This is a genomic window from Streptomyces sirii, from assembly GCF_045690365.1.
Classification (GTDB): domain Bacteria; phylum Actinomycetota; class Actinomycetes; order Streptomycetales; family Streptomycetaceae; genus Streptomyces; species Streptomyces sirii.
Genome location: NZ_CP147982.1, coordinates 5,749,393 through 5,803,391, shown reverse-complemented (window position 1 = coordinate 5,803,391; position 53,999 = coordinate 5,749,393). Strand labels below are relative to the sequence as shown.

Here is a 53,999-nt window from a genome sequence, read left to right as displayed (position 1 = left end):
CAGGGCGAGGGTGCTGGTCGCGCTCATCATGGGCTCAATTGTTGCGGATGCCCGCGAAGAGGTCGTCCTCGGGGAGGGAAGTCTCCACGAGCGACTTCGCGAGCTCGTACTCCTCCGTCGGCCAGACCTCGCGCTGGATGTCCATCGGCACCCGGAACCAGCCGCCGTCGGGGTCGATCTGGGTGGCGTGCGCGATCAGCGCCTTGTCCCGGATCTCGAAGAACTCGTCGCAGGGGACGTACGTGGTCAGCGTGCGCTCACGCTGCTCGAACTGCTTCCAGCGCTCCAGCCACTCGCCGTAGGGCGAGTCCATGCCGCGCGCCAGCAGCGCCTCGTGCAGCGCGATCGTGCGCGGCTTGTTGAAGCCCTGGTTGTAGTAGAGCTTCTGGGGCTGCCAGGGCTCGCCGGCCTCCGGGTACTTCTCCGGGTCGCCGGCCGCCTCGAAGGCCACCATCGTGATCTTGTGGGTCATGATGTGGTCCGGGTGCGGGTAGCCGCCGTTCTCGTCGTAGGTCGTGATGACCTGCGGCTTGAACTCCCGGATCAGCTTCACCAGCCGCCCCGCCGCCTCCTCGACGTCCTGCAGCGCGAAGCAACCCTCCGGCAAGGGCGGCAGCGGGTCGCCCTCGGGCAGCCCGGAGTCGACGAAGCCCAGCCACTCCTGCTTGACGCCCAGGATCTCCCGGGCCTCGTCCATCTCCCGCTTGCGCACTTCGTGGATGTGCTCCTCGATGTACGGGTCCCCCTGGAGCTTGGGGTTGAGGATGGAGCCGCGCTCACCGCCTGTGCAGGTGGCGACCAGCACGTCCACCCCCTCGGACACGTACTTGGCCATGGTGGCCGCACCCTTGCTCGACTCGTCGTCGGGGTGGGCGTGGACCGCCATCAAACGCAGCTGCTCAGTCAAGACTCGATCCTCAGGTAAGGGCCGGAGAAGATGCCTCCTATAGTGACCGAAGCGAGGGGGCGCTGTATTCCCTGGGGCGGGGACCCCCCGGGGGTTTCCGACCGAGGTCCCCGCAGGCAGGAGGACTGATCATGGCCGCGGTGCGCGAAGGGCTCCCCGACGGACGCTACGGCCGCTCCGCGGACCAGGGCGCGGACCGCAAGCTCAAGATCATCGGTGCGGTGTTCGGCGTCGCGCTGCTGGGCGTGGTCGGCTGGTCGGGCGCCTCCTACATCGCGGGCCAGGACCTCAGCGGCCGCGTGATCACCTGGGACGCGGTGTCCGATCACGCCGTCAAGGTCCACCTCGAAGTCGTCAAGGACGCCGACGCCAAGGGTGTGTGCACCCTGCGCTCGCAGTCCGCGGACGGCGCCGAGGTCGGCCGCAAGGACGTCACCGTCGATCAGCGCACGGAGCAGGTGGACACCGAGGTCACGCTGCGTACGACGAAGCGGGCGACCAACGCCGTGCTGGTGGGCTGCACGGCGGCCGGCAAGGGCTGAGCCCGCGACCGCGCCCGGCGGGCGAGGGGGAGCGCGCACGGCGCCCGGCGGGCCGTGACCGCACCGCGACGGCCCGGCGACCGCCCGCGACCGCGCCTTCGGCCACGCCCGGCCGCCGGCGACCCGCAGACGTGTCGTGACCGCCTCTGATCAGGGATGATGCGTTCCTGTGCGGCGACTGTGAATTTCCTCTTCCCCGTTTTGTGCCGGAATTGTTAGGCTCGTGGTTTCGCCCACCTGTGAAGGCGCAAACCTTCCTGGTAGGGCGTTTGATTTATCCCCAGTACCGACGAGGAGCACCTGTGACCCAGACCAGCGAGAACGTCACCTGGCTGACCCAGGAGGCGTATGACCAGCTCAAGGCCGAGCTGGAGCACCTGTCTGGTCCCGCACGCGCCGAGATCACCGAGAAGATCGCGGCGGCCCGCGAGGAAGGTGACCTGAAGGAGAACGCCGGGTACCACGCGGCCAAGGAAGAGCAGGGCAAGCAGGAGCTTCGCGTCCGCCAGCTGACCCAGCTGCTGCAGAGCGCGAAGGTCGGCGAGGCCCCCGCCGCGACCGGCATCGTCGCTCCCGGCATGGTCGTCACCATCGCGTTCGACGGGGACCCCGACGACACGCTGTCGTTCCTTCTGGCCTCGCGGGAGTACGCGAGCTCGGACATCGAGACCTACTCCCCGCAGTCGCCGCTGGGTACGGGCGTGAACGGCAAGAAGGTCGGCGCCGACGCGGAGTACGAGCTCCCCAACGGCAAGAAGGCGAGCGTGCGGATCCTCGACGCCAAGCCCTACAGCGGCTGAGCCCCGCGACACTCTCAGGCAGTGCCGAAGCGGCCCGGAGCATCGTGCTCCGGGCCGCTTCGCCGTGTCTGCGCGCTCCCCGCGCCCGGGCCCCTCAGGCCGTCGCCGACCGGTACTTGCGGACCGCCAGGCCCCGGAAGACCGCGATGATCAGTACGGACCAGATCACCGACGCCAGCACCGGATGCTCCATCGGCCAGGCGCCGGTCACCGACTTGGGCACCCCCGCGGGGATGTTGCCGAACAGCTCCCGGGCCGCGGCCACCGTCGCGCTGAAGGGGTTCCACTCCGCGACGTGCTGCAGGAACGGCGGCATGCCGTCGATCGGCACGAACGCGTTGGAGATGAAGGTCAGCGGGAAGAGCCAGATCAGCCCGCCGGACGTGGCCGCCTCGGGCGTGCGCACCGACAGGCCGATCAGCGCGCCGATCCAGGAGAAGGCGTAGCCGAGCAGGAGCAGCAGCGCGAAGCCGGCGAGCACCTCGGCGAGGTTCTCGTGGGTGCGCCAGCCGATCAGCAGCGCGACCACCGCCAGCACCACCAGCGTCAGCGCGGTCTGCACCAGGTCGGCGAGGGTCCGGCCGGTGAGCACCGCGCCGCGCGACATCGGCAGCGAGCGGAACCGGTCGATCAGCCCCTTGTGCATATCGTCGGCGATGCCCGCGCCGGCGCCCGCCGTGGCGAACGTGACGGTCTGCGCGAAGATCCCGGCCATCAGGAACTCGTGATAGGCCTGGGCGTCGCCGATCGGGGCGCCGGGGATGTTGATGGAGCCGCCGAAGACGTAGGTGAACAGCACCACGAACATGATCGGCTGGATCAGTCCGAAGATCACGACTTCGGGGATCCGCAGCATCCGGATCAGATTGCGCTTGGCGACCACCAGCGAGTCGCGCACGGACTGGCCGACACCGCCGCGGGACTGCGGGGCGGGAGAGTGGGAACCACCGGCCGCTTGGGTCACCGTCGTCACTTCACACCCTCCTTCCGGCGCCCGCCCGATGCGGCGTCGGCGCCGTCCGCCCCGGCCGGGGCGGCACTGTCGTCCGTCGTCTCGGCGGCGTGCCCGGTCAGCGAGATGAACACGTCGTCGAGGGTGGGGCGGCGCAGACCGATGTCGTCGATCTCCACGCCCCGCACGTCCAGTTCGCGGATGACCTCGGCGAGCAGCTTGGCGCCGCCGGTCACCGGGATCGTGAGCTTGCGGATATGCGGTTCGACCGTGCCCTCGCCCTTGGCGAAGCCGCGCAGGACCTCGTCGGCGACGGTGAGGTGCTCGGGCGCGTGCACCACGACCTCCACCCGCTCGCCGCCGGTGCGCGCCTTGAGTTGGTCGGAGGTGCCGCGGGCGATGACCTTGCCGTGGTCGACGACGCAGATGTCGTGCGCGAGGCGGTCGGCCTCCTCCAGGTACTGGGTGGTGAGGAGCAGCGTCGTACCGCCCGCGACCAGCTCCTGGATGACGTCCCACAGCGCCTGGCGGTTGCGCGGGTCCAGGCCGGTGGTCGGCTCGTCCATGAACATCACGGGCGGGCTGACGACCAGCGCGGCCGCGAGGTCGAGGCGGCGGCGCATCCCGCCGGAGTAGGTCTTGGCGGTGCGCTCGGCGGCGTCGCCGAGGTGGAAGCGCTCCAGCAGCTCGGCGGCCCGGCGCTTGGCGTCGCGACCGCTCATCTGGTAGAGCTGGCCGACCATCACCAGGTTCTCGCGACCGGTCAAGTACTCGTCCACGGCGGCGAATTGGCCCGAGAGGCCGATGGACCGGCGTACCTTGTCGGGGTGTGCGAGGACATCGATCCCGGCGACCTGCGCCCTGCCGCTGTCGGGCCGGAGAAGGGTCGTCAGAACCCGTACGGCGGTGGTCTTGCCGGCACCGTTCGGGCCGAGCATTCCGAGGACGGTTCCTTCGGGAACGTCCAGATCGACGCCGTCCAGTGCCCTCACATCGCCGAAGGTCTTCACCAGACCTTCGGCGTAAATGGCGCCTGGCATAGGGGTACCCCCATAGCTTGGGTCAGTTCCAGATCGAATGTTACGTTTGGCGGTCTTTAGCGCCCTGTAAGCATTTGTCCGCAGCGGAACGCCACAGCCGACCGGCATCCCGCAGCCGCGATGCTACTCCCCAACGCGATACATCGCGATACAAATTTCGAATCCCGTGCGAACCCCCGCGCCCGGCCACGCGGGTCACCGCGCGACGCCGCCGCCGGTCACTCCGCCACCGCGTAGCCCGCCCCGCTCAGCGCCGCGCGCACCTCGGCGCAGTGCGCCGGGCCCTTGGTCTCCAGATGCAGCTCCACCTCGACCTCGGTCAGCCCGAGCCGCGGATCGGTACGCACATGACCGATGTCCAGGACGTTGGCATCGACCACCGTCAGCACCCCGAGCATCGTCTCCAGCGCCCCCGGCCGGTCCGTCAGCCGCAGCCGCAGCGACAGGTAGCGGCCGCCGGCCGCCATGCCGAACCGCAGGATGCGCTGCATCAGCAGCGGGTCGACGTTCCCCCCGGACAGCACCGCCACCACCGGCCCCTCGAAGGACTCCGGGTCGGCGAGCAGCGCCGCCACCGGACTCGCCCCGGCCGGCTCCACCACCAGCTTCGCCCGCTCCAGGCACAGCAGCAGCGCGCTGGACAGCTCGTCCTCGGAGACCGTACGGACCTCGTCCACCAGCTCCCGGACGATCTCGAAGGTCACCTCGCCGGGCCGCCCGACCTTGATGCCGTCCGCCATCGTCGACAGCCCCTCGACCGCCACCGGACGCCCGGCCGCCAACGACGGCGGATAGCAGGCCGCACCGGCCGCCTGCACCCCGATGACCTTCACATCCGGCCGCAGCGCCTTGACCGCGAGCGCGACACCCGCCGCGAGCCCGCCGCCGCCGACCCCCACGACGATGCTGCGCACCTCCGGGCACTGCTCCAGGATCTCCAGACCGACCGTGCCCTGGCCGGCGATGATGTCGCGGTGGTCGAAGGGGTGGATGAAGACCGCGCCGGTCCGCCGCGCGTACTCCTCGGCGGCGGCCAGCGTCTCGTCGACCACCTGGCCCTCCAGCCGCACCTCGGCGCCGTACTCGCGGGTCGCGGCGACCTTCGGCAGCGGCGCGCCGACCGGCATGAACACCGTCGAGCGCACCCCCAGCAGGGACGCCGCGAGCGCCACGCCCTGTGCGTGGTTGCCGGCGCTCGCGGCCACCACACCGGCCGCCCGCTCCTGCGCGCTGAGCCCGGCGATCCGTACATAGGCGCCGCGGATCTTGAACGAGCCGGTGCGCTGGAGGTTCTCGCACTTGAGGTGCACGGGCGCGCCGACCAGCCCGGACAGATAGCGGCTGCCCTCCATCGCGGTGGCCCGGGAGACCCCGGAGAGGATCTTGTGCGCCTCGCGTACGTCATCGACCGTGATCGGACCGCCGGCGATCCGGTCGGCGGCGGGGGGCGCGGATGCGGAGGGGTGGTGCGGCGTTCGCGGCGAAGGAGCTGCCATGCCGCCAGTCTCGCAGTTCGCCCGGCGCCCGGCCCGTCCGTCCAAGGGGCGGGCAGGGGTTACAGGGCGTTATCAAAATGGGCAGCACAGGTACGCTCCGCGCCGGGTCCGCGTACGCTGTCCTCCCACCCATACGCATATCCATCGAAGCGAGCTCCCGGCCATGCCCACCTCTTCGGACATGACGACCCACACCGATCCCGCTCTCCTCGACGCGCTGCAGCACCAAGTGGCCGTCTTCGCCCGCCGCGCGGAACAGAGCCGGCTCGGCGGCGTCGGACAGGCGCGCAACTCCATGGACCGCGCCGCGTACCTGCTGCTCAACCGCCTCGACCAGGAAGGCCCGATGGGCGTCAAGGCCCTGGCCGCCGGCATGGGCATCGACTCCTCGACGGTCACCCGGCAGGTCGCCCCGCTGGTCGACTCCGGGCTGGTCAGCCGCGCCACCCACCCCGAGGACGGCCGGGCCGTGGTGCTCCAGCTGTCCGAGCGCGGGCACGCCCGGCTCGACGAGGTGCGGGCCTCGCGCCGGGCGCTGATGGAACTGGTGACGGAGGGCTGGTCCGCGGAGGAGCGCGAGGCCTTCACCACGCTCCTGACCCGCTTCAACGCCTCCCTCTCCGACATCACCGCGTCCCTGACGCCGGCGGGCCCGGCTTCCTGACACCGACGGGGCCGGCCTGCCGACACCGACGGGGCCGGCCTCCTGGCGCCGCCGGGGCAGGACGCCCCGCCGCGCCCGATCCACAGCGCCCGCCGCCGTCCGTCACCACCCCCCGTACGCAAGGGCGGTGACGGACCGGTGCGGCACCGGCCCGTCGGCCCGGTGCCCGGGTGATCAGCCCAGCGCCTGCGTCAGATCGGCCAGCAGGTCGTCGGCGGACTCGATGCCGACCGAGAGGCGCACGAGGTCACCGGGGACCTCCAGCGCGGAACCGGCCGTCGAGGCGTGGGTCATCCGCCCCGGGTGCTCGATGAGCGACTCCACACCGCCCAGCGACTCCCCGAGGATGAACAGCCCGGCGCGGTTGCAGACCTCCACCGCCGCCTGCTCGCCACCCGCGACCTGGAACGACACCATGCCGCCGAAGGAGCGCATCTGCTTGGCGGCGACCTCGTGGCCCGGGTGCTCGGCCAGGCCCGGGTAGAAGACCCGGGTCACCTTCTTGTGGGAGGACAGCATCTCGGCGACGCGCGCCGCGTTGGCGCTGTGCCGGTCCATCCGTACGGCCAGCGTCTTGATGCCGCGCATCACCAGCCAGGCGTCGAACGGGCCGGCGATCGCGCCCATCGCGTTCTGGTGGTAGGCGAGTTCCTCGCCGAGGGTGTCGTCGTTGACGACCAGGGCGCCGCCGACCACGTCCGAGTGGCCGCCCATGTACTTGGTGGTGGAGTAGACCACCACGTCGGCGCCGAGGGCGAGCGGCTGCTGGAGGTAGGGGCTGGCGAAGGTGTTGTCGACGACGAGCTTGGCGCCCGCGTCCCGCGCGATGCCGGCCAGCGCCGCGATGTCGCTGATGCCGAGCAGCGGGTTGCTGGGCGTCTCCACCCAGATCGCCTTCGTACGGGGCCGCAGCGCCGCGCGGACGGCCTGCGGGTCGGAGGTGTCGGCCACCGACCACTCCACGCCCCACCGCTCGACGACCTTCGCGAAGAGACGGAACGTTCCGCCGTAGGCGTCGTTGGGGATGACGACATGGTCGCCGGGGCTCAGCAGGGTCCGCAGCAGGCAGTCCTCGGCGGCGAGGCCGGAGGCGAAGGCCAGGCCGCGGCGGCCGCCGTCCAGGGCGGCGAGGTTCTCCTCCAGGGCGGTACGGGTCGGGTTGGCGCTGCGGCTGTACTCGTAGCCGCCGCGCAGCCCGCCCACCCCGTCCTGCTTGTACGTGGACACCTGGTAGATGGGCGGCACCACCGCGCCGGTCGCCTGGTCGGGCTCTTGGCCTGCGTGGATGGCACGGGTCTCGAAATGCTGGTGGCGCTGGTCGCGCTGATCGCTCATGCCTGTCGAGGGTAGTCGGCTCCGCCCTTTCCGGAACTTTCTGGTTCGCTGGATAGTGGATACATACAAGGGGCCGCACACCGGTTCCCACCGCGCCCCCTCAGCACCCGCCCCGCCGCACCGCTACAGGTACAGGACACCTCACATGGACGCTCTGCTCGTTCTCCTCGCCGCGCTCGCGCTCGGCGGCTTCGTCTTCCTGCCCTGGATGCGCCGCCGGCGGGCCGCCGCCCACACCCAGCGGGGCCTGGTGGTGGCCGCCGACCCGATGGCGGGCTACGGCTTCGTACCCCTGGAGAAGCTGGACGTACGGCTCCCGGGCCCCGACGAGGAGCTGGACGCCGCGCTGGCCGAGATGCGCCGGACGCACGACTGGCGCCCGGCGGCCGAGCTGCTGAAGTCCACCGGCGACGACTGGGAGCGCCGCTGGCAGCGGGTGCAGACGCTGGCCGGCGCGGCCGCGTTCGAGCTGGCCGAGGGCAGGGAGGCAGCGGACGGCGGGCGCCGGACGGGCGGCATCTGGCTGCGGACCTGGCGCTCGGAGGCGCCCAAGGATCCCGGCGGCGCCCAGACGCACGCCCAGTTCCTGGTCGTCCAGGCGCTGCGCGACCCGGGCTCGCAGGACTTCCGGATGATCCTGGAGGAGGCCCGTACGGTCTGCCGGGAGGCGGCGCTGCTGGCCCCCGGCAGCCCGATCCCGTACATCACGGAACTGGCCGTCGCCCGCGGCCTGGGCGACCGCCCCGCCGACTACGAGGAGCTGTGGGCCAAGGTCGCCCAGCGCGCCCCGCAGCACATGGGCGCCCACCTCGCCGCCCTCCCCTACTGGTCGCAGAAGTGGCACGGCTCCCGCAAGGAGGCCGAGGCCTTCGCCGAGCGCGCGGCGGCCGGAGCCCCAGCGGGGACCCTGCTCCCGGCGCTCCCCCTCTTCGCGGTCTACGAGCACCTCCCCGAGGCCAACATGGTCCGCAGCCTCTACCAGAGCGCGGTCGTCGAGCGCGCCATCGAGGGCGCCCACTTCGCGCTCCGCGAGGCCCCCGCCGACCACCCCATGGCACCGCACGTCCGCCATCTGCTGGTGTGGTTCCTGGTACGCGCCGAGCGCTACGCCGAGGCCATGGAGCAGCTCCGCCTCGTCGACGGCCACGTCGGCGCCGTCCCCTGGTCCTACGGCCACAGCCCCGCCGCGGAATACGCCGCCTACCGTGCCCTGGCCATCGCCGGCTGGGAACAGCTCGGCGGAACGTCGGCGGGATTCCCACCGGCGGGCAACTAGGTCGCACCCGCCGGCGCACCCGCCCCGCACAACGCGCCGCCCCGAGGGAACACCGTCCCGCCTCCGGACGGACGGAATGCCGCCCCGCCCCTGGACGTTGGTGTCATTGCACACCCGCTCAGCCCGCCCGGTCACCACGTCTCCTCCCACTTTCCCCGCTCCCCCAAGCTCCCGCCCGGTCCCCCGCTCTCCGTCCTCCCAGGAGCCTGATCCCCATGCTGTTCTCCCGCTTCAAGACCCACCTGCCCACCCCCGAGGAAGCCCTTGAGGGCCGTGCCGAGCGGGCCTTCGCCGTCCCCGACCGGCACACCGTCCTCGGCAACCCGCTGCTGGGCCCGTACCCGGACGGCCTGGAGATCGCCGACTTCGGCCTGGGCTGCTTCTGGGGCGCCGAGCGGAAGTTCTGGCAGACCGAGGGCGTGTGGACCACCCTCGTCGGCTATCAGGGCGGGCACACGCCGAACCCCACCTACGAAGAGGTCTGCAGCGGCCACACCGGCCACACCGAGGCCGTCCGCGTCGTCTTCGACCCGGCGGTCGTCCCGTACACCGCCCTGCTGAAGCTCTTCTGGGAGTCCCACGACCCCACCCAGGGCTTCCGCCAGGGCAACGACGCGGGCACCCAGTACCGCTCCGCGATCTACACCCACTCCCCCGCCCAACACCAGGCCGCCGAATCCTCCCGCGACGCCTACCGCACCGTCCTGCGCACCTCCGGCTACGGCGACATCACCACGGAAATCCTCCCGGCCGACACCACCCGCCCGTTCTATCCGGCGGAGGGCTACCACCAGCAGTACCTCGACAAGAACCCCTCGGGTTACTGCGGGATCGGGGGCACCGGAGTGTCCTGCCCGGTGGGTGTGGCCAAGGCCGACGGCTGACGTCACCGCGTGGGCTTTGGAACCTACGCGCGCGGGGTGCGCGACGAACAACTGCCACTCCCCCTACGGCACACCGCCCTGAGGTGCGCCGTAGGGCACTACTGCCCGCTCGGCTTCCACGCGACCTGGGCCTACCTCGCCGCGACGGCACGCCCCGCCCCCGACCTCCGCAGAGACCCCGCAGCCCTGCTACGCGCACTGGACACTTTGGAAGAGAGCCGAAGGGTCCGGCTCGACGAACGCGCCGCCTTCGCCGCCCGACGTCAGATCGAGAAGACAGCCGGAAGACGAACCCCCGGCGTCATCAACACACCCCGGATGCGGGGACCCCACTGGCCCGGCGAAACCGCGCCCTCCCGCCTGGGACTCGTCGCCGCCATAGCCAACCGCCACACCGACTTCCGACGCCGCCCCCTCCCGGACGAGACCCTCTCCCACGCCGGCCAGACACAGCAACTGACCGACCTGCACACCCGCCTCGACAACTGCGCCACCGCGTACCTCAGGCACCTCGGCCACCTAGAAGCCCCGACACGGGACGCCCTGACCGAGACCATCCACGAGATCGAGCACCTCGTTCGCCCGGGCTACGCACCCCTCAACGTCCATCTGCTCATGTGGCTGCGCTTCGCACACCTCGTCGCCTACGCCGCAGCGGCCCCTAGTGGCCAGTGAGCACTGCTGCCAGCAGTACCTTCTCGGACACCAAGAACCCGAACGGGTACTGCGGGGTGGGGGTTTCCTGCCCGATCGGTCCGGCATCAGCCGAAGGCTGATCAGATGGCAGAGGGTCCCGCGTCTGTACGGTGAGCCAGCTGATGCCACTCGTGCCCACACCCGCCGGCGCAGTAGCGCGCACGTCGGCGGGTGTCGGCGATGGCCAGCAGCGCGATCAACAGTCGAAACGCCCTAGGAAGGTCGTACGGCGGGAGTGCGGACATGTGGAGCCGCCATCGGGTCAATCAGGGCCGGGCCGATGCCCTCGTACATCCGCGCCAGGAGCCGATCCCTGGTCTCACGGTCACGGGCCGCGTCGACGTCGTCGATCTGCCAGGTGACCTCGTTGAACGTGTGCGCGCAGTTCATCATCTCCCGGTAGCTGCCCGGTCGGAGTCGAACCGGCTCCGGAGGCAGCGGGCAAGCAGCCTGCGGGCCTGCTCAAGTCGACTGCCGCCTGAGGGCAACTGCCGGGCCAGGGACTCAAGCCGCGGGCCGGCCGCCGGTGCAGCAGGCGTCCCCCTCCAGGGCGGGGGCCTTGCCCATCTGGTCGGCGTCGGCCTTGACGACGTAGACCTCCCAGGGCTCCTTGCCGGGGCCGTGGACCCAGACTTTGTCCTGGAGGGCATAGCAGCAGGAGGTGTCGTTCTCCTCGAAGGTCGCCAGTCCGGCTTCCTTGAGGCGGTCGGTGGCTGCGGCGACCTGCTCGCTGGAGTCGATCTCGACACCGAGGTGGTCCAGGCGGGTCTCCTGCCCGGCCTCGCCTTCGATCAGGACGAGCTTCAGGGGTGGTTCGGCGAGGGCGAAGTTGGCGTAGCCGGGGCGGCGCTTGGCCGGCTCGACGCCGAAGAGCTTGGCGTAGAACTCCACCGACGCGTCAAGGTCGGGGACGTTGAGGGCGAGCTGGACGCGGGACATGGCGATCTCCCATCACGTTGCATTGATATCCATCGATGCAAGCTTGCGCCTTGGATCGAAGTTCGTCAACATAGGCGTATGTCGAAACAAGAGCTTGAGGTGATCGGCCGAACCCGGGAGTGCTGCCCAGGGCTGCTGGCCGCACCACTGGACGAGGACCAGGCCACCGAGCTGGCCAAGGTTTTCAAAGCCCTCGGGGATCCGGTGCGCCTGCGGCTGCTGTCGATGATCGCCTCCCGGGCCGGCGGCGAGGTGTGCGTGTGCGACCTGACGCCCGCCTTCGACCTGTCCCAGCCGACGATCTCCCATCACCTCAAGCTCCTGAAGCAGGCCGGACTGATCGACTCCGAACGCCGCGGGACATGGGTGTACTACCGGCTGCTGCCGGAGATGACGGACCGGTTGGCGGGCATCCTGACCCGCCCTGCCGGGCAGCCCCTCCCCCCGCCCGTCGAGTCGCCTGCCGGGGCTGCCTCATGAACGCGAAGACATCGGCTGAGCCTGCGACCGCGGGGCCGGTCGCAGCCCAACTGTCCTTCCTGGACCGCTTCCTGGCGGTGTGGATCCTGCTGGCCATGGCGGCCGGCCTCGGACTGGGCCGACTGGTCCCGGGGCTGGGGGACGCGCTGGCGAAGGTGACCCTCACCGGCGTCTCCCTGCCGATCGCGCTCGGGTTGCTGGTGATGATGTATCCGGTGCTGGCCAAGGTCCGCTACGACCGTCTGGACACCGTCACCCGCGACCGCCGCCTGCTGATCCCCTCCCTGGTGATCAACTGGATTCTCGGCCCGGCCGTGATGTTCGCGCTCGCGTGGATCTTCCTACCCGACCTGCCGGAGTACCGGACCGGGTTGATCATCGTCGGGCTGGCCCGCTGCATCGCCATGGTCATCATCTGGAACGACCTGGCCTGCGGCGACCGCGAAGCCGCCGCCGTCCTGGTCGCTCTGAACTCCGTCTTCCAGGTCCTCGCCTTCAGCCTGCTGGGCTGGTTCTACCTCTCGGTCCTGCCCGGCTGGCTCGGACTGCAACAGACCGGGTTGAACGTCAGCGTGTGGGACATCGCCCGCAGCGTACTGATCTTCCTCGGCATCCCGCTCGCCGCCGGGTTCCTCACCCGCCGTCTGGGCGAGAAGGCCAAGGGACGCGCCTGGTACGAGACGAAGCTGATCCCCCGCATCGGCCCGTTCGCCCTGTGGGGACTTCTCTTCACCATCGTCGTGCTGTTCGCCCTCCAGGGGAACGCGATCACCTCCCGCCCGCTGGACGTCGCGCGTATCGCACTGCCGCTGCTGGTGTATTTCGCCGTCATGTGGGCCGGGTCCATGGCCTTGGGCAAGGCTGTCGGCCTGAGCTACCCGCGGACGACCACGCTGGCCTTCACCGCGGCCGGCAACAACTTCGAGCTGGCCATCGCCGTCGCCATCGCGACATTCGGAGCTTCCTCCGGCCAAGCGCTGGCCGGTGTCGTCGGCCCCCTCATCGAGGTGCCGGTGCTGATCGCACTGGTCCATGTCGCCCTGGCCGCCCGTCGCCTCTTCCCCGAAACCCACGCCCCGGCCGCCGTGCCGGCCGGTCTCCAGGAGCACGTCCATGACTGACTCCCGCAAGCCATCGGTGCTGTTCGTGTGCGTCCACAACGCCGGACGCTCCCAGATGGCCGCCGCCTTCCTCACCCACCTCTCCCACGGCACGGTCGAGGTCCGCTCGGCCGGCTCCGCCCCCGCCGACACCGTCAACCCGGCCGTCGTCCAGGCGATGGCCGAGGTCGGCATCGATCTCTCCGCCGAGACACCGAGAGTCCTGACTACCGAGGCGGTGCAGGCCTCCGACGTGGTGATCACCATGGGCTGTGGCGACGCCTGCCCGATCTTCCCCGGCAAGCGGTACCTCGACTGGAAGCTGGCGGACCCGGCGGGCCAGGGCTTGGAAGCCGTCCGTCCGATCCGCGACGAGATCCAGGCCCGCATCCGGGAGCTGCTGACCGAACTCACCGACTGAGCGATGCCACCCGCAGTACCTCGACAAGGCCCCCTCGGGTTGCTGCGGGATCGGCGGCCCGTGCGTCTCGTGCCCGGTGGCAGTGCCCAGCGCCGACGACTGAGGCATGCCCGGCCCGGCGGCGACACCGGCCGCTCGGTTCAGCCCGCCTCCTCCGCATCGAACGCGTAGGTCCGCAGCGGATCGAGGTGGGGCTCGTGCGGGCCTATGCAGTCGGCGGCCAGGGTGGCGACGAGGGCACCGCATCCGCACGCCATGTTGCGGCCCCCCGTACCGAGCGGGCCACAACAGCCCCAGAGCGGACCTCCCTCGTTCACAAGCCGCAGATCCGGCATGTCGTCGGGGTGCACGACGACGGTGTTCCTCGGCCCGGCCGAGGTCCAGTCGGTCATGTCGGGCGGCATGAGCAGTCGGCGCGGATGGTGCGGCCGGGGTTCACCGGTCGGCGGGGGCGGTCTCGATACGAGTGCGTTCGTATTCCGCCGGGTCGAGGATCTTCCATGCCGCCTGGCCGATGGCCAGAACCCCGCGGGCCGGCAGCGGCACGTCACCGATGCGCGGGTTCTCCGTCAGCCGGACCGGGCGCCCGAGGTCGACGCCGTCGAACGTGGCATGTGAGTCGTCGACGAAATACATCCGCTGGGGCATGAGTGTTCCGGTGTGACCGCTCGGCATCGTGCCGGACAGCTGGAGGTCCCCCATTCCCAGCGCACGGGCCAGGCGCTCGCGAGCCCGCACCAGGAGTCGGGGGCGCCAGGTGGCGAGCGGCAGCGCCCCACTGATGCCGTTGAGGAGACTGAGGAGTCGTGTCGCGGACGCGGTGAGGGTCCAGTCCAGGGAGGGGGAATCCACCGTGACCCGCAAAGTGGCAGGGCCCGTCCACGTGAGCCCGATCCGGCTGTACCCGGTGTGAACGCAGGCGGCGCCGTAATACCTGGGGCATGCGGTGTGCAGTCGTGGCCCGTCGACATGAATCGACCAGTTGCCGTTCGGATCGCGATGCCACAACGTGCGGTAGGGACCGAAGCAGTTCTCCGGAAAAACGCGCAGGGCGAGGACATGACCGGAATCAAAGGGCAGCCCGAAGACACCCCAGCCCTTGACGTATTCGTGATGGGGCCATGGCGCCTGGCCCCGTAGGGGCGGGATATCGGACAGCGCGGAGGAAAGGTCGAGCATCTCCATCACCCCGGCGAGGTCGGTCTGTGCCCCAGTTCAAGGGTAAGAGGGCCACGACCGGATCCGCTCGGTCGCCACCGCCGCGGCAGGCGGCCTCGGACAATCGCGCCCATGGGAGCAGCAATGACCACCTCCGGCGCTGGGCAGCTACTCATTCCCCAGCCCCCTGCCACGGTTGCCGCGCTGTGGCAGGCCATCAGTCAGATCGCGCCCGCAGCGCTGCCGGCCTTCACCCGGGAGTTGGATCAAGCGGCCGACCAGTCCCGGCAGGGCTCCGATCTGGCGCCGCTCCAGCGGTTCATCGCCCAGTGGGCCGTCCATGTCCACATCCAGCGCCGGCCCGACGCGGCCGCGGACCTCCGCCGGTGGGAGGACGCCGCCGAGTCCGGCAACGCGGCTCAGGCACGGCAGGCCGCCGCCGAGATCGGCCGGATCCTGGACGAGGCCCACGCCGCCATCGGCCTCCCGGCCCGGTGAGCGCCGACCGGCGCTGGGAGGGCGGCGGGTGGATCGGGGGAGGGATCGGGGGATTCGGCCGGCAAGCGTCACGGCCGGATCGCGCGGAAGCGGAAGTGGTCCTTGGTGAGGGTGACGCTGATTCCGGGGGCGGCGAAGCCTGCTGTGCGGAGGCGGGACGGGAGGGTCTCGGGCGGTACGGGGACGTAGGTGTCGCGCAGGTGGACGAGGCGGAAGCCGCGGCTTGCGCGGCCGTCGCAGCCTGCGAAGACGCCGCCGGGGCGCAGTACCCGCAGCGCCTCGGCGAAGAGTCGGTCCTGCTGCCGCGGCGTGGGCACGTGGTGCAGCATCGTGAAGCAGACGACGGTGTCGAAGGAGGCGTCCGGGAGCGGCATCGCGGTGCCGTCGCCGTGGACGACCGCGATCCGGTCGCCGTACTGCGCGCGCAGCCGCTCCGCCGCGTCCCGGTCGACTTCCAGGACGCTCAGCCGGCCGCCGGTCCGGCGCTCCAGGACCCGCGTCGTGGCGCCGTATCCGGGGCCGATCTCCAAGGTGTCGGCGCCCAGTTGCACCTCGTCGAGGGCCCAGGGCAACAGGTCCTTCTCCACCGCGCGGGCCCATATCCGGGAGCTGCACAGCCACTGGTGATATCGGTTCATGGAAGGCATGCGCCGAGGGTAGGGAGCGGCTCGGGCCGACCACCACGCGACAGGGGGACATGTTGTATCGCAGGACGGACAGCGGTGCGCAGCAGGACGGGCACGAGGGGCCGGCCGGGCGGGTGGCGCCGGCGGGGCCGCCCGCCGGCGCGGCCGTCGTCGTGGGGAGCTTCGCGATGGACGGCGGGCAGTGGTTCGAGCGCCATCGCCACGAGCACCATCAACTCGCCTGGGCGGGAAGGGGCGTGCTGGCCGTGCGGGCCGTCGGCAGCACCTGGGTGCTGCCGCCGTCGATGGCGCTGTGGATCCCGGCCGGGACCCGGCACGCCACCGGCGCCGCCGGTCCGGCGCTCTTCCGCAGCCTGTACTTCCTGCCCGGGCGCTGCCCCGTCGGCTGGTCGGCGCCCACCGTCGTCGGCGTCTCACCGCTGCTGCGCGAGCTGATCTGCTATCTGGCGGACGACACCCTGACCGCCGCCGCCCGCGAACGGGCCGAGGCCGTCGTCCTGGACCAGCTGCGCCCGGTGTCGGTGGCGACGGTGCAGGCCCCGATGCCCCGCGACCCGCGGGCGCGCCGGGTCGCGGAGGCGCTGCGCGCCGATCCGGCGGACGGGCGGACGCTGGCGGAGTGGGGCGCCCGGGTGGGCGCGAGCGGACGGACGCTGGCCCGCGCGTTCGTGGCCGACACCGGTATGCCGTACGGGCAGTGGCGCACCCGGGTGCGGTTGCAGGCCGCGATGCCGCTGCTGGCCGGCGGTGCGACCGTCGCGGCCGTGGCGGCGCGGGTGGGCTACGCCTCCCCGAGCGCGTTCGTCGCGGCGTTCCGGCGTGCGGTGGGGGTGCCGCCGGGGGTGTACTTCGCGCCGTAGGTCGGTCGTTGCCGGGCCGGGAGCGCGGATGACCGGGTGCAGGAGCGCGGAGACCGGACTCAGGAGTGCGGAGACCGGACTCAGGAGTGCGGAGCGCAAAGACCCGGGTGCGGTTCAGCCGTCGCCGAGGCGGGCGCGGTCCGCGGCGGCCCTGCCCTGGTGCCAGCCGGCCGCGTCGTTGACGCCGCGGAGGCGGACCGGGGCGGTGTCCGGGAAGAGCGCGCCGGTGGTCTCCTCGACGGCGAGTTCGCGGGCGGCGAGGACCGGGAGGAGGTCCGGGGCCGCCCGGGCGGACTCGGCGGTGGCGGCGGCCGTGGCGGCTGCGGTGGCCGCCGTCAGCCGGTCGCGGATGCGGTCGGCGTACGCCACCAGGAAGGTCTGGCGGAAGTCCCGGGTGCGGCGGGAGCGACCGCCGGCGACGGGGGCGCCGCCCCGCTCCTTGAGCGCCCGGCCGTGATCGTCGCCCGCGCGGTTCATGGCCGTGGTGGCCTGCAGCAGCAGGGAGGTGTAGAGCATCTCGGCCGCCTCCAGGTCGGGCGGGAAGCCGACGACGGTGGAGAAGCCGACGTCGGCGGCCCAGACGGCCTGGCAGCGGTTGGCGGACGCGACGGCGTCCAGGAGCAGCGCCTTGGCCTGCTCGTACGGTCCCTCGATGCCGATGCGGACCGCCGACGGGCCGCCGGCCGCCCCACCCGGCGAGCCGTCCGCGGTGTCGAGGAGCGCCTCGTCGATGCTGTGCCGGGTCATCAGCTCCTGCGCCTTGGCGGACAGCGCCTCCGCCTCCTGCGCGTAGTTCGTCGCCTCCGCCTTGGCGAGCAGGCCGCGGATGCGCCCCAGGGCGCGCGAGGCGGCGTCCCCGGAGCGGCGCCCCGCCGCGGCCCTCGTCCCGGTCTCGGGCGGGATCGGCAGCGGGGTGATGCGGGGCAGCCGGGCGAGCACGCGCAGCGCCGCCAGCACGTCGTAGGCGGTCTCGAAGCGGGAGGTGCGGCGGCGCGCGGCCACCGCGTCGAGGTAGCCGCGGTCGGACTCCCACCACACCTCGGCGCCCAGCCGCCGCAGTTGCTCGGACCAGCGCGTGCCGGGCCGGGGGCGGGTCGCGGCGGGCCGGGCGTGCTCCGCGGCGACGGCGTCGACGACCAGCGCCACCAGCGTCGCGTCGGGTGCCGCACGCCGGACGATCCGCTCCAGGTCGGCCGGGTGCCAGCCGCCCGCCCAGCACTGCCGCACCGCCGCCACGGCGGCCTCGACCACCGCCGCGCTCACCGCCTCCCAGCCGGGCTCGGCGGCGGCCAGCATCGAGGCGCCCGCCTCTACGGCGTCCTCGGCCCGGGCGCCTTCGGGTGCGTAACGGACGCTGCCGAGCACCTTCGCGACCAGCTCGTCGGCCGCCGACGACCGGGCCCCGCCGCGCCCTTTTCCTCCGCGTTCGCTCACCCGGTCACTCTACGGCCGCTCGCGGCACGGCCCGCCGGCCGGCACCGCGGCGCCCGGCACCGCGCCGCCCTCCGCCGCCTCCCGCAGGCCGTCGGCGGCGGCGCCCCAGTCCCAGAGGGCCTGCAGCACGGGCCCCAACTCCCGTCCGTGCAAGGTGAGTTCGTAGCGGACGGTGGACGGCCAGCCGGGGATGCGGTCGCGCCGGGCCACGCCGTCGGCGACGAGCTGGGCGAGCCGGTCGCTGAGCACCTTGTCGGAGAGCGCGGGGAGGGCGGCGGCCAGTTCGCCGTAGGCGTGCGGGCCGCGGAGCAGCTCGCGGACGACGAGGGTGGTCCAGCGGCCGCGGAGCGCGCCGAGCGCGATCTCCACGGGGCAGTCGGGGGACGGCTCGCGCACCGCGGCCCGGGCGTCGTCGGGCAGGCCGGGCACGTGCCGAACCGTTCGGTGAGTCACGAGTGGGCCTCCTAGGGTTGCGCCGCACCGGCGGCCACCCACTGAAACATGGCCGCTGGCGGTATGTGATCGACAGCCCGTTCGGCGGGTGCCGGCCGTGACCACGGCGACGCCCGGCGGGCCGTGTGTACGGCACCACCGGGCGTCGGTCGATCGGTCAGGTCGCGCGGCGGGCGTCCGCCCGCGCGCTACCGATCACTGCGGGCGCCGCCCGCGGATCACTGCAGGGCGCTGCCCGCGACCCACTGCGACCAGTCCATGTTCCAGCCGTTGAGGCCGTTGTCGGGCTTGACGGTGCGGTCCGGGGAGTTGACCACCTTCACCACGTCGCCGGTCCGCGAGTGGTTGAAGAACCAGGCGCCGTCCGTCTTGGGGTCGTCGGCGCCCTTGACGTCCTGAAGGCCGATGCAGCCGTGGCTGGTGTTGGCGGTGCCGAAGATGCCCTTGCCCCAGTAGTTGCCGTGGATGAAGGTGCCGGAGGCCGACAGGCGCATGGCGTGCGGCACGTCGGGGATGTCGTACTCGCCCTTGCCGTTCTTCTTCTTGAAGCCGACCGTCGAGCCGTCCATCCGGGTCTGCTTGAACCGCTCGGAGATGACCATGTCGCCGTTGTAGGTCGGGTTCTCCTTGCCGCCGGCCGAGATCGGGATGGTCTTCACGACCCGGCCGTCGCGCACCACGGTCATCTGGTGCGTCTTGGTGTCGACGGTGCTGACCTGCGCACGGCCGACGTGGAAGCTGACGGTCTTGCTCTGGATGCCCCTGACGCCCGGCGAGGCCTCGACGCCGCTCAGGCCGAGTTCCATGGTGACCTCGGAGTTCGCCTGCCAGTACTCCTGGGGGCGGAAGTCCAGCCGGGTGTCGCTGAACCAGTGGCCGATGACGCGCTGGTTGCTGCTCGCCGAAACATTGATCACGGACTCCACGGCGGCCTTGTTCTTGATCGGCTTGTCGAAGTTGATCGACACCGGCATGCCGACGCCGACGGTCGAGCCGTCCTCGGGCGTGAAGTTCCCGATGAAGCTGCTGGACGGGGTGAGCGTGGTGAAGCTGGAGTTCTCCACCGCCTTGCGGCCGTGGGAGTCCACCGCACGCGCGGTGACCTTGTACTTCGTCGAGCGGCTCAGCGGCCGGTCCGGCTGCCAGGAGGTGCCGTCGGCCGACAGCGTGCCCTCGACCGTCCGGCCGGACTCGACCGAGGTCATGGTGACGTCGGTGAGCCGTCCGCCACTGACCGTGACCTTGGCGGGCTTGCTGAGGCTCGCGTGGGTGTCGCCGTCCTTCGGCAAGATGGTGATCTTGGCGTCGGAGACGTCCTTGGCGGCCGCCTCGTCGACCTGCTGGGCGCTCTCGTGACGGGTGGCTCCGGCGCCGACACCGCCTCCGTCGGCCGCGCTGCTGGCGCCACACGCCGTCAGCGTGATTACGCCCCCGAGCAGCGCGGCACTGGCTATGAGGCTGTTGCGGCGCTTGCCGTCCGTCATCACACGCATCTCCATTGCTACCGAATTCGCATCTTTCCCCGAGCTGACTGCCAACTGAGCGAAGGCATATCTGGACGCCGCCATTCCGGCCGACGCCATGTGAACGCCTTTTCCGTTTCGCCCGTTCCATTCGCCCGAAAAGTGTGGGGTAGGCCACTATGGGGACCCGTCCGTGCCGGGACCGTCCGGCGGGTCGGGGCGGGCGCTCCGGTGGGTCGGGGCGGGCCTCCGACGGACCGGGGCGGGCCCTACCGAAAGCGCTCCGGCCGATCACGCGGAGTGCATTGCCCGAGGCGTCCGGGCCCGTCGGCGGCCCACTCCACGTAATCGACCCCCGTACGGGCGGGAGCGCCGCACGGGGGCCGTGGCCGGTGGGGGTGCGGGAGCGGTGCCCGGTGTCAGCCCTCCCCGTCCGCATCGTCCGCCAGATCCCACTCCGCCGCGTCCCACTCGGCTTCGGGGTCGTAGTCGGTCAGCTCCTCGCTGCTCCACGAGGCCTGGGCGAGTTCCGTGCCCGGCACCGCGGTGACGAGGTCGAACGGGTCGACCAGGTGGGCCAGCGCCTCCGCCGGGTCCTCCTTGACGGTCTCCCGGGACTGCCTGCGCTCCTCGTCCGGCAGCGACGGGTCGCCGTCGATGTGCTCCAGGGCGGCGCCGGTCAGCTGCCCGGCGTCGGTGACCTCCATGATCAGTTCGACATGAAGCCGCACAAAACGTGATGTCTCACCATTGCTCATAGCACGGAGGTTAGGCACGGACGGGTCCCGACTTCCCCGCGACCCGCGGCGGTCACTAACATCTGCGCTCAACGGCCAATTCGCCGAACCCACAAAGGGGATCGCTTTCGTGACCGCACGACGACCACTGCTGACCGCCACCGCCGCGGGATCGGTACTGTTCGCCTTGTGGTTCGTACCGTCCGCCAACGCGATCGTGGGCACTGACGGAGCGACAGATTCCGGCCTGCGGACGGCTTCCGCGCCGGCCGCACCGGGACTGGCGGACGACTCGGGACTGACGGACCGGTCGGGCCCGGCGGACGGGCCGGACCGGGTGAGCCGCGCGGGGAGCGACGCCAAGGCCCCCGACCCCACCGCCCCCAAGCACTTCCTCGCCGACACCGGCAGCCCGGACACCACCCCGTACGTGGTCGGCGGCGCCGGCTTCCTCGCGCTCGGCGCCGCACTGGTCGCCTACTCCGTACGCCGCGCCCCCGACGAGACGGCCTGACGACCCACGTCCACGGGCAAGGCCCCGGGGGCGGTCCCGGGGCCTTAGGGGTGGGGCGAACAGATCCCGTAGGGGTTGCGAGCGCCCCCTGCGGGGCCACAACGCGGCGGTTGCGGAGAGTATTCCGGCGGTGAGCGCCGCGCCTCGGCCGCGCTCCTTAAGCCAACTCCCCCGTGACCGACTCCGCCGCCGTCACCAGCTTTCCGGCCCGTACGAACGCGTACGCGGCCTCCAGGTCCGGTGCCAGGAAGCGGTCCTCGCCCGGTCCCTGGATGCCCGCGGCGCGTACCGCGTCCAGTACCGCGCGGCTGGCGGGCGCCGGCGTCAGGCCCTCGCGCATCTCGATCGCGCGGGTCGCCGCGTACAGCTCGACGGCGACGATCCGGGTCAGGTTGTCGACGGCGGTGCGCAGCTTGCGCGCCGCCGACCAGCCCATCGAGACGTGGTCCTCCTGCATGGCGGAGGACGGGATGGAGTCCACCGAAGCGGGCGCGGCCAGCCGCTTCAACTCGCTGACCAGCGCGGCCTGGGTGTACTGGGCGATCATCAGGCCGGAGTCGACGCCCGGGTCGCCGGCCAGGAAGGCGGGCAGCCCGTGGGAGCGGTTCTTGTCCAGCAGCCGGTCGGTGCGGCGCTCGGCGATCGAGCCGAGGTCGGCGGCGGCGATGGCCAGGAAGTCCAGGACATAGGCGACGGGGGCGCCGTGGAAGTTGCCGTTGGACTCCACCCGGCCGTCGGGGAGCACCACCGGGTTGTCGACCGCGGACGCCAGCTCGCGGTCGGCGACCAGGCGGGCGTGGTCCAGGGTGTCCCGGCCGGCGCCGGCGACCTGCGGGGCGCAGCGGATGGAGTAGGCGTCCTGGACGCGCGGGGCGTCGTCCTGGTGGTGCCCGGTGAAGCCCGAACCGGACAGCACCTTCAGCATGTTGGCGGCCGAGGCGGCCTGCCCGGGATGCGGGCGGATGGCGTGCAGCTCGGGCGCGAGGACCTTGTCCGTGCCGAGCAGCGCCTCCAGGGAGAGGGCCGCGGTGATGTCGGCGGAGGTGAAGAGCCGCGCGAGGTCGGCGCAGGCCATCACGAGCATGCCGAGCATGCCGTCGGTGCCGTTGAGGAGGGCCAGGCCCTCCTTCTCGCGCAGTTCGACGGGTGCGATGCCGTGCGCGGCCAGCAGCTCACCGGCCGGGCGTACGACGCCGTCGGGGCCCTCCGCCTCGCCCTCGCCCATCAGCGTCAGCGCGCAGTGCGAGAGCGGTGCGAGGTCGCCGGAGCAGCCGAGGGAGCCGTACTCGTGGACGACCGGGGTGATGCCGGCGTTGAGTATCGCGGCCATGGTCTCGACGACCAGCGGGCGGACGCCGGTGTGCCCGGAGGCGAGGGTCTTCAGCCGCAGGAACATCAGCGCCCGGACCACCTCGCGCTCGACCCGCGGGCCCATGCCGGCCGCGTGCGAGCGCACGATGTTGCGCTGGAGCTGGGCCCGCAGCTCGGGGCTGATGTGCCGTACGGCCAGGGCGCCGAAGCCGGTGGAGACGCCGTAGACGGGGTCGGGCTTGGCGGCGAGTTCGTCGATGAAGGCGCGGGAGACGGCGACGGCCGCGAGGGCCTCCTCGGACAGCTCGATCCGGGCCGCGCCGCGGGCCACCGCGATGACGTCCTGTGCGGTCGTGCCGGACGTCCCCAGCACCACAGTGTGCATATCCATATTCAGGAACCCTAGAGACTGAATCGCCGGATGTCACCACCGGATTTCCGGATCACCCCTTACCGGGTGTGACCGCGAGCGGCCGGCGGCACCGCCCAAGGATCTACCGCCTCACCTCCTGAAGCGCCGGCGCTCCGGCCCCGGCCGCCGGTCCGGGGCGTCGGCGAGCCGTACGACCGGGTCGTCCCGGCCGCCGTGCCGGCCGGCGACCACCGGCTCGCCCGAGCCCGCCGCCTTGGCCTTGTACTGCGCGGCGTCCGCGAGCCGGAAGAGGCGGCGGCCGCTGCGCACCGGTCCGATCGGGTCACCGGTCGAGGCGACCCCCACCGCGACCCCCTCGCCGAGGTCCAGCTCCCCGGCCCGCCGGCACAGCTCGGCGGCCGCCTTGACCACCTCGTCGGCCGGCGGGCCCACCGCGAGCAGGCAGAACTCGTCGCCGCCGAGCCGGGCGGCGAGCGTGCCGGGCAGCATCGCGCCGCACAGCGAGAGCACCGACCCGAACCGCTCCAACAGCCGGTCGCCCACCGCGTGGCCGCGCGAGTCGTTCACCCGCTTGAGCCCGTTGAGATCGCACACCACCAGGCTGACCACCGCGCCCTCGCCGCGGTGCAGCTCCAGCGCCTCGTCCAGCCGCATATCGACGGCCCGGCGGTTGGCGAGGCCGGTCAGCGCGTCGGTGAACGCCAGCCGACGGGCCTCGGCCAGCCGCTCGGTCTGGGCGATCCCGGCGGCCGTCACGGCGGCGAGCACGCTGGCGAAGTCGGCGTCCGCCCGGCCGAAGACGGGCTCCGCGGTGCGCCGGGCGACATACAGCTCGCCCCACGCCCGGCCGTGCAGCACGATCGGGGCGACCACGCAGCAGCCCCGGCCGCGGCGGCGCAGCGCGGCCACCCGCTGGTGGTTGTAGGGGCCGTCCCGGCCGCCCTCCGGCCCGCCGACCCCGGGGTCCCCCGGAGGCGGATCCACCTCGGCCGTCTCCACCCAGGCGCTGGGCTCGCCGCCGCCGGCCCACTGCTCGTGCAGAAAGCCGACGATCTCCGGGAACTCGTGCACGGGGTAGCTCTCGTCCTCCGGGAACTCCTCCTCGCCCTCGGCGAGTTCGCCGACGTTGACCAGCACCCGGAGCTTGCCCAGCTCCCGCTCCCACTTCGAGATCGCCGCGAAGGAGCCGCCCAGGGCCAGGCGTACGCCCTGGGCCGCGGCGTACGCCGATTCACGCGGAGTGTGCGCGGCCGCCATCGCCTGCGCCAGCTCCACCACTGCCCGCAGCCTCGCATCGCCCTCGCCCGTCACCGGATCCTCACATTCCGTCACCGTGAGCACGCTCTGTATTACAGCGTAGGAATGTTTAGCCCCTTTCGCCCCTTTGAGTGCGGGAATGACACCGGGGCGTTATCCACGTCGTGGCTGGTGGGGGCCGAAACGGGGGCGAGAGGGGATCGGTTACGGTGCGTCACCGGCGACGGGCCGGCCGTGGCGGCCCGGCCCACTCACCGGGCCTTACACGCGGAGCCTCATACACCGCGCCTCGATCACCGGGACTCACTCACCGGGCCACTGCGGGTCCCGCTTCTCGTTGAAGGCCGCCACGCCCTCCGCGCGGTCCCCGGAGAAGGCCACGCTGCGCCAGGCGCCGTCCTCCAGGTCCAGGCCGGTGCGCAGGTCCAGACCGTGCCCCAGGCGCAGCGCGCGCTTGGCGGCACGCAGGCCGACCGGCGAGTTGCGGGCGATCGTCGCGGCCAGCGCCAGCGCCTCGGCCCGGTCCTGACCGTCCGCCACCAGTTGGTCGACGAGCCCCAGCTCGGCCGCCTCGGCCGCCGGCACCCGCCGGGCGGTGAAGATCAGCTCGGCCGCCCGCGCGGCGCCCACCCGGCGCGGCAGCAGCTGGGTGCCGCCCCCGCCGGGGATGACGCCCACCGACACCTCCGGCAGCCCGACCACCGCGGTGCCGTCCGCGACGATCAGGTCGCAGGCCAGCGCCAGCTCGAAGCCGCCGCCGAGCGCGAAGCCGTGCACCGCGGCGATGGTGGGCACCGGCAGCTCCAGTACGCCCGTGTAGGCGGCGCGGGTGTGCGGGCGCTGGCGCATCAGGTCCGCGTCCGTGAAGGAGTTGCGCTCCTTGAGGTCCGCGCCGACGCAGAACGCCCGCTCGTGGCTGGAGGTGAGCACCACCGCCCGTACGGAGCGGTCCGCGGCCAGCTCGGAGCAGGCCTGTGACAGGGCGTCGGCCATCGCCGTCGAGACCGCGTTCATGGCCTTGGGGCGGTCCATGACCAGTTCCGCCACGAAGCCATGGCGCTCGATGCCGACCCACTCGTCCGCGCCGAACCGCTGCATGGAACCCTCCCGTGTTAACGAACGTTGACCTGCTCGACAGGGGGATCATGCCAGGCGGGAGCCCGGCGGGACAGGGGTCGGGGCGCTCGTCGCGGCGCCGGCGCCGATCAGCCGCGCCGGGTCAGCAGCCACGGCTCCACGACGCCCAGGCCGCGCACCGGCCGCTGCCACATCGGCTGGAGCGCGAAGCGGTAGGACGGCGGTGCCTCGCCCGTGCCCTCCTCGGCCGCCTTCTCCGCGGCCGCGGCGTCCGCCTCGGAGACCGGCGCGTCACCGATCCGGCCGAGTTCCTCCGCGAAGGCCTCGTCCACCAGGACGGTGTCCTTCGGGGCTATCGAGGTGAGCCGGCTGGCCAGATTGACGGTCGTGCCGAAGACATCGCCCATCCGGGTCGTCACCGTGCCGAAGGCGATGCCGACCCGCAGCTCCGGCATCGTCTCGTCGTGGCTCATCGTCTCGATCAGCCGCAGCCCGATCTCGGCGGCGATCCCGGCGTCGTCGGCGGAGAAGAGCACCTCGTCGCCGAGGGTCTTGATGAGCCGTCCGCCGTGCGCGGCCACCAGGTCCGAGCAGGTGGTCTCGAACGCCTCCACCAGCTCGCCCAGTTCCTCCTCCTCCAGACGGCGGGTCAGGCGGGTGAAGCCCACCAGGTCCGCGAAGCCGACGGCGAGCCGGCGGTCGACCATCTCGACGTCGTCCTGAGCCCGAACGACCCGGCCGGTGGCCGCGGCGAGCTGCCGGCGCCAGACGTAGACCAGGAACTCCTCCAGCTCCGGCAGGAGCAGCTCCACCAGCGGATAGGTGATCTCCGTACGGGTCAGACCGGAGTCCTGGGGCTCGGTGAGGCCCTCCAGGAAGGAGTCGATCTGCCAGTCGGCGAGGCGGGCGGTGGTCTGGCCCGTGGAACGGGCGACCTGCACGGCCATGGCCTCGCTCAGCAGACCGGCCTCGACCAGGCCGGCCAGGCGCCGCAGGGCGAGTACGTCGGCCTCGGTCAGAGCCTTGACCTGGCCGATGTCGGCGAAGCCCATGGCCCGCCAGAAGCGGGCCGCCAGGTCCATGGAGACGCCGGCGCTGCGGGCCGCCTGGAACGGCGTGTAGCGGCGGTCGGCGCCGAGGATGAGTTGTTCGAGGCGGACGGCGATGCTGTTCTCGTCGCCCTCGTCGACGGCCCCCGGCGGGTCGCCCGCGGGCACGTCGCGTACGGCATCGTCCTCGGTGTCCGTGTCGCGCGGGGCGGCGCCCGAGTCGTCGGCGGTCACCGGCCGCTCCCTGTCCGATCCCTGCGCACTGCCCTTCCGATCACTGCTCGCCGGTGGTCCGCTCCCTGGCGGACCGCCTCAACGATACGGCAGGTGTGTGCCGTGGCTCACTGTGTCGGGTACGTGGTGGTGGCCCGAGGCGGAGCCGTGGGGGGTTGCGGTCGGCACGGCGGGGGTGTGCCAAGGCTCGCTGTGTCGGGTACGTCGTGGTGACCCGAGGCGGAGCCGTGGGGGGTTGCGGTCGGTACGGCAGGGGTGTGCCGTGCTCGCTGTGTCGGGTACGCGGTGGTGACCCGAGGCGGAGCCGTGGGGGGTTGCGGTCGGTACGGCAGGGGTGTGCCGTGCTCACCGTGCCGGCCCCCCTCGGGCTCGGCGAGTCACTTCGGGTATTCGGGGGCGTCCCCTCCGGCCGGGCGCAGATGGATGATGTCGCCCGCGCCCACCGGCTGCTGTACGCCGTCGGCCGTGGCCAGGACCAGGCGGCCGTCGCCGTCGATGGCCACCGCCTCGCCGACGATCTCGGTGCCGCCGGGGAGTTCGGCCCGCACCGTACGGCCCAGTGTGGCGCAGCCGGCCGCGTAGGCCTCCTGGAGCCGGCTGGCCGCGGGGTCGCCGTTGGTGGTCTGCCACTCGCCGTACCAGTGGTCCAGGGAGCGCAGTACGGCGCGCAGCAGCGGGTCGCGGTCGGTGGTGCGGGCGCCGGCCAGGGCCAGGGAGCCCGCGCCGGGAACGGGCAGTTCGTCGGCGGTGAGGGTGACGTTGAGGCCGATGCCGACGACTACGCCGTCCGCGGCCCGCTCGGCCAGGATGCCGCCGGCCTTGCGCTCGGCGCCGTCGACCGCGACCAGGAGGTCGTTGGGCCACTTGAGTGCGGTGTCGACGCCGGCCGTACGCGACAGCGCGGTGGCGGTGGCCACCCCGGCCAGCAGCGGGAGCCAGCCCCAGCGCTCGACGGGCACACGGGGGGTGAGGTAGACGGAGAAGAACAGCCCGGAGCGCGGCGGCGCCGACCAGGTGCGGTCGAGGCGGCCGCGGCCGGCGGACTGCTCCTCGGCCACCAGGATGGCGCCCTCGGCCGCTCCCCCGGCCGCGCGCTCGGCCAGGTCGGTGTTGGTGGAGCCGGTGGCGGGGACGACGTCCAAGGCGGTCCACAGGGCGCCGGGGCGCACGAGGGCGCGACGCAGCGCGGTGGCGTTCAGCGGGGGACGGCCCAGATCGCTCCAGCGGCCGGCGTCTTTGTCCCGGTTTCCCGGTGGTTGAGGCGTCATGGCACCAGCCTAGGTGTGGTCAACGACGCAGTGCCGCTGAGCAGCCCCGCCGATACGCTACGAGTCGGTAGCCATACACGTACCACCCTCAGTACGAGCACCAGTCCAGGACGAGCAGGAGCCGCATCCCGATGTCCGAACCGGAAGCAAACATCCACACCACCGCGGGCAAACTGGCGGATCTGCAGCGGCGGGTCGACGAAGCCACGCACGCCGGTTCCGCCCGCGCGGTGGAAAAGCAGCACGCCAAGGGGAAGCTGACGGCGCGTGAGCGCATCGATCTGCTGCTGGACGAGGGCTCGTTCGTCGAGCTGGACGAGTTCGCGCGGCACCGGTCGACCAACTTCGGGCTGGAGAAGAACCGCCCGTACGGCGACGGCGTGGTGACCGGCTACGGCACGGTCGACGGCCGCCCGGTGGCCGTCTTCTCCCAGGACTTCACGGTCTTCGGCGGGGCGCTCGGCGGGGTCTTCGGCGAGAAGATCGTCAAGGTGATGGACTTCGCGCTCAAGACCGGCTGCCCGGTCATCGGCATCAACGACTCCGGCGGCGCGCGCATCCAGGAGGGCGTGGTCTCGCTGGGCATGTACGGCGAGATCTTCCGCCGCAACACCCACGCGTCGGGCGTCATTCCACAGATCTCACTGATCGTCGGGCCCTGCGCGGGCGGCGCGGTCTACTCCCCCGCCATCACCGACTTCACCGTCATGGTCGACCAGACCTCGCACATGTTCATCACCGGCCCGGACGTCATCAAGACCGTCACCGGCGAGGACGTGGGCTTCGAGGAGCTGGGCGGCGCGCGGACGCACAACACCACCTCGGGCGTGGCGCACCACATGGCGGGCGACGAGAAGGACGCCATCGACTACGTCAAGGGTCTGCTGTCCTACCTGCCGTCCAACAACCTCTCCGAGCCGCCGGTCTTCCCCGAGGAGGCGGACCTTACGACCTCGGACTACGACCGCGAGCTGGACGCCCTCGTCCCGGACTCGGCGAACCAGCCGTACGACATGGTCACGGCGATCGAGCACGTCCTGGACGACGGCGAGTTCCTGGAGACCCAGGCGCTGTTCGCGCCGAACATCGTCACCGGCTTCGGGCGGGTCGAGGGCCATTCGGTCGGTGTGGTCGCCAACCAGCCGATGCAGTTCGCCGGCATCTTGGACATCAAGGCCTCGGAGAAGGCCGCGCGGTTCGTGCGCACCTGCGACGCGTACAACATCCCGGTGCTGACGTTCGTGGACGTGCCGGGCTTCCTGCCGGGGACGGACCAGGAGTACGACGGGATCATCCGGCGCGGCGCCAAGCTGATCTACGCGTACGCGGAGGCGACGGTCCCGCTGATCACGGTCATCACCCGCAAGGCGTTCGGCGGCGCGTACGACGTCATGGGCTCCAAGCACCTGGGTGCCGACCTGAACCTGGCCTGGCCGACCGCGCAGATCGCGGTGATGGGCGCGCAGGGCGCGGTCAACATCCTGCACCGCCGCACCCTGGCCGCCATCGAGGACCCCGCCGCGCAGGACACCCGCCGCCAGGAGCTGATCCAGGAGTACGAGGACGCCCTGCTCAACCCGTACGTGGCGGCCGAGCGCGGCTATGTCGACGCGGTGATCGAGCCGTCCGAGACGCGCCGGCACATCGTCCGCGGGCTGCGCGCGCTGCGCAACAAGCGCGAGGCGCTGCCGCCGAAGAAGCACGGCAACATCCCGCTGTAGGAGGGTGGACGCAGATGATCAAGGTCGTACGGGGCAATCCGACACCTGAGGAGCTGGCCGCCGCACTGGCGGTGGTGCAGGCCCGTGCCGCGGCGGTCGCCGCCGGCGCCGCTGCCGAGGGCGGCGCCCCCGGCAGCGAGTGGTCCGATCCGGCGTCCACGATCCCGGCGCGCGCCCGGGTGCCGCACCCCGGTCCGCGGGCGTGGCGGACGAGCTTCTGGCCCCGTTAGCCGGACCGGGGCAGGAGCCGTCGTCGGTTGCCGTTCACGTTGTGGGCGCGGTGATCGTTCGTCGAGTCGAGGGTTGCCGTCTACTGGCCGCCGCGCCGACCGGCCGGGAGCACCCGACCACCGGCCGGATCGGGTCGGTGCATGGTGCACTGACTAGTCCTTCGGACCGCGGCGCCTGAGTACGCGTACTCAGGCGCCGCGGGCGCGACGGGCACAGGATCGATACATGCTGTGGTCCGATCCGCCCGATGAGCCGCCCGAGGAGCTGCGTGATGTGCAGGCCAAGCTCCGCCGGATGGGCATCGTGCTGGCCGTGGCCGCGGTGGTGCTGATGTTCCTGCTCTCCGGGAGATGACCGCGCCGCGCCGCCCCCGTCGGCCGCTCCGCAGAACGCCCCGCGGGCCGCTCCCGGCCCCCGTTCCCGTGCCGCGCGAGGCGACCCTCACAGTTCCCCCCTGCAACCGCAGCCGCCGGAATCTCATCTTTCACTCTCGAAGAGCCGCAATTCGGGCGTAGCGCGGTCGGGGCGCCGAGCCGCCCGGACCGGCGCCGCCGATGGGGAGTGGGAGAGCGATGAACAGGCCGCTGAGGCATATAGCCGTCTTCTGCGGGGCGTTGGTACTGGCCCTGCTGGCCCGCGCGACCTGGGTCCAGTTCGTCCAGGCCGACGAGCTGGCCAACGACCCCCACAACCGCCGGGTGAAGATCGAGGCGTTCTCCTACCCCCGCGGCAACATCATCGTCGGCGGCCAGCCGATCACCGGTTCCGTGGCGACCTCCGGCGACTTCAAGTACAAGCGGACGTACAAGGACGGCCCGATGTACGCCCCGGTCACCGGCTTCGCCTCGCAGGCCCAGGGCACGACCTTCCTGGAGGGCATCTACAACAAGGTGCTCAGCGGCAAGGACGACCGGCTCGCGCTCAAGCGCGCCAAGGACATCCTGACCGGGGAGAAGCCGCGCGGCGGTGATGTGATCACCACCATCGACCCCAAGGCGCAGAAAGCCGCCTACAAGGGCCTGACCGACCTCAACGCCAAGGGCGCGGTGGTCGCCCTCGACCCGCGCAACGGCAAGGTCCTCGCGCTGGCCTCCACCCCCTCCTACGACCCGTCGGTCTTCGCCGGCATCTCCAACGCCGAGAGCGGGAAGTTCAAGGCGCTGGACGACGACAAGACCAAGCCGCTGAGCAACCGGGCGCTGCGCGAGACCTTCGCCCCCGGCTCCACCTTCAAGATCCTCACCGCGGCCGCCGCCCTGGAGCACGGGGTGGTCAGCGACATCGACGCCCCCTCGGGCGCCCCCGCCCCCTACCAGCTGCCGCTGAGCACGACGAAGATCGGCAACGACGTCGCGGGCGCGCCCTGCGACAAGGCCTCCCTCAAGACCGGTATGCAGTGGTCGTGCAACAACGTCTTCCTGGACACCGCGCTGAAGGTCGGCAAGGACAAGATGCGCGAGACCGCGGAGAAGTTCGGCTTCAACTCCGACGTCTACGACAAGGACTTCGGGGACCTGCTGGCCACCAAGAGCCTCTACCCGGACAAGCTCGACAAGCCGCAGACCGCGCTGACCGGCATGGGCCAGGGCAGCCTGACCAGCACGCCGATGCAGATGGCGATGGTGGCGGCGGGGCTCGCCAACGACGGCAAGCTGATGATGCCGCACATCGTCGACGAGGTGCGCGGCTCCGACCTGTCGACGATCGAGAAGTTCGAACCGAAGATGATGTCCCAGGCCGTCTCCGCCGACACCGCCAAGAAGGTGCAGCAGATGATGGAGTACACCGTCGAGAAGGGCACGGCCGACAAGGCCAAGATCGACGGCGTGACGGTCGGCGGCAAGACCGGCACCGCCCAGCACGGCGCGAATGTCAACGACGAACGCCCCTACGCCTGGTTCGTCTCCTACGCCAAGCAGAGCGACGGCTCCTCCCCGGTGGCGGTCGCCGTCTTCGTCGACCCCAAGGACATGGACATCCCCCGCGCCGAGATCGCCGGCGGCAAGCTGGGCGGCCCCATCGCCAAGCAGGTCATGCAGGCGGTCCTGGGCAAGTAGTCCGGCCGTACCCGGGCCGGCGGCGGCTCCGTACGATGGCGCCCATGACCGAAGAGCAGCCCCACTCCCCCACCCGCCCCCGCCGCCTCGTCCTGGCCTCCCAGTCCCCGGCCCGGCTGGCCCTGCTGCGCCAGGCCGGGCTGGCGCCCGAGGTCATCGTCAGCGGCGTCGACGAGGACGCGCTGACCGCGGCCACGCCCGGCGAGCTGGCCCGCGTCCTGGCCGAGGCGAAGGCCGCGGCCGTCGCCGCCCGCCCGGAGGCCGCGGGCGCGCTGGTCGTCGGCTGCGACTCGGTCCTGGAGCTGGACGGCCGGGCGCTGGGCAAGCCCGCCGACGCCGAGGACGCCACCGCCCGCTGGAAGTCCATGCGCGGCCGCTCCGGCGTCCTGCGGACCGGCCACTGCGTCATCGACACCACCGACGGCCGCGAGGTGTCCGCCACCGCCTCCACCACGGTCCGCTTCGGCGAGCCCACGGACGACGAGATCGCCGCGTACGTCGCGAGCGGCGAGCCGCTCTTCGTCGCCGGCGCCTTCACCCTCGACGGCCGCTCCGCCCCCTTCGTCGACGGCATCGACGGCGACCCCGGCAACGTCATCGGCCTGTCCCTGCCGCTGCTGCGCCGCCTGCTCGCGGACCTGGACGTGGCGATCACCCAGCTGTGGACCTGAAGCCCTCATAGGCTGATCGCATGGCAACCGTCGTCGAACTGATCAGCTACCCCGTCAAGGGCTGCGCCGGCACCCCGGCGGCCTCGGTGGAGCTCACCCGGGCCGGCCTCGCCCACGACCGCAGCTTCATGGTCGTCGGCGAGGACGGCGTCTTCCGCAGCCAGCGCACCGACCCCACCCTCGCGGTCATACGCCCCGAGGTCGGCGCCAAGGGCACCGAACTCACCCTGTCCGCGCCGGGAATCGCCCCCCTGACGTATGAGATCGCCTACGGCACCGGGTCCGCGGCCCGGGTCGGCGTCGAGATGTTCGGCACGCCGTACCGCGCCGTCGACCAGGGGGAGGCGGCGGCCGGCTGGCTGTCCGAGGTGCTCGGCGCGCCCAGCCGGCTCGTGCGGGTACCGCCGGAGCACGACCGGGTCACCGACGGGTGCACCCCCGGCACCTCCGGCTTCGCCGACAGCAGCGCCGTCCACGTCCTGTCCCTCGCCTCCCTCGACGACCTCAACTCCCGTATCACCGCCGCCGGACGGGCCCCGGTCGCGATGGAGCGCTTCCGGCCGAACATCGTCGTCGACGGATGGCGGGAGCCCCAGACCGAGGACCGGGCCCGCCGGATCACCCTCGGCGACGGCGAACTGGGCTTCACCAAGCTCGCCGTGCGCTGCGCCGTCACCCTCGTCGACCAGCGCACCGGCACCAAAGCCGGACCCGAACCGCTGCGCACCCTCGCCTCCTACCGCCGCATCCCCGAGGGCGGGGTCGCCTTCGGCGCGAAGTTCTCCGTGCTGCGAACCGGACGGCCGGCGGTGGGCGATGCATTCAACGTCACGGCGTGGGGAACCGATTGATCCGATACGGCCTGATCGACCCGATCAGCCGGATCACACCGGTCCGCCCGACCCCACGAGGAGTGCGCAGCATGCCCGAGATCCTGCTCATCGCCGGCGACGCCACCGAGGACCTGGAGTTCTTCTACCCGTACCAGCGGCTGCTGGAGGAAGGCTACGAGGTCCGCATCGCGGCCCCGTCGCGCAAGAAGCTGCAGTTCGTCGTGCACGACTTCGTCGACAACTTCGACACCTACATCGAACGGCCGGGCCACTCCTGGCCGTCCGACCTCGCCCTGTCCGAGGTCGACCCGGCCGACTACGCCGGGCTGGTCCTCCCGGGCGGCCGGGCCCCCGAGTACCTGCGCAACGACTCCGACTACCGCCGCGTCGTCACCCACTTCTTCGACGCCGACAAGCCCGTCGCCCACATCTGCCACGCGGCCACCACCCTCGCCCCCCTCGGCGTCCTCAAGGGCCGCCGCACCGCCGCCTACCCGGCCTGCGCACCGGACGTGGAGATGGGCGGCGGCGAATTCGTCGACGCCTCGGCCGTCGTCGACGGCAAGGTCGTCTCCGCCCGCGCCTGGCCCGACCACCCGGACTGGATGCGGGCGTTCATGGAGGTGCTGCGGGCGGATGCGCCGGTGAAGTAGCGGTCGGGCGGTCGGGGTACCAGGGCCCCGACCGCCCGTGGCCGGCGATCAACAAGGTTCATCGAGGCAGCGGCGGCGGGGGGAACTTGAGGCAGTTGGCAACGACCCAACCGTTGATGTCAGTGCCGTCCTTCCCCACGCGAAACCACTTGTTTCCCGCTTTCCCGCAGGCGTGGTACATCCCGCTGGCCTCGGGCTCATAGGCCATGAGCCTCACGCCCTTGGGGATGACTCCCAAGGCAGCGGAGCGGCTCGACGGCTTCGCCCGCAGTGTCACTGCCTCCAGCGTCCTTACCGGAAGCGGCCTGCGGGCCTGTGACGCGGCCGCCGAAGCAGTCGCACCGGCCGCCTGGACGGTGCGGGCGGCTGCCGGGGCAGGAGTGCTCGCCACCGCGATGCCGCTGGTCAAGGTGGTTCCGATCAGCGCCGACGTGAGGGCGGCAACCCTCACCCGCGTCTTCCTCACCATGCTGTCCCCCTCATAGTTGACGTCGATTCATCCCGCAGATCAGCGGTGCACCGAACTTCAGGCGTGGCCGCCGTTCAGATCTGCCCAGCATGATCATCACAGGGTAGTCGCACCGGCCGAGAAGGAGCGAAGACATCCGAGAACGCCGGGGCCGGGCCGGGGCCGGGCATCAGAACACCGGCAACGCGTAGAGCGAGTTGTCGTTCATGACGAAGACGCGGTTGCCGTCGGCCGCCAGCCAGCGGCGTTCGGCCTTGGGGAGTTCGTACTCCCACACGGGGTAGCCGGTCCGTTGGTCCACCGCGTTGACCTGGTTCCAGATGTCCTCGTCGATGAACCAGACACCGTTTCCCTGAGTGAGCACCGGGCGACTGAGATCGGCCGTCCCACGACACTCGATGATCTTGCTGCCGTCGCTGCGCTTGATCTTCCGGGCCCAGTTGCCGTGCGTGGCGTAGAGCAGATCGTCGTCGTACGGGGTCGCCGGGCCCCAGTCCTGGTGCTTGTGCCAGGCCGCGTCCCGCGCCTCGACCTTCCATAGTTCCTTGCCGTCGGCCAGTCTCCGGGCCGTGAGCGTGCGGCCGTTGAGGTAGACGGTCGAGCCGTGGACTGCCGGGCGGATCACGCCGTCCCACTGGTTGCGCAGATCCCAGACCCGATGGCCGTCGGAGGTGGCGAAGGCGAGCACGTCTCCCTTGTCGGTGGAGACGACCAGCCGGCCGCCGGCGGCCACGCCCGTCGGGGCGAGCGTGCCGCGATAGCCGTCGGGGGGCCGTACCGTCCAGCGGACCTTCGCATCGGACCGCCCGACCGCCCGCAACCGGTGGTCCTTGGTCACGAGGTAGACCGCCTCGTCGTCCGCGGCCAACAGCTGCTCGGCGTCGACGTCGGCCGTCCACCGCGGTTCCCCCGTGGAGGGAACGAAGGTGCGCAGCGTCCCCTTGGCGTCGACGGCCGCGATCAGCCGGTCCGAGAGGGAGACGTAGCGGCCGGTGGCCTTGAGGTCCTGGACGGCCCAACGGCGTTTGCCGTCCACGACGTTGTGGGCGGCGAGCCCCCCGCCGGCCGTGCCGAAGACGATGACGTCCCGGACGGGCAGGGGCGCGGGGGTGTCCTCGGCGAGGCTGTGCACGGTCCACAGCTCCTTGGGGGACCCGCCGATGATCATGTCACCGTCGTCCGGGTTCAGCACGTGCGCCATGGGCGTCCTGACTGCGGGCGGGAAGGCGAAGAGGTCGACCTTCTTCTTGGGCTGCTTCGGTGAGCGCGGCCACCAGGCGGCCGCCGCGCCGCCGCCCGCGGCGAGGACCACCCCGCCCGCGGCCAGGCCGGTGAGCAGCCGGCGCCGCGTCACCTGTTGGGGGCCCGCCCCCGCCATGACCGTGGTGGTCAGCTCGTGGAGGCTGTTCTCCCGCTCCTTGATCGCCTGGCTCACCGGACCGCGCCGCCAGCCCCGTTCGGCCCCCCGCGGCGGCGCGAAGGCCGCGGCGATCTGGGCGGGCGTGGGGCGGACGGCCGGGTCCTTGGCCAGGCAGGGGACGATGAGCGGCCGCAGCGCTTCCGGGACGCCGTCCAGGTCGGGTTCGTCGTGGACGACCTTGTACTGGAGGGCGGCGATGTGGGCGCCGTCGAAGGCCCGGTGGCCGCTCGCCGCGTGGACGAGGACCGCGCCCAGGGAGAAGACGTCGGCGGGCGCCGCGGCACGGCGGCCCAGGACCTGCTCGGGGGCGCCGTAGCCGGGGGTGACCGGGACCTGGCCGGTGGTGGTGAGGGTCAGACCGTGCTCGGGGCGGGCGATGCCGAAGTCGATGACCCGCGGGCCGCTCGACGTCAGGACGATGTTCGGGGGCTTGAGGTCGCGGTGGACCAGGCCGGTGGCGTGAATGTCCGTCAGGGTGCGCGCGATCGAGGCGGCAAGGGCGCGTACGGTCGGTTCGTCGAAGGGGCCGTACGCCGCGACGGCCTCGTCGAGGGTCGGTCCGGCCAGGAACTCGGTAGCGATCCACGGACGGCCGCCCTCGGTGTCCGTGCCCAGCACGCGTGCCACGCCCTTGCTCACCACGGCCGTCGCCGCCTGTGCCTCGCGGACGAAGCGCTGCGCGAGGTTCGCTTCGCCGGTGAGTTCGGGCCGCAGCACCTTGACCGCGGCGACGGTGCCTTCGGCGTCCTGGCCGACGTAGACCTTGCCCATACCTCCCTCGCCGAGCACACCGAGCAGGCGGTAGGGGCCGAGGCGGAGCGGGTCGCCGGTGCCGAGGGGTTTCATGGGCGGTGTCTTTCCGGGGAGTTCAGCGGAGGGGGAAGCCAGCGAGGAAGTGGGGACCGGACGCGATGACCATCCGGCTCTTCTCGTGGGCGACGAAGCGGGTCCCGCTGGTGGTGTACAGCTGCTCGGTGGTGCGCGAGGCGAGGCCGACGGCCCGGAGGACCTTGTCGGTGTCGCTGTAGGTGTAGGCGTACTCGGAGCCGATCACGGGCCGTACGACGTGGTCCGCCCGCGGGCCCTCCGCGCTCTTCTCCGCCCACCGCGGCTTGCCGCCGCCGGCGCCGTACGACACCAGGCCGAGGCCCTTCTCCACCGCGTACACCGCACCGCCCTTGAGGACCGCCGGTCCGTACGTCTTCTTGGGGCGCACGGAGGAGGTGTCCCACGCCTGTCCGCCGTCGCTGAGCCGCAGCGCCCGCAACGGGCCGTAGCCCAGGTAGAGGTGCCGGCCGTCGACCGCGAGCGGGTCCCTCACGTACCGCGAGTCGGCGCCGTCCCACGGCTTGTCCCAGGCGACCTTCCCGGTGCGGGTGTCACGGGCGACGATCCTGACCTTGCCGTCGTTCATCTGCTGGAGGAGGACCAGGCGGTTGCCGGACGCCTTGGCGGAGAGGAAGTGGTTGTCGTCGCTCTTAGCGGGGTGGAACGGCACCGGGTCCGTCCACTTCCGGCGCCCCGAGGCCAGATCCACCGCTGTCACGGACCAGCGCGACAGGCGCTCGTGCGACTTGACCTTCCCGTGCGAGATCGCCAGGTAGGCGGTGGCGTCGGCGACCGCCAGCAGCCGGCTGATAATGCCGTTGTGCCGGGAGTCCGACACCGGGGCGATGCGCGTGCCCGCCTTGCCCGTACGGAGGTCCACGGGGGCGAGGAACCACGAGACGGTCTTCGTCATCAGGTCCTGCCCGTTCTCGACCCGCAGGATCTGGTAGACGCGCTCGCCGTCCGAGGCGACCTGCCAGGAGTCGTCCGCAAACAGCGAGAACGTCCACGCTGACTCACCGGACTTCGGGTCCACTCCGCGCGCCTCGGCGCCCGCCACCAGGACGACCTGGTCGCCGGCGACCATGGGCACTTCGGGGTTCTGGTCGTCATCGGGACCACCGGTCTGCTTCTGCCACACCGAGTCCAGCTTTTTCTTCTTCAGCGCGCCGACGCTCGGCCCCGGCTTCGGCTTGGTGTACCCGGGCCCGGTGCCGGGGCCCGGCGCCGGCGCGTCCTGCCCCAGCACGGCCCACACCCCCGCCCCGGCTCCCGCCACGCCGAGCACCGACCCCGCGCCGGCCATCAGCAGCCCCCGGCGGGAGAGGCCGCCCGCGGCGGGCACGTCGGCCATCGGCACGGTCTCCGGCTGGTCGGCCGGTGCGGGCAGCCGCTGCGGCACGACCTGCCAGACCTCGCTCGCCCGCCGCCCGATCTCCGCGAGCACCGCGTCCGGCAGCAGGTCGGCGAACTCGCCGCCGCCGTCGTGCAGCCGGGCCGACAGCTCGGCGGTGGTCGGGCGCTGGGCGGGGTCCTTGGCCAGGCAGCCGGCCAGGATCGGGGCGAGGGCGGCGGGGGTGCCGGTGAGGTCGGGTTCGCCGTAGGTGACCCGGTACAGCAGGTCCGCGGGCCGCCCGTCGCCGAACGGACCGTGGCCGGTGGCGGCGAAGACCAGGACCCCGGCGAGCGCGAAGACGTCCCCGGCCGGGGTGTGTTCCCCGCCGGTCGCCTGCTCCGGCGACATGAACGCGGGGGTGCCGACCGCGGCGCCGGTATGGGTCAGCCGGTCGTCGCCCAGGGCGCGGGCGATACCGAAGTCGATGACCTTCGGGCCGTGGGCGGTGACCATGATGTTCGACGGTTTGAGGTCGCGGTGCACGACATCGGAGCCGTGCAGCTGGCCGAGCGCCCCGCACAGCGCGGCCCCCAGGGCCCGTACGGACGCCTCGGGCAGCGGGCCGGCCAGCTCCACCGCCTCGTCCAGCGGCGGGCCGAGGACGTACTCGGTGGCGATCCAGGGGGTTTCGGCGAGCGGATCGGCCTCGACGACCTGGGCGCCGTGGCGTCCGCCGATGACCCGGGCGGCGTCCGCCTCCAGCCGGAAGCGGGTGCGGAAGGCGGCCTCGGTGGCGATCCGGGCGTGCATGGTCTTGACCGCCACGGTCCGGCCGCCCGGCGAGCGCGCCAGGTAGACGGTGCCCATCCCGCCGCTGCCCAGCCGGGCGATGAGGCGGTAGGGGCCGAAGCCGTGCGGGTCGTCGTGGGTCAGGGGCGAGGGCATGGCGGTGTCAGTCCTGGCGTGCGGCGGGCGGAGGCGGAAGGGTCGCGGCGAGCAGCCCGGCCGACTGGCGGGCCAGGGCCGCGATGATCCGGCCGGGCAGCCAGCCGGGGCCGAGCGCGGCGGCGGCCCGCTCGGCGGGGTTGCCGGCGGTGTCGGCGCCCGCGCCGGGGTGCGCGGTGATCGGGCTGAGCGCGTCCAGCAGCTCCGCCGGACGCGGCCGGGCGGCCGGATCCCGGGACAGGCAGGCCGAGACGACGGACCGCAGGGCGGCCGGCAACTCCTCCCGTTCCGGCACGGTATGGCCGGTCGCGGCGTAGGCGAGGGTCGCACCCAGGGCGTAGATGTCGCCCGCCGGCTGCGGGTGCCCGCCGGCTGCCTGCTCCGGCGGCAGGGTCCCGGACTCCAGGCCCGGCAGCCCGGAGCGCGCGGTGCCGTCCGCGGCCGCGGCGCGTACCGCCCCGAAGCAGGTGAGCCGGGGCCCGTCCGCCGCCAGCAGTACGGCCGCGGGCGAGACTCCGGCGTGGCTCAGCCCCTGCCCGTGCCCGATGATCAGGGTCTCCACGAGGGCGGCGCCCAGGGCCCGCACGGTGCGTTCGGGCAGCGGGCGGCCGTGCACGGCGAGTGCGGCCGGCAGCGGGACCACCGGGACGTACGGGCGGGCGTGCCAGGGCGCGTCACCGGGCGCGGCGAGCTCGGCGACCGGGGCGGACCACGGTCCGAGCAGATAGCGGGAGGCCTCCGCCTCGGCCAGGAACCGGCCGGGGTCGGCTCCGGGGAGCGGCAGCCCGACCAGGACCGTGCGGTCGCCGTCCGCGCTCCGCCCGATGAACCGCCGCTCGGGTACGGGTACCTGGGACGCCTCGTCGTCCAGCCGGCCCAGCACCGCGTACGGGCCGATGAAGACCGGCGCGCCCGTTCGCGCTCCGGCAGCCGCAACTGACGCCTGCATGCGCACCATCCCCCGTCGACGACACAGCGCGCTGAGCCTAACCCGGGCGTGTCGCGGGGCCTCAGGGGGTGTCGACCGGAGCCGGGGAGCGGGGAGTTCGGGCGCGGGGCGGGTGCCGGTGGGGGTGCTTTCAGACCGTGCCGGGCGCCGCCGCCGGCGGCCCGTTCGGGGCGCCCTCGGGGCCGCCGTCGCTCTCCTGCCCGCTACGGCCCTCCCCGTACGCCACCAGCGTCAGCACGATCAGCCCCAGCACGACGCTCATCGCGAGGAAGGCGACCCAGCCGACCAGGCCGACGGCGAAGGCGCCCAGCAGACCGTGCACCACGGCGGCACCGATCAGGGCGATACGGGCGAAGCCGCCCGGGGCGCGGTCGCGCACCGCGGTGCGGATCAGGACGGCGGCGCAGAACAGGAGGTAGAGCCCGAAGAGGACGCCGCCTATCCAGGAGCCGGCGGACATCGCGCGGGGCTGCAGCCCCGCCAGCGACATCTGCTGCCGGTCCACGACGATGCTCAGGATCCAGTTGAGCAGCACGATCCCGAAGGCCTCCAGGATCAGTACCACCGCTGCGGCCGCCGCCACCGGTCGTCGTGCCATCACCCCGCCCACCCACTTCCGGAAGACATCCGTTACCGCGAGTACAAAGACATCGGGCACGCTACTAATGGGTAATAGCCAGGGCAAGGGTTCTGCGCGAGTGGGTGCGGACGACTGCGGGCGACGGTCCGGCGGCACGCCGACGGACGGAGCCGGCGGCAAAGTTTTCTTCGGCCATTCGTAGGGACTCCACAAAGAATTGACGATCCGCTGGATCCCGGAAGTTCGAGACCTAGGCCACACCGCGTCTCGCTCCGGAGCCCGTGGATCCGGGCCTACCCTGGGATACCAGGGGACTTAGGTCCCTCACTGGCGCTCCGGGCACACTCCGTGTGGGAAAGCTCACCCCAGGGAACGGGTCGGCACGCGGTGTCGCCAGTCCCTAAAATCGCCGCATCCCTATTGATGCGGCGAAGCGCCAAGGAAGGACCCATCGTGCGCAAGGTGCTCATCGCCAACCGTGGCGAAATCGCTGTTCGCGTTGCCCGTGCATGCCGGGACGCGGGGATCGGCAGCGTAGCCGTCTACGCCGACCCCGACCGGGACGCTCTGCACGTACGCGCGGCAGACGAGGCTTACGCCCTGGGCGGTGACACTCCTGCCACCAGCTACCTGGACATCGCCAAGGTCCTGGCCGCCGCCGCCGATTCGGGCGCGGACGCCATCCACCCCGGCTACGGCTTCCTCTCCGAGAACGCCGAGTTCGCCCAGGCCGTCCTGGACGCCGGGCTGACCTGGATCGGCCCTCCCCCGCATGCCATCCGCGACCTCGGCGACAAGGTCGCCGCGCGGCACATCGCCCAGCGCGCCGGTGCGCCGCTGGTCGCCGGCACCCCCGACCCGGTCTCCGGCGCGGAGGAGGTCGTCGCCTTCGCCAAGGAGCACGGCCTGCCCATCGCGATCAAGGCGGCGTTCGGTGGCGGCGGCCGCGGCCTGAAGGTCGCCCGCACCCTCGACGAGGTCCCCGAGCTGTACGACTCGGCCGTCCGTGAGGCGGTCGCCGCCTTCGGCCGCGGCGAGTGCTTCGTCGAGCGCTACCTGGACCGCCCGCGGCACGTCGAGACCCAGTGCCTGGCCGACAAGCACGGCAACGTGGTCGTGGTCTCCACCCGCGACTGCTCGCTGCAGCGCCGCCACCAGAAGCTGGTGGAGGAGGCCCCCGCGCCGTTCCTGACGGACGAGCAGAACGCCGAGCTGTACCGCGCGTCCAAGGCCATCCTCAAGGAGGCCGGCTACGAGGGCGCCGGCACCTGCGAGTTCCTCGTCGGCCAGGACGGCACGATCTCCTTCCTGGAGGTCAACACCCGCCTGCAGGTCGAGCACCCGGTCACCGAGGAGGTCACCGGCCTGGACCTGGTCCGCGAGATGTTCCGGATCGCCGACGGCGAGGAGCTCGGCTACGACGACCCGGCGGTGCGCGGCCACTCCTTCGAGTTCCGCATCAACGGCGAGGACCCGGGCCGCAACTTCCTCCCGGCACCCGGCACGGTCACCCGCTTCGACGCCCCCTCCGGTCCGGGCGTGCGCCTGGACGCGGGCGTGGAGTCCGGCTCGGTCATCGGCCCGGCCTGGGACTCCCTGCTGGCCAAGCTGGTCGTCACCGGCGCCACCCGCGCGCAGGCCCTGCAGCGCGCCGCCCGTGCCCTGGCGGAGTTCCACGTGGACGGCATGGCCACGGCCATCCCCTTCCACCGCGCGGTCGTCAAGGACCCGGCGTTCGGCCCCGAACTGACCGGCTCCGCGGACCCGTTCACCGTCCACACCCGCTGGATCGAGACCGAGTTCGTCAACGAGATCGCCCCGTTCGCCGCGCCCGGCGCGGAGGAGTCCGAGGCCGACACCCGTGAGACGGTCGTCGTCGAGGTCGGCGGCAAGCGCCTGGAGGTCTCGCTGCCGTCCTCGCTCGGCATGCCGCTGGCCCGCGCCGCGGTCGCCGGTGGCGCCAAGCCCAAGCGCAAGGCCGCCAAGAAGGCCGGCAGCGCCGCCTCCGGCGACGCGCTCGCCTCGCCGATGCAGGGCACCATCGTCAAGGTCGCCGTCGAGGAGGGCCAGCAGGTCACCGAGGGCGAGCTGGTCGTCGTCCTGGAGGCGATGAAGATGGAGCAGCCGCTGAACGCGCACCGCTCCGGCACCATCAAGGGCCTGACCGCCGAGGTCGGCGCCGCGCTCACGTCCGGCGCGGTGATCTGCGAGATCAAGGACTGACCCGGTAGTTCCGAAACCTTCGAGGGGCTCGTGGCGGTGGACCGCCGCGAGCCCCTCGAACGTGTCCGGGACCTTCCCCGCGCCGCCGCCGGCGCCCGCGCTACGAGTTGCCCACCACGTCCTCCGGGAACGTCAGCCGCTTGTCCATCCACTCCAGCGCGGAGGGCACCTCGCGCCGCCAGGTGGCGAAGTTGTGGCTGCCGTGGTCCAGGACGACGGCGTCGGCCTTCATCGGCGGCCGCACCGCGGCCAGAAAGGCCCGAGCGGCCGGGTAGTTCTTCTCGCCCGTACGGCTCGTGCCCACCAGGACGCTGACCTGCGGGGCCGGCAGATGCCGCAGCCGCCACACCAGATCGTGCTCCTGGCGGCGGCGGACCCGGTCCCGGCCGTCGCCGAAGAGGTTGCCGGTCGTGGGATCGTTGCTGACCTTGTAGTCGGGCGAGAGGGCGGCCGCAGCGGTGTAGGTGCGGTCGTGCCGCATGCTGAGCTGGAGGGCGCAGGAGCCGCCCGAGGAGTAGCCCAGCACACCCCAGCCGCCGGGGTCGTGGCCGATCCGGTAGTGCGACTTCAGGGCGTCGGGGACGTCGCGGGCGAAGAAGGTCTCGGCCTGCGGGCCGCCGGGCACGTCGACGCACTGGGTGTCGCGCGGCGGCGCGATGGTGGGCCGCAGCATCACGATGACGGTCGGCTGCATCCGGCCGGCGCGGATCAGCCCGGCGGCGGTCTGCGGCAGCCGCAGATGCTGGGCCAGCAGGAACGTGCCGCCCGGGTAGCCGCTCAGCGCGACGATGACGGGGAAGCGCTGGCGGGCGTACTGCGGCTGGAAGTACTGCGGCGGCAGATAGACATAGGCCGGGTCCACCGCCCGGGTCCGCTTGCCGACGATCCGCACCGCCTCGACCTTGCCCACCTGGTCCGGCGGGCCCTTCGGCAGACCGTGCACCTTGTCCAGCCCGTCCGGGCCCGACGCCTGGACCAGGCCCTTGGACGGGTCGCCGGCGGGCCCGGCCATACCGCCGTCGCCCCACTTCCCGGCGGCGGCCGGCGCGTCGTCGTACAGGCCGAGCAGCTCGTGCCAGGAGCCGTAGAACTGGAAGTTGGCGTTCACCGCCAGGCCCAGCGCCGCCACGATGGTCAGCTGGGTGGCGGCGATCGAGCCGAGCCGCCCCAGGAGCGCCCGCGGCCCGCGCCCGGCGAACCGCGGCCACAGCCAGAGCGTGAGTCCTACGCAGACCACGGCGACCGCGGCCATGGCGTACAACAGCGACCGGCTGGTCAGTCCCATGACGTTTTCCCCAGATGTCCGGCGCCGCGCGCCGCTCCCCGGCGGCCTGGCACGGCGTCCTCCCGGGTCTCCGGAACAGCCCGGAAGACCTCATTGCGCCAGGTTTGATGTCTCTTGACGGCGCGGCGTTGCGGCCCGCCCGAGGTGTTCGGCCGCGCGACCACCGCGGTACGCCGCGACTTCACGCCCCGTGCGCCGTCCGTCCACCGGGCGGGGCGCGGGCGCACCCTCCGGGACAACAGGAGGGCACCTCCGGCATTCCTTGCATACCGCACCGGAACACCCCCCGATCGGGCAATGGCATCCTGGATCCACCGGGCCGCAAACCGGCCGGGTCGAGGAAGGACGGCGATGGCGACGGAGACGGCAGGGCAGCGGCAGGCGGCGCGGGGTCCGATGGCGGCCGCACCGGCGCGGACACACGACGTACGCCCCATGCGGGCCGACGCGCGCCGCAATTACGAACGGCTGCTGACCGAGGCCCGGACGGCCTTCACCGAGCACGGCACGGACACCTCACTGGAGGACATCGCACGCCGCGCCGGTGTCGGCATCGGCACCCTCTACCGGCACTTCCCCAACCGCACCGCCCTGATGGGCGCGGTCTTCCAGAGCGAGGTGGAGGCCCTGCTGGCATACGCCGGCCAGTTGGCCGACGCGCCCCAGCCGTGCGCCGCGCTGGTCGACTGGCTGCGCGCGATCATCACCCACGCCAGCACCTACCGCGGGCTGTCGCGGGCTCTGATGACCGCCTCGGCGGACGAGAGCTCGGGGATGGCGCGGTGCAGCGTGCCGATGCGGGAGGCCGGCGGCGCGCTGCTGGCCCGTGCCCAGCAGGCCGGGTCGGTACGCCCGGATGTGAGCATCGGCGATCTGATGCAGCTGACCAACGGCATCGCGCTGGCCGTCGAGGAGTCCCCGGACGATCCGAAGCTCGCCGATCGGCTGCTGAGGCTCACCCTGCGCGGACTGAAGCCGGAGAGCGGCTCCTGCTAGGAAGGCGCGCTGCCGGCAGGGCGCCTTCCCCGGGCCGGCCGCTCGCCCCGTCGGTCGCGCTCAGCGCCGCCGTGGCGCCAGATCGGCGACCCGGCCACCGCCCGGTGACTCGCTCAGCGACGCCGCCGGGCGCAGCTGCGGCGCACCGCCCGCGGCACCCGGCGCATGGCTGCGCCGCTGGCCCGGCAGCGGGACGTCCCGCCGCGGTCCTCTGCGGTCACCGGCGGTGCCGTCCAGGCCCGGCTGACCGGTCGCATGCCCCGCGCCCGGACCACCGGCGACGGCGATCTGGACCCCCTGGTCGGCCAGCGCCTGGAGTTCGGTGGCGGCGCGGTCGTCGTGGGCCGGCGGCTCGTCCGTGACCAGGCGAGTGATCACGTCCGTCGGCACGGTCTGGAACATGGTGTCGGAGCCGAGCTTGGTGTGGTCGGCGAGCACCACCACCTCCCCCGCCGCCTGGACCAGCGCCCGGTCGACGCTGGCGGAGAGCATGTTGGAGGTGGACAGGCCGCGCTCGGCGGTCAGACCGCTGCCCGACAGGAAGGCGCGGGACACCCGCAGGCCCTGGAGGGACTGCTCGGCGCCGCTGCCGACCAGCGCATAGTTGGAGCCGCGCAGGGTGCCGCCGGTCATCACGACCTCGACGCGGTTGGCATGGGCCAACGCCTGGGCGACGAGCAGGGAGTTGGTGACGACGGTGAGTCCGGGGACACGGGCGAGCCGGCGGGCCAGCTCCTGGGTGGTCGTTCCCGCGCCGACGACAATGGCCTCGCCCTCTTCGACGAAGCCGGCCGCGAGATCGGCGATGGCCGTTTTCTCCGCGGTCGCTAGATGGGATTTCTGCGGGAATCCGGATTCCCTGGTAAAACCTCCCGGCAGGACCGCACCGCCGTGCCGGCGGTCGAGCAGTCCCTCTGCCTCCAGCGCCCGCACATCCCGCCGTACGGTTACTTCGGAGGTCTGGACGACGCGGGCGAGCTCCCGGAGCGAAACCGCCCCGTTGGCGCGCACCATTTCAAGGATCAATTGGCGACGTTCTGCAGCGAACACGAAACTGACAGTAACGCCAACGACCGTCTGTTTTCAGCAGGTTGCACCAATTAACGGAAGTTGTTCACAGCGCAAGGCCTGACGTGGTATGCGGCGCGCATATGTCGCGCCTACGTCGAACTGCCGCGCGGCGCCGCCCGCTTGCTGCCTGGTCAGCCGCCCTGACGGCCGGCGCGGCGGCGCATCGCCGCCGCGGCCCGGCCGCCATTCCATGCAGGGACGTTTCATCCCCAGTGCTCACGGGGGGCACAAAGTTTTCAATCGCCTATGGGCGCCCGGCTGTCGCTTCTTTGTCGCTTGCCCGCCGGTTACTCTCCGGCGGTCTTACGGGAGTGCAACTGGCGGGCGACCTCGGCGATCGAGCCGGACAGCGACGGGTAGACCGTGAAGGCGCTGGCGATCTGCTCGACGGTCAGATTGTTGTCGACCGCGATCGAGATGGGGTGGATCAGCTCGCTGGCGCGCGGGGAGACCACCACACCGCCGACGACGATGCCCGTGCCCGGACGGCAGAAGAGCTTCACGAAACCGTCGCGGATGCCCTGCATCTTCGCGCGCGGGTTGCGCAGCAGCGGCAGCTTCACGACCCGGGCGTCGATCCGGCCGCCGTCGACGTCGGCCTGGGAGTAGCCGACGGTGGCGATCTCGGGGTCGGTGAAGACGTTCGCGGAGACGGTCTTGAGGTTCAGCGGCGTCACCGCGTCGCCGAGGAAGTGGTACATCGCGATCCGGCCCTGCATCGCGGCGACGGACGCCAGCGCGAAGACGCCCGTGCAGTCGCCGGCCGCGTACACGCCGGGGGCGGTGGTGCGCGAGACCTTGTCGGTCCAGACGTGACCGGAGTCCTTGAGCTTGACGCCGGCCGCCTCCAGGCCGATCCCCTCGGTGTTGGGGATCGAGCCGACCGCCATCAGGCAGTGCGTACCGGAGATCGTCCGGCCGTCGGCGAGGGTGACCTCGACGCGGTCGCCGACCCGCTTGGCGGACTGTGCCCGCGAGCGCGCCATGACGTTCATGCCGCGGCGGCGGAAGACGTCCTCCAGCACGGCGGCGGCGTCCGGGTCCTCGCCCGGCAGCACGCGGTCGCGGGAGGAGACGAGGGTGACGCGGGAGCCGAGCGCCTGGTAGGCACCGGCGAACTCGGCGCCGGTGACACCGGAACCGACCACGATGAGCTCCTGGGGCAGCTCGTCGAGGTCGTAGACCTGCGTCCAGTTCAAGATCCGCTCGCCGTCGGGCAGCGCGTCGGGGATCTCGCGGGGGTGCGCGCCCGTGGCGATCAGCACCGCGTCCGCGATCAGACCCTCGGACGTGCCGTCGGCGGCGGTCACCGTCACCTTGCGCGAACCGTCCGGCGCCTGGCCCGGCTCCAGCCGGCCGCGGCCGCGCACGACCCGGCCGCCGGCACGGGTCACGGAAGCGGTGATGTCATGCGACTGGGCGAGCGCCAGGCGCTTGACGCGTCGGTTGACCTTGCCGAGGTCGACGCCGACGACCCGGGCCGGCCGGTCGATGTGCGGCGTGTCGTCCTCGACGATGATGCCGAGCTCCTCGTACGAGGAGTCGAAGGTCGTCATCACCTCGGCCGTGGCGATGAGGGTCTTCGAGGGCACGCAGTCGGTGAGCACCGACGCCCCGCCCAGACCGTCGCAGTCGACGACGGTCACCTCCGCGCCGAGAGAGGCCGCCACCAGGGCCGCTTCGTATCCGCCGGGTCCGCCACCGATGATCACGATCCGAGTCACGTACTCCATTGTCCCGCACGCCCGAAGCTCCCTCTCGCCCGGGGGCTCCGTGTGCGCCCCGCAGTCGTCCGGACGCCCTCCGCACAGCCCTGTCGTACGAACCTCCGGTACCACGAGCCCGGCGGGCAACCTCCCGTACCCTCGGAACCATGTCGCTCTACGCCGCGTACGCCGGCAACCTCGACGCGCGGCTGATGTCGCGCCGCGCACCGCACTCGCCGCTGCGCGGCACCGGCTGGCTCAACGGCTGGCGGCTGACCTTCGGCGGCGAGCAGATGGGGTGGGAGGGCGCGCTGGCGACGGTCGTCGAGGACCCGGGCTCCCAGCTCTTCGTCGCGCTCTACGACATCGCCCCCATGGACGAGGAGTCCCTGGACCGCTGGGAGGGCGTCGGTATGGAGATCTACCGGCGGATGCGGGTGCGGGTGGACACCCTCGAAGGCGACGAGACGGCCTGGATCTTCGTGCTCAACGGCTACGAGGGCGGACTGCCCTCCGCCCGCTACCTGGGCGAGATCGCGGACGCCGCGGAGTCCGCCGGCGCCCCGCACGACTATGTGATGGAGCTGCGCAAGCGGCCCTGCTGAGGGGCGGCCGGGCGGGCCGGGACCGCAGCGCGTCCGGGGCCGGGGCCCGAATGCGTCCGTACGGGTGTCGCGACGCGCCCGGGGGACGGGCGTTTGGCAAATGCCACAAGACAACGATCCCAGCACCGTGGGCAGCGACATCTACGCGCGTAGGGGATTACCGGCTACCCTCGTCCGCGTGAACGCATCTGTTACCCCGGACATCGCGCGCGACCCACAGGGTGCCGCCGCCGACGCCGCCGCCCGCCTGCGCGAGCTGACCGGCGCCGAGACCCACGACGTCGCCCTGGTGATGGGCTCCGGCTGGGCGCCGGCCGCCGAGGCCCTGGGCGCGCCCGAGCACGAATTCCCCGTCACCGAGCTGCCCGGCTTCCCGCCCCCGGCGGTCGCCGGCCACGGCGGCAAGATCCGCTCCTACCAGGTGGGCGCCAAGCGGGCGCTGGTCTTCCTGGGCCGTACCCACTACTACGAGGGCCGCGGCGTGGCCGCCGTCGCGCACGGCGTCCGTACCGCCGTGGCCGCCGGCTGCAAGACCGTGGTGCTCACCAACGGGTGCGGCGGCCTGCGCGAGGGCATGCGCCCCGGCCAGCCGGTCCTGATCAGCGACCACCTCAACCTCACCGCCACCTCCCCGATCGTCGGCGCCAACTTCGTCGACCTGACCGACCTGTACTCGCCGCGGCTGCGCGCGCTGTGCAAGGAGGTCGACCCGAGCCTGGAGGAGGGCGTCTACGCCCAGTTCCCCGGCCCGCACTACGAGACCCCGGCCGAGATCAAGATGATCCGCACCCTGGGCGCCGACCTGGTCGGCATGTCCACGGTCCTGGAGGCCATCGCCGCCCGTGAGGCGGGCGCCGAGGTGCTCGGTCTGTCGCTGGTGACGAACCTCGCCGCCGGCATGACGGGCGAGCCGCTCAACCACGAGGAGGTGCTCCAGGCCGGCCGCGACTCCGCGACCGCGATGGGCAGCCTGCTCGCCCAGGTGCTCGGCAAGCTCTGAGCCCCCGCGGCGCTGCGGCGTCACGGCCGGCGGCCGCGGCGGGTGCGGGCCGCGTCCCGGGCCGGTCCCCACGGGCCGGCCGGACGCGCCGCCCGCCGCGCCGGCCCGCCACCGCCGCCCCGGCACCGCATTGGCCGGTTCTGCGGCTCCCCGCACGCGCCCACCGGGTAAACGTGACGAGCCGGAGCGAAGCCGTGCCCCCGGGCACCCGCAGCGCGCCCCCACCCCGCATCCACCGTCAGGAGCATCACGTGGCTACCGATCCCGCGGAGCTGATCAACCGGGCCCAGGCATGGCTGGCCGAGGACCCCGACCCGGAGACCCGGGACGAGCTGTCCAAGCTCGTCGAAGCCGCCGGCGACCCCGGCACCACGGCCGAGCTGGCCGCGCGGTTCGCCGGCACCCTGCAGTTCGGCACCGCCGGGCTGCGCGGTGAGCTGGGCGCGGGCCCGATGCGGATGAACCGCGCGGTGGTCATCCGGGCCGCGGCCGGCCTCGCCGCGTACCTCAAGGCCAAGGGCGAGGGCTCGGGCCTGGTCGTCATCGGCTACGACGCGCGCCACAAGAGCGCCGACTTCGCCCGCGACACCGCGGCCGTGATGGTCGGCGCGGGCCTGCGCGCCGCGCTGCTCCCGCGCCCGCTGCCCACTCCCGTACTGGCCTTCGCGATAAGGCATCTGGGCGCGGTGGCCGGCGTCGAGGTCACCGCCAGCCACAACCCGCCGCGCGACAACGGCTACAAGGTCTACCTGGGCGACGGCTCGCAGATCGTGCCGCCCGCGGACGGCGAGATCGCCGACGAGATCGCCGCGATCCGCTCGCTGGCCGACGTACCGCGCCCCGAATCCGGCTGGGAGACCCTCGACGACACCGTCCTCGCGGCCTACCTGGCGCGCACCGACGCCGTACTGACCCCCGGCTCCCCCCGGGACGTGCAGGTCGTCTACACGCCGATGCACGGCGTCGGCCGCGACACCCTCCTCGCCGCCTTCGACCGGGCCGGCTTCCCGGCCCCCGCGGTCGTCGCGGAGCAGGCCGAGCCGGACCCGGACTTCCCGACGGTCGCCTTCCCCAACCCGGAGGAGCCGGGCGCGATGGACCTCGCGTTCGCCACCGCCCGATCCCAGGGCGCCGGCGAGGTGGACATCGTCATCGCCAACGACCCCGACGCGGACCGCTGCGCCGTCGCCGTCCCGGCCCCCGGCACGCCCGAGGGCTGGCGGATGCTGCGCGGCGACGAGGTCGGCGCCCTGCTCGCCGCCCACCTCGTCCGCAAGGGCGCGACCGGCACGTTCGCCACCACGATCGTCTCCTCCCAGCTGATGTCCCGCATCGCCGCCGGCGCCTCGCTGCCGTACGAGGAGACGCTGACCGGCTTCAAGTGGCTGGCCCGGGTGGACTCTCTGCGGTACGCCTTCGAGGAGGCGCTCGGCTACTGCGTCGACCCGCAGGGCGTACGCGACAAGGACGGCATCACCGCCGCCCTGCTGATCGCCGAACTGGCCGCGGAGCTGAAGGCGGCCGGGCGCGGCCTGCCGGACCTGCTGGACGGGCTGGCCGTGGAGCACGGGCTGCACGCCACCGACCAGCTCTCGGTCCGCGTCGAGGACCTGTCGCTGATCTCCGACGCGATGCGCCGGCTGCGCGAGCAGCCGCCGACCGCGCTGGCGGGCCTGACCGTGCACCGCGCCGACGACCTGAACGAGGGCAGCGAGGCGCTGCCGCCGACCGACGGCCTGCGCTACTACCTCTCCGGTTCCGCGGAGGCCGGCATCGAGAGCGCCCGCGTCGTCGTCCGGCCCAGCGGCACCGAGCCCAAGCTCAAGTGCTACCTGGAGGTCGTGGTCCCGGTGGAGTCGGCGGACGGCCTGCCGGAGGCACGCGGCCGCGCGGCCGGGACGCTGGCGGCCATCAAGGAGGATCTGTCGACGGCGGCCGGGATCTGAGAGCCTTCTGCTCTTCTCACGCCATGCGCCCCGCTCCCGGGTTCACCGGGGACGGGGCGCGTTGCGTTGAGCCGTCTTCAGTGCTCGACCACGTACGACACGAAGTCGGCCCACGCACCAGCTGTGAAGCCGAGGCGGGGCCCCTGGGTGTTCTTGGAGTCGCGGACGTGGATGAGGCCGGGGGCGCTGGCGACTTCGACGCAGTCGTTGGGGTTGCTGGTGTCGCTGTAGCTGCTCTTGAACCACTGCAGCTCGGAACCATCCCCGGCGGAGAGCTTGTGGATCATGATTCTCCCAGCACTTGCTCGATGAAGGCCAGCGACTCCGCTGGCGCGAGAGCTTGTGCCCGGATGATGCCATACCTCAGCTCAAGGATGCGGAGCCGCCTGGGGTCGGAAACCGGACGACCAGCGAACTCGTCGTCAATGCGCCCAACAGCCGAGCCGTCAGCGAACTTCAGCACCTGAATCCGCCCGCCGGTTCCCGGGTGGTTCCACCGCACAATCGGCATCACCTGGATCTCGACGTAGGGCAACTCGGCTAGCTGCAGAAGGCGTTCTAGTTGCCGACGCCATACCGTCACACCCCCGACGGGGCGCCGCAGCGACGCCTCCTCCAGCACAAAGCTGAGTTCAGGGGCGAGCGCCCGCTCAAAAATCGACCGTCGGGCTATGCGCGCGGTCACGGCTCGCTCCAACTCATCCTGGGACAGTGCGGGGCGCCGCGTACCGAGCAGCGCCCGCGCGTGATCCTCCGTCTGCAACAACCCGTGCAGGCTGTGACTGCCGTACGCCAAGAGCTCGACCGCACGCTCCTCCAACTTCGCCAGCTCCCGTACCTTCTTCGGGTACCGGGCCTCCGCCACATCCCGCTTCATGGCGGCCAGCTTCCCGCCCGCCCCCAGCACTTCGTCCGCCCTGTCCAGGAACTCCGGCCGGGGGATGCGGCGCCCGCCCTCCACCTTGTAGATCAGGTCCTCCCCGTACCCGATCGCCGCCCCGAGCTCCGCGGCCCGCAGTCCGGCCGCCTCGCGCCACGCCTTGAGCTGGCGGCCCACCGTCGCCACCACCGCCGCCCCCGACTCGTCGTCCGGATCGACGTCCCAGCCCGGCTCGTCCGCCCCGGTCTCCCCGGTCCCCACGCCCTCGCCGTCCACGCTCATCCGCGCCCACCTCCGAGATCCGTTCCAGGTCAACGCCCCGACTCACCGCGATGTCACTCCGGACAGCCGGGACAGCACCGGACAAGCCCGGGACAGTCTCCGTACGCAAGGGCGCCACCGCTGTGCACGGTACGCACGCATCGCCACGCTGAGTGACATGAACCGAGGAATCCCCCAAACCGACACCCGCACACGGCAGTTCGCGGTCCAGCTCTCCGCCACCCGCCGAGGCGCCCGGCTCGCCAGGCTGCTCGCCACCGAGCAACTCCGCTCCTGGGGGCTCCCCATGGACACCGCCGCCCACGTCATCGCCGAACTCGCCGCCAACGCCGTGCTCCATGGACGCGTAGCGGGGCGGGACTTCCGGCTCATGCTGACCGTGCACGGCGACACGCTGCGCATTGAGGTGATCGACGCCCGTGCTGAGCGAATGCCCGTCCTCGCCGAGCACCCGGAGCACTCGGCCGAAAGCGAGTCGGGCCGCGGACTGCTCCTCGTCGGGGCGCTCGCCGACCGTTGGGGAGTCACCCCGGGGCCCGTCCCCTGCAAAACGGTGTGGGCGGAAATCGTCCTGGTCAGCGCATCATTCGCCGCATCGCACCTGCCACAACCCGGTGGAGTACGACGCGGGTGACCACGACGCGGCGCGCCACGACATCAAGGCTTAAAGAGACCGAGGGAATCCCCTTCCCAACCCCTCCAGCCTCCCGTCACCCACTCAGGTGACATCTCCCAACTGGGCTGGATTTCAGGCAGGTTCAGCGGCATATGCTCGCCGCGACAACTCCAGACATGCGACGGCCCCCGCCGGGACTGCGAATCCCGATCGAGGGCCTGACCACCGAGGAAGTACGGAGCTTCCCGATGGCTTTGCAGCACCCTAGCGCGCCCTCGCGCGCCACGTCTCCCGTTCCCCGCCCGACCGCCCGATCCGGTGTCGTCCACGTCAACATCCGGCACACCACCCGGTACACAGTCGTCGGCAACCACCTCGCCCAGCACCGCGAGCTCTCCCTCCTCGCGATCGGGCTCGCCGTCCACATCCAGTCGCTGCCCGTGGGCGCCCTGGTCGGCATCAAGTTCCTGTCGGCCCGCTTCCCCGAGAGCGAGCACCGCATCGCCGGCGCCCTGCGGGAGCTGGAGGCCCACGGCTATCTGGAGCGCACCCGGGAACGTCTCCCCGGCGGCAAGGTCGTCACGCGCACGGTCTCGTACAACCAGCCGGGGTCGATGGCCACTCCGACACCCAGGCCCTCCCGCACGCCCGAGCGACCTCAGCGGCCGACACCGGCCGCCCCGAAGCCCACGCCAGAAGCCACCCGGCCCCCAGCACCCGCCCCCACTCCCGTACCTCGGGAACCGCTCCCTGAGCCGCACACCCTCGCCCCGGAGCATCACCGCACCGCCGCCGCCCTCCTGGCGGAGTTACACCGCCATGCACCACGGC

General features: G+C 72.2%; 58 protein-coding genes (2 of these 58 only partly in view). 27 read left to right on the top strand and 31 right to left on the bottom strand.

Annotation, left to right across the window (positions count from 1 at the left end):
- Both WAB15_RS26295 and mca read right to left on the bottom strand, forming a co-directional pair.
- A protein-coding gene (locus WAB15_RS26295; RefSeq protein WP_399150155.1) for a hypothetical protein crosses the window boundary here: on the bottom strand, positions 1–30 show its start. The gene continues 222 nt to the left of window position 1, outside the view; 30 of the gene's 252 nt are visible here — the first part of the coding sequence; the start codon lies at positions 28–30; its stop codon lies off the left edge, out of view.
- A gap of 4 nt (positions 31–34) precedes the next feature.
- Complete coding sequence (gene mca, locus WAB15_RS26290; RefSeq protein ID WP_399150156.1) at positions 35–907, bottom strand: mycothiol conjugate amidase Mca; 873 nt, start codon at positions 905–907, stop codon at positions 35–37.
- A gap of 131 nt (positions 908–1,038) precedes the next feature.
- On the opposite strand from mca, the gene WAB15_RS26285 reads away from it, so the two are divergent.
- A complete protein-coding gene (locus WAB15_RS26285) occupies positions 1,039–1,449 on the top strand; it encodes a DUF4307 domain-containing protein (RefSeq protein ID WP_399150157.1) in 411 nt (136 codons plus the stop codon).
- A 302-nt stretch (positions 1,450–1,751) separates the two neighbouring features.
- A complete protein-coding gene (gene greA, locus WAB15_RS26280; protein ID WP_399150158.1) occupies positions 1,752–2,249 on the top strand; it encodes a transcription elongation factor GreA in 498 nt (165 codons plus the stop codon).
- A gap of 94 nt (positions 2,250–2,343) precedes the next feature.
- On the opposite strand, the gene WAB15_RS26275 is transcribed toward greA, so the two are convergent.
- From WAB15_RS26275 to ilvA, 3 genes are all read right to left on the bottom strand, one after another.
- Complete coding sequence (locus WAB15_RS26275; RefSeq protein WP_407287761.1) at positions 2,344–3,222, bottom strand: ABC transporter permease; 879 nt, start codon at positions 3,220–3,222, stop codon at positions 2,344–2,346.
- Complete coding sequence (locus WAB15_RS26270; RefSeq protein ID WP_399150160.1) at positions 3,219–4,241, bottom strand: ATP-binding cassette domain-containing protein; 1,023 nt, start codon at positions 4,239–4,241, stop codon at positions 3,219–3,221. Before WAB15_RS26270 ends, WAB15_RS26275 begins: the two co-directional genes overlap by 4 nt.
- Positions 4,242–4,459: 218 nt before the next feature.
- Complete coding sequence (gene ilvA / locus WAB15_RS26265) at positions 4,460–5,737, bottom strand: threonine ammonia-lyase (protein WP_399150161.1); 1,278 nt, start codon at positions 5,735–5,737, stop codon at positions 4,460–4,462.
- 163 nt (positions 5,738–5,900) lie between these two features.
- Between ilvA and WAB15_RS26260 the strand changes: the two genes are divergently transcribed.
- On the top strand, positions 5,901–6,401 hold the full coding sequence (locus WAB15_RS26260; protein WP_407287760.1) for a MarR family winged helix-turn-helix transcriptional regulator: 501 nt from the start codon (positions 5,901–5,903) through the stop codon (positions 6,399–6,401).
- 174 nt (positions 6,402–6,575) lie between these two features.
- Here the strand turns inward: WAB15_RS26260 and WAB15_RS26255 are convergent, their stop codons facing one another.
- Positions 6,576–7,736 carry a cystathionine gamma-synthase gene (locus WAB15_RS26255; RefSeq protein ID WP_399150162.1) on the bottom strand — a complete coding sequence of 387 codons (1,161 nt, stop codon included), beginning with the start codon at positions 7,734–7,736 and terminating at the stop codon, positions 6,576–6,578.
- A 145-nt stretch (positions 7,737–7,881) separates the two neighbouring features.
- Between WAB15_RS26255 and WAB15_RS26250 the strand changes: the two genes are divergently transcribed.
- The 3 genes from WAB15_RS26250 (at position 7,882) to WAB15_RS26240 (ending at position 10,571) form a co-directional block, all read left to right on the top strand.
- Positions 7,882–9,012 carry a hypothetical protein gene (locus WAB15_RS26250; RefSeq protein ID WP_407287759.1) on the top strand — a complete coding sequence of 377 codons (1,131 nt, stop codon included), beginning with the start codon at positions 7,882–7,884 and terminating at the stop codon, positions 9,010–9,012.
- Between the two features lie 215 nt (positions 9,013–9,227).
- Positions 9,228–9,896 carry a peptide-methionine (S)-S-oxide reductase MsrA gene (gene msrA / locus WAB15_RS26245; protein WP_407287758.1) on the top strand — a complete coding sequence of 223 codons (669 nt, stop codon included), beginning with the start codon at positions 9,228–9,230 and terminating at the stop codon, positions 9,894–9,896.
- A 36-nt stretch (positions 9,897–9,932) separates the two neighbouring features.
- Positions 9,933–10,571 carry a hypothetical protein gene (locus WAB15_RS26240; protein WP_407287757.1) on the top strand — a complete coding sequence of 213 codons (639 nt, stop codon included), beginning with the start codon at positions 9,933–9,935 and terminating at the stop codon, positions 10,569–10,571.
- A gap of 101 nt (positions 10,572–10,672) precedes the next feature.
- On the opposite strand, the gene WAB15_RS26235 is transcribed toward WAB15_RS26240, so the two are convergent.
- The 3 genes from WAB15_RS26235 to WAB15_RS26225 form a co-directional block, all read right to left on the bottom strand.
- Positions 10,673–10,837, bottom strand: a complete 165-nt coding sequence (locus WAB15_RS26235; RefSeq protein WP_399150166.1) for a DUF5958 family protein — start codon at positions 10,835–10,837, stop codon at positions 10,673–10,675.
- Positions 10,806–10,982: a hypothetical protein gene (locus tag WAB15_RS26230; protein WP_407289373.1), complete on the bottom strand. Its 177-nt coding sequence runs from the start codon at positions 10,980–10,982 to the stop codon at positions 10,806–10,808. Before WAB15_RS26230 ends, WAB15_RS26235 begins: the two co-directional genes overlap by 32 nt.
- Positions 10,983–11,096: 114 nt before the next feature.
- The gene (locus WAB15_RS26225; protein ID WP_407287756.1) at positions 11,097–11,531 is read right to left on the bottom strand and encodes an ArsI/CadI family heavy metal resistance metalloenzyme; all 435 of its coding nucleotides are present in this window, start codon (positions 11,529–11,531) and stop codon (positions 11,097–11,099) included.
- A 78-nt stretch (positions 11,532–11,609) separates the two neighbouring features.
- Between WAB15_RS26225 and WAB15_RS26220 the strand changes: the two genes are divergently transcribed.
- Genes WAB15_RS26220 through WAB15_RS26210 form a run of 3 tightly spaced genes read left to right on the top strand, consistent with a single transcriptional unit; the run spans position 11,610 to position 13,532 of the window.
- A complete protein-coding gene (locus WAB15_RS26220; RefSeq protein ID WP_407287755.1) occupies positions 11,610–12,011 on the top strand; it encodes an ArsR/SmtB family transcription factor in 402 nt (133 codons plus the stop codon).
- Positions 12,008–13,132, top strand: a complete 1,125-nt coding sequence (gene arsB / locus WAB15_RS26215) for an ACR3 family arsenite efflux transporter (RefSeq protein ID WP_407287754.1) — start codon at positions 12,008–12,010, stop codon at positions 13,130–13,132. Before WAB15_RS26220 ends, arsB begins: the two co-directional genes overlap by 4 nt.
- Positions 13,125–13,532 (top strand): arsenate reductase ArsC, encoded by a 408-nt coding sequence (locus WAB15_RS26210; RefSeq protein ID WP_407287753.1) that lies wholly within the window; start codon positions 13,125–13,127, stop codon positions 13,530–13,532. The genes arsB and WAB15_RS26210 overlap by 8 nt, the downstream gene beginning before the upstream one ends.
- A gap of 140 nt (positions 13,533–13,672) precedes the next feature.
- On the opposite strand, the gene WAB15_RS26205 is transcribed toward WAB15_RS26210, so the two are convergent.
- Complete coding sequence (locus tag WAB15_RS26205; protein ID WP_407287752.1) at positions 13,673–13,924, bottom strand: hypothetical protein; 252 nt, start codon at positions 13,922–13,924, stop codon at positions 13,673–13,675.
- 43 nt (positions 13,925–13,967) lie between these two features.
- Entirely contained in the window at positions 13,968–14,711 is a 744-nt protein-coding gene (locus tag WAB15_RS26200; protein ID WP_407287751.1) for a hypothetical protein, read from the bottom strand.
- Between the two features lie 123 nt (positions 14,712–14,834).
- Between WAB15_RS26200 and WAB15_RS26195 the strand changes: the two genes are divergently transcribed.
- A complete protein-coding gene (locus WAB15_RS26195) occupies positions 14,835–15,188 on the top strand; it encodes a DUF6247 family protein (RefSeq protein ID WP_407289304.1) in 354 nt (117 codons plus the stop codon).
- Between the two features lie 68 nt (positions 15,189–15,256).
- Here the strand turns inward: WAB15_RS26195 and WAB15_RS26190 are convergent, their stop codons facing one another.
- The gene (locus tag WAB15_RS26190; protein ID WP_407287750.1) at positions 15,257–15,835 is read right to left on the bottom strand and encodes a class I SAM-dependent methyltransferase; all 579 of its coding nucleotides are present in this window, start codon (positions 15,833–15,835) and stop codon (positions 15,257–15,259) included.
- 50 nt (positions 15,836–15,885) lie between these two features.
- Here WAB15_RS26190 and WAB15_RS26185 point away from each other — a divergent pair, with 50 nt between their 5' ends.
- On the top strand, positions 15,886–16,695 hold the full coding sequence (locus WAB15_RS26185; protein ID WP_407287749.1) for an AraC family transcriptional regulator: 810 nt from the start codon (positions 15,886–15,888) through the stop codon (positions 16,693–16,695).
- Positions 16,696–16,809: 114 nt separating this feature from the next.
- On the opposite strand, the gene WAB15_RS26180 is transcribed toward WAB15_RS26185, so the two are convergent.
- The 4 genes from WAB15_RS26180 to WAB15_RS26165 form a co-directional block, all read right to left on the bottom strand.
- Complete coding sequence (locus WAB15_RS26180) at positions 16,810–18,060, bottom strand: DUF2786 domain-containing protein (protein ID WP_407289303.1); 1,251 nt, start codon at positions 18,058–18,060, stop codon at positions 16,810–16,812.
- 78 nt (positions 18,061–18,138) lie between these two features.
- Positions 18,139–18,558, bottom strand: a complete 420-nt coding sequence (locus tag WAB15_RS26175; protein WP_407287748.1) for a winged helix-turn-helix transcriptional regulator — start codon at positions 18,556–18,558, stop codon at positions 18,139–18,141.
- A gap of 242 nt (positions 18,559–18,800) precedes the next feature.
- Entirely contained in the window at positions 18,801–20,081 is a 1,281-nt protein-coding gene (locus tag WAB15_RS26170) for an Ig-like domain-containing protein (protein WP_407287747.1), read from the bottom strand.
- A gap of 383 nt (positions 20,082–20,464) precedes the next feature.
- Positions 20,465–20,803, bottom strand: a complete 339-nt coding sequence (locus WAB15_RS26165) for a hypothetical protein (protein WP_399150177.1) — start codon at positions 20,801–20,803, stop codon at positions 20,465–20,467.
- Positions 20,804–20,912: 109 nt separating this feature from the next.
- Here WAB15_RS26165 and WAB15_RS26160 point away from each other — a divergent pair, with 109 nt between their 5' ends.
- Entirely contained in the window at positions 20,913–21,296 is a 384-nt protein-coding gene (locus WAB15_RS26160; protein WP_407287746.1) for a hypothetical protein, read from the top strand.
- Positions 21,297–21,453: 157 nt separating this feature from the next.
- On the opposite strand, the gene hutH is transcribed toward WAB15_RS26160, so the two are convergent.
- The 5 genes from hutH to WAB15_RS26135 form a co-directional block, all read right to left on the bottom strand.
- Positions 21,454–22,998 (bottom strand): histidine ammonia-lyase, encoded by a 1,545-nt coding sequence (hutH, locus tag WAB15_RS26155; RefSeq protein WP_399150179.1) that lies wholly within the window; start codon positions 22,996–22,998, stop codon positions 21,454–21,456.
- 111 nt (positions 22,999–23,109) lie between these two features.
- Complete coding sequence (locus tag WAB15_RS26150; protein ID WP_407289302.1) at positions 23,110–24,237, bottom strand: diguanylate cyclase domain-containing protein; 1,128 nt, start codon at positions 24,235–24,237, stop codon at positions 23,110–23,112.
- A gap of 303 nt (positions 24,238–24,540) precedes the next feature.
- Complete coding sequence (locus WAB15_RS26145; protein ID WP_407287745.1) at positions 24,541–25,335, bottom strand: enoyl-CoA hydratase/isomerase family protein; 795 nt, start codon at positions 25,333–25,335, stop codon at positions 24,541–24,543.
- 107 nt (positions 25,336–25,442) lie between these two features.
- On the bottom strand, positions 25,443–26,597 hold the full coding sequence (locus tag WAB15_RS26140) for an adenylate/guanylate cyclase domain-containing protein (protein ID WP_399150181.1): 1,155 nt from the start codon (positions 26,595–26,597) through the stop codon (positions 25,443–25,445).
- 377 nt (positions 26,598–26,974) lie between these two features.
- Entirely contained in the window at positions 26,975–27,865 is an 891-nt protein-coding gene (locus tag WAB15_RS26135) for a biotin--[acetyl-CoA-carboxylase] ligase (protein ID WP_407287744.1), read from the bottom strand.
- Positions 27,866–27,996: 131 nt separating this feature from the next.
- Here WAB15_RS26135 and WAB15_RS26130 point away from each other — a divergent pair, with 131 nt between their 5' ends.
- The 7 genes from WAB15_RS26130 (at position 27,997) to WAB15_RS26100 (ending at position 34,031) form a co-directional block, all read left to right on the top strand.
- Positions 27,997–29,586: an acyl-CoA carboxylase subunit beta gene (locus WAB15_RS26130; RefSeq protein ID WP_407287743.1), complete on the top strand. Its 1,590-nt coding sequence runs from the start codon at positions 27,997–27,999 to the stop codon at positions 29,584–29,586.
- 14 nt (positions 29,587–29,600) lie between these two features.
- The gene (locus tag WAB15_RS26125) at positions 29,601–29,816 is read left to right on the top strand and encodes an acyl-CoA carboxylase epsilon subunit (RefSeq protein WP_399150184.1); all 216 of its coding nucleotides are present in this window, start codon (positions 29,601–29,603) and stop codon (positions 29,814–29,816) included.
- Between the two features lie 226 nt (positions 29,817–30,042).
- Positions 30,043–30,171: a morphogenic membrane protein MmpB gene (gene mmpB / locus WAB15_RS26120; protein ID WP_393489502.1), complete on the top strand. Its 129-nt coding sequence runs from the start codon at positions 30,043–30,045 to the stop codon at positions 30,169–30,171.
- 218 nt (positions 30,172–30,389) lie between these two features.
- Positions 30,390–31,874, top strand: a complete 1,485-nt coding sequence (locus tag WAB15_RS26115) for a peptidoglycan D,D-transpeptidase FtsI family protein (RefSeq protein WP_399150185.1) — start codon at positions 30,390–30,392, stop codon at positions 31,872–31,874.
- A gap of 35 nt (positions 31,875–31,909) precedes the next feature.
- The gene (locus WAB15_RS26110; protein WP_407287742.1) at positions 31,910–32,545 is read left to right on the top strand and encodes a nucleoside triphosphate pyrophosphatase; all 636 of its coding nucleotides are present in this window, start codon (positions 31,910–31,912) and stop codon (positions 32,543–32,545) included.
- 20 nt (positions 32,546–32,565) lie between these two features.
- On the top strand, positions 32,566–33,396 hold the full coding sequence (locus WAB15_RS26105) for an MOSC domain-containing protein (protein ID WP_399150187.1): 831 nt from the start codon (positions 32,566–32,568) through the stop codon (positions 33,394–33,396).
- 71 nt (positions 33,397–33,467) lie between these two features.
- A complete protein-coding gene (locus WAB15_RS26100) occupies positions 33,468–34,031 on the top strand; it encodes a DJ-1/PfpI family protein (RefSeq protein ID WP_407287741.1) in 564 nt (187 codons plus the stop codon).
- A 58-nt stretch (positions 34,032–34,089) separates the two neighbouring features.
- Here the strand turns inward: WAB15_RS26100 and WAB15_RS26095 are convergent, their stop codons facing one another.
- Positions 34,090–34,308, bottom strand: coding sequence for an SH3 domain-containing protein (locus tag WAB15_RS26095; RefSeq protein WP_407289301.1), 219 nt, complete (start codon positions 34,306–34,308; stop codon positions 34,090–34,092).
- On the opposite strand from WAB15_RS26095, the gene WAB15_RS26090 reads away from it, so the two are divergent.
- Complete coding sequence (locus WAB15_RS26090; protein WP_407289372.1) at positions 34,259–34,516, top strand: hypothetical protein; 258 nt, start codon at positions 34,259–34,261, stop codon at positions 34,514–34,516. The two genes, WAB15_RS26095 and WAB15_RS26090, sit on opposite strands and share 50 nt — an antisense overlap.
- Before the next feature lie 153 nt (positions 34,517–34,669).
- Here the strand turns inward: WAB15_RS26090 and WAB15_RS26085 are convergent, their stop codons facing one another.
- The 4 genes from WAB15_RS26085 to WAB15_RS26070 form a co-directional block, all read right to left on the bottom strand.
- Positions 34,670–36,766 (bottom strand): protein kinase domain-containing protein, encoded by a 2,097-nt coding sequence (locus WAB15_RS26085; protein ID WP_407287740.1) that lies wholly within the window; start codon positions 36,764–36,766, stop codon positions 34,670–34,672.
- A 22-nt stretch (positions 36,767–36,788) separates the two neighbouring features.
- A complete protein-coding gene (locus WAB15_RS26080) occupies positions 36,789–39,029 on the bottom strand; it encodes a protein kinase domain-containing protein (protein ID WP_407287739.1) in 2,241 nt (746 codons plus the stop codon).
- Between the two features lie 7 nt (positions 39,030–39,036).
- Complete coding sequence (locus WAB15_RS26075; RefSeq protein ID WP_407287738.1) at positions 39,037–39,978, bottom strand: serine/threonine protein kinase; 942 nt, start codon at positions 39,976–39,978, stop codon at positions 39,037–39,039.
- Between the two features lie 130 nt (positions 39,979–40,108).
- Complete coding sequence (locus tag WAB15_RS26070; protein WP_407287737.1) at positions 40,109–40,576, bottom strand: hypothetical protein; 468 nt, start codon at positions 40,574–40,576, stop codon at positions 40,109–40,111.
- 435 nt (positions 40,577–41,011) lie between these two features.
- Between WAB15_RS26070 and WAB15_RS26065 the strand changes: the two genes are divergently transcribed.
- Positions 41,012–42,781 carry an acetyl/propionyl/methylcrotonyl-CoA carboxylase subunit alpha gene (locus WAB15_RS26065; RefSeq protein WP_399150192.1) on the top strand — a complete coding sequence of 590 codons (1,770 nt, stop codon included), beginning with the start codon at positions 41,012–41,014 and terminating at the stop codon, positions 42,779–42,781.
- Positions 42,782–42,881: 100 nt separating this feature from the next.
- Here the strand turns inward: WAB15_RS26065 and WAB15_RS26060 are convergent, their stop codons facing one another.
- A complete protein-coding gene (locus WAB15_RS26060; protein WP_399150193.1) occupies positions 42,882–44,066 on the bottom strand; it encodes an alpha/beta hydrolase in 1,185 nt (394 codons plus the stop codon).
- Positions 44,067–44,462: 396 nt separating this feature from the next.
- Here WAB15_RS26060 and WAB15_RS26055 point away from each other — a divergent pair, with 396 nt between their 5' ends.
- A complete protein-coding gene (locus WAB15_RS26055; RefSeq protein ID WP_407289300.1) occupies positions 44,463–45,062 on the top strand; it encodes a TetR/AcrR family transcriptional regulator in 600 nt (199 codons plus the stop codon).
- A 60-nt stretch (positions 45,063–45,122) separates the two neighbouring features.
- On the opposite strand, the gene WAB15_RS26050 is transcribed toward WAB15_RS26055, so the two are convergent.
- Together WAB15_RS26050 and WAB15_RS26045 are read right to left on the bottom strand one after the other, a co-directional pair.
- A complete protein-coding gene (locus tag WAB15_RS26050; RefSeq protein ID WP_407287736.1) occupies positions 45,123–46,112 on the bottom strand; it encodes a DeoR/GlpR family DNA-binding transcription regulator in 990 nt (329 codons plus the stop codon).
- A 308-nt stretch (positions 46,113–46,420) separates the two neighbouring features.
- Positions 46,421–47,866, bottom strand: coding sequence for an NAD(P)H-quinone dehydrogenase (locus WAB15_RS26045; RefSeq protein WP_399150195.1), 1,446 nt, complete (start codon positions 47,864–47,866; stop codon positions 46,421–46,423).
- Between the two features lie 140 nt (positions 47,867–48,006).
- On the opposite strand from WAB15_RS26045, the gene WAB15_RS26040 reads away from it, so the two are divergent.
- From WAB15_RS26040 to WAB15_RS26030, 3 genes are all read left to right on the top strand, one after another.
- Complete coding sequence (locus WAB15_RS26040; RefSeq protein ID WP_399150196.1) at positions 48,007–48,444, top strand: gamma-glutamylcyclotransferase; 438 nt, start codon at positions 48,007–48,009, stop codon at positions 48,442–48,444.
- Between the two features lie 178 nt (positions 48,445–48,622).
- A complete protein-coding gene (locus WAB15_RS26035; protein ID WP_384442674.1) occupies positions 48,623–49,444 on the top strand; it encodes a purine-nucleoside phosphorylase in 822 nt (273 codons plus the stop codon).
- 251 nt (positions 49,445–49,695) lie between these two features.
- On the top strand, positions 49,696–51,390 hold the full coding sequence (locus WAB15_RS26030; protein WP_407287735.1) for a phospho-sugar mutase: 1,695 nt from the start codon (positions 49,696–49,698) through the stop codon (positions 51,388–51,390).
- A gap of 77 nt (positions 51,391–51,467) precedes the next feature.
- Here the strand turns inward: WAB15_RS26030 and WAB15_RS26025 are convergent, their stop codons facing one another.
- Positions 51,468–51,677, bottom strand: coding sequence for a DUF397 domain-containing protein (locus WAB15_RS26025; protein WP_407287734.1), 210 nt, complete (start codon positions 51,675–51,677; stop codon positions 51,468–51,470).
- Positions 51,674–52,552, bottom strand: coding sequence for a helix-turn-helix domain-containing protein (locus tag WAB15_RS26020; protein ID WP_407287733.1), 879 nt, complete (start codon positions 52,550–52,552; stop codon positions 51,674–51,676). Before WAB15_RS26020 ends, WAB15_RS26025 begins: the two co-directional genes overlap by 4 nt.
- Before the next feature lie 157 nt (positions 52,553–52,709).
- Here WAB15_RS26020 and WAB15_RS26015 point away from each other — a divergent pair, with 157 nt between their 5' ends.
- Together WAB15_RS26015 and WAB15_RS26010 are read left to right on the top strand one after the other, a co-directional pair.
- Complete coding sequence (locus WAB15_RS26015; protein ID WP_407287732.1) at positions 52,710–53,186, top strand: ATP-binding protein; 477 nt, start codon at positions 52,710–52,712, stop codon at positions 53,184–53,186.
- Between the two features lie 230 nt (positions 53,187–53,416).
- Positions 53,417–53,999, top strand: partial view of a helix-turn-helix domain-containing protein gene (locus WAB15_RS26010; protein WP_407287731.1) — the 5' portion only. Its footprint extends 302 nt past the window's final position; only the first 583 of its 885 coding nucleotides appear in the window; its start codon is at positions 53,417–53,419; its stop codon lies beyond the right edge, outside the window.

What these genes read in the sequence shown, in the direction of transcription:
- WAB15_RS26250 (WP_407287759.1), top strand. Translation starts at nt 7,882, where the DNA reads ATGGACGCTCTGCTCGTTCTCCTCGCCGCGCTCGCGCTCGGCGGCTTC.
- WAB15_RS26125 (WP_399150184.1), top strand. Translation starts at nt 29,601, where the DNA reads ATGATCAAGGTCGTACGGGGCAATCCGACACCTGAGGAGCTGGCCGCC.
- WAB15_RS26090 (WP_407289372.1), top strand. Translation starts at nt 34,259, where the DNA reads ATGACTCCCAAGGCAGCGGAGCGGCTCGACGGCTTCGCCCGCAGTGTC.
- WAB15_RS26135 (WP_407287744.1), bottom strand. Translation starts at nt 27,865, where the DNA reads ATGACGCCTCAACCACCGGGAAACCGGGACAAAGACGCCGGCCGCTGG.
- WAB15_RS26185 (WP_407287749.1), top strand. Translation starts at nt 15,886, where the DNA reads ATGTTGTATCGCAGGACGGACAGCGGTGCGCAGCAGGACGGGCACGAG.
- hutH (WP_399150179.1), bottom strand. Translation starts at nt 22,998, where the DNA reads ATGGATATGCACACTGTGGTGCTGGGGACGTCCGGCACGACCGCACAG.
- WAB15_RS26045 (WP_399150195.1), bottom strand. Translation starts at nt 47,866, where the DNA reads ATGGAGTACGTGACTCGGATCGTGATCATCGGTGGCGGACCCGGCGGA.
- WAB15_RS26190 (WP_407287750.1), bottom strand. Translation starts at nt 15,835, where the DNA reads ATGCCTTCCATGAACCGATATCACCAGTGGCTGTGCAGCTCCCGGATA.
- WAB15_RS26210 (WP_407287753.1), top strand. Translation starts at nt 13,125, where the DNA reads ATGACTGACTCCCGCAAGCCATCGGTGCTGTTCGTGTGCGTCCACAAC.
- WAB15_RS26260 (WP_407287760.1), top strand. Translation starts at nt 5,901, where the DNA reads ATGCCCACCTCTTCGGACATGACGACCCACACCGATCCCGCTCTCCTC.
- WAB15_RS26195 (WP_407289304.1), top strand. Translation starts at nt 14,835, where the DNA reads ATGACCACCTCCGGCGCTGGGCAGCTACTCATTCCCCAGCCCCCTGCC.
- WAB15_RS26020 (WP_407287733.1), bottom strand. Translation starts at nt 52,552, where the DNA reads ATGAGCGTGGACGGCGAGGGCGTGGGGACCGGGGAGACCGGGGCGGAC.
- WAB15_RS26040 (WP_399150196.1), top strand. Translation starts at nt 48,007, where the DNA reads ATGTCGCTCTACGCCGCGTACGCCGGCAACCTCGACGCGCGGCTGATG.
- WAB15_RS26200 (WP_407287751.1), bottom strand. Translation starts at nt 14,711, where the DNA reads ATGCTCGACCTTTCCTCCGCGCTGTCCGATATCCCGCCCCTACGGGGC.
- WAB15_RS26080 (WP_407287739.1), bottom strand. Translation starts at nt 39,029, where the DNA reads ATGCCCTCGCCCCTGACCCACGACGACCCGCACGGCTTCGGCCCCTAC.
- WAB15_RS26110 (WP_407287742.1), top strand. Translation starts at nt 31,910, where the DNA reads ATGGCGCCCATGACCGAAGAGCAGCCCCACTCCCCCACCCGCCCCCGC.
- WAB15_RS26075 (WP_407287738.1), bottom strand. Translation starts at nt 39,978, where the DNA reads ATGCAGGCGTCAGTTGCGGCTGCCGGAGCGCGAACGGGCGCGCCGGTC.
- WAB15_RS26085 (WP_407287740.1), bottom strand. Translation starts at nt 36,766, where the DNA reads ATGAAACCCCTCGGCACCGGCGACCCGCTCCGCCTCGGCCCCTACCGC.
- WAB15_RS26225 (WP_407287756.1), bottom strand. Translation starts at nt 11,531, where the DNA reads ATGTCCCGCGTCCAGCTCGCCCTCAACGTCCCCGACCTTGACGCGTCG.
- WAB15_RS26205 (WP_407287752.1), bottom strand. Translation starts at nt 13,924, where the DNA reads ATGACCGACTGGACCTCGGCCGGGCCGAGGAACACCGTCGTCGTGCAC.
- WAB15_RS26145 (WP_407287745.1), bottom strand. Translation starts at nt 25,335, where the DNA reads ATGCAGCGGTTCGGCGCGGACGAGTGGGTCGGCATCGAGCGCCATGGC.
- WAB15_RS26150 (WP_407289302.1), bottom strand. Translation starts at nt 24,237, where the DNA reads ATGGCGGCCGCGCACACTCCGCGTGAATCGGCGTACGCCGCGGCCCAG.
- WAB15_RS26025 (WP_407287734.1), bottom strand. Translation starts at nt 51,677, where the DNA reads ATGATCCACAAGCTCTCCGCCGGGGATGGTTCCGAGCTGCAGTGGTTC.
- WAB15_RS26220 (WP_407287755.1), top strand. Translation starts at nt 11,610, where the DNA reads ATGTCGAAACAAGAGCTTGAGGTGATCGGCCGAACCCGGGAGTGCTGC.
- WAB15_RS26235 (WP_399150166.1), bottom strand. Translation starts at nt 10,837, where the DNA reads ATGTCCGCACTCCCGCCGTACGACCTTCCTAGGGCGTTTCGACTGTTG.
- WAB15_RS26170 (WP_407287747.1), bottom strand. Translation starts at nt 20,081, where the DNA reads ATGGAGATGCGTGTGATGACGGACGGCAAGCGCCGCAACAGCCTCATA.
- ilvA (WP_399150161.1), bottom strand. Translation starts at nt 5,737, where the DNA reads ATGGCAGCTCCTTCGCCGCGAACGCCGCACCACCCCTCCGCATCCGCG.
- WAB15_RS26165 (WP_399150177.1), bottom strand. Translation starts at nt 20,803, where the DNA reads ATGAGCAATGGTGAGACATCACGTTTTGTGCGGCTTCATGTCGAACTG.
- WAB15_RS26070 (WP_407287737.1), bottom strand. Translation starts at nt 40,576, where the DNA reads ATGGCACGACGACCGGTGGCGGCGGCCGCAGCGGTGGTACTGATCCTG.
- WAB15_RS26055 (WP_407289300.1), top strand. Translation starts at nt 44,463, where the DNA reads ATGGCGGCCGCACCGGCGCGGACACACGACGTACGCCCCATGCGGGCC.
- WAB15_RS26100 (WP_407287741.1), top strand. Translation starts at nt 33,468, where the DNA reads ATGCCCGAGATCCTGCTCATCGCCGGCGACGCCACCGAGGACCTGGAG.
- msrA (WP_407287758.1), top strand. Translation starts at nt 9,228, where the DNA reads ATGCTGTTCTCCCGCTTCAAGACCCACCTGCCCACCCCCGAGGAAGCC.
- WAB15_RS26230 (WP_407289373.1), bottom strand. Translation starts at nt 10,982, where the DNA reads ATGAACTGCGCGCACACGTTCAACGAGGTCACCTGGCAGATCGACGAC.
- arsB (WP_407287754.1), top strand. Translation starts at nt 12,008, where the DNA reads ATGAACGCGAAGACATCGGCTGAGCCTGCGACCGCGGGGCCGGTCGCA.
- WAB15_RS26270 (WP_399150160.1), bottom strand. Translation starts at nt 4,241, where the DNA reads ATGCCAGGCGCCATTTACGCCGAAGGTCTGGTGAAGACCTTCGGCGAT.
- WAB15_RS26105 (WP_399150187.1), top strand. Translation starts at nt 32,566, where the DNA reads ATGGCAACCGTCGTCGAACTGATCAGCTACCCCGTCAAGGGCTGCGCC.
- mmpB (WP_393489502.1), top strand. Translation starts at nt 30,043, where the DNA reads ATGCTGTGGTCCGATCCGCCCGATGAGCCGCCCGAGGAGCTGCGTGAT.
- WAB15_RS26255 (WP_399150162.1), bottom strand. Translation starts at nt 7,736, where the DNA reads ATGAGCGATCAGCGCGACCAGCGCCACCAGCATTTCGAGACCCGTGCC.
- WAB15_RS26285 (WP_399150157.1), top strand. Translation starts at nt 1,039, where the DNA reads ATGGCCGCGGTGCGCGAAGGGCTCCCCGACGGACGCTACGGCCGCTCC.
- WAB15_RS26015 (WP_407287732.1), top strand. Translation starts at nt 52,710, where the DNA reads ATGAACCGAGGAATCCCCCAAACCGACACCCGCACACGGCAGTTCGCG.
- WAB15_RS26060 (WP_399150193.1), bottom strand. Translation starts at nt 44,066, where the DNA reads ATGGGACTGACCAGCCGGTCGCTGTTGTACGCCATGGCCGCGGTCGCC.
- WAB15_RS26115 (WP_399150185.1), top strand. Translation starts at nt 30,390, where the DNA reads ATGAACAGGCCGCTGAGGCATATAGCCGTCTTCTGCGGGGCGTTGGTA.
- WAB15_RS26130 (WP_407287743.1), top strand. Translation starts at nt 27,997, where the DNA reads ATGTCCGAACCGGAAGCAAACATCCACACCACCGCGGGCAAACTGGCG.